Raw genomic sequence first — 56,846 nt, forward strand, 5'->3', positions numbered from 1 at the left:
GTAACAATTTGGTGCTTTTGTTTTTCGTATGTCTTAATAGCATCCTCAAAAATGGCTTTAATCTGGTCGTCCTCAATAATTGAGACCATATATCTATTAACCACATCTGTCATTGTACCGTTTATAAACTCTCCCCAAAGAGTTCCTATTTCGGAAGATGTGAGTTTTAATTTATTCTTATCATCCACATTATCACCTCAATCATATTATTACCAATTTAGTAAGTGATATGAAATTTTTAAAATCATAAGAGAACATTCCGATGAATTCACCATGAATAACCTACTTGTTAAATTAAAGGGTGCTTATGTTCAAGATCAGCTGCCACACCAGGCGGCTTTTTTGATCAACTAAAGGAGAGGTTTAGATGTATAGAAACTTGTTAAAAATAAAAAATCATTAAATTTATTAAGATTGGCATGATACGATTCCTTTATTACGCAACCATATAGTTGCTTATGATTGACAAGCAACCGTAGAGTTGCCTATACTTGAAATATGAATTGGGACAAAGACGCTATATTCAAAGCACTTGGCGACTCGACTCGGCGGCTAATATTAGATGAACTTTCCGAACGAAACGAGCTGACGCTGTATGAGCTTACGGCACGCCTCGTTATGAAACACAGCCTTTCCATTTCGCGACAGGCAATTGCTAAACATCTTAATGCTTTGGAAGATGCAGGGCTCGTATTATCAAAACGAAAGGGAAAATATCGCGTACTTATGTTTAACAAAGAACCACTTAAAAATTTGCTGAAAGGGTGGGTAGATTAATTTTATAACGAATGATGAATGTATGAGTATTTCTAGATTGTTTGAAAAGCACCATACATCGGAAATATCAAAGGAGGCCAAAAGATGTTAAAAATCATTATTACCAGTATATTCGTTCAAGATCAAGACAAAGCATTAGAGTTTTATACAAAAACGCTGGGCTTTGTAAAAAAGAATGACGTTCCCAGCGGAGTATATAGGTGGATCACGCTTGTTTCTCCTGGTAAACAAGACGGTACTGAGCTTTTACTCGAACCTAATGAGCACCCAGCTGCCAAAGAGTATCAACAAAAGCTATTTGCTGATGGCATTCCAGTAACAATGTTTGGAGTTGCAAATATTCGCAAAGAGTACAACCGATTAGTAGAAAAAGGTGTAAAGTTTACCATGGAGCCAACGGAAATGGGGAAAGTCACAATAGCTGTCTTCGACGATACATGCGGAAATCTTATTCAAATGATCGAACAGAAGTAGCGTTATGACGATAAAACCTAGTTTTTAAACACACTGTTGGTAGGTTTAAGACCGGTGAAGTATTATTTCAAAATTAAACAACTTTATGTTAACCCTGTCCTAATTTTAGGTCGGGGTTTTACATATTTTAAGGTATAGATTTGTGAAAAAGTTCACTTAAAATGAAATCATTATTCCGTTGGTGCCAAGATGAAGGTCATTTATCCATCAAACCAACTGCTAAGATTTAGGAACCAAAAGTGGGCAAGAATCCCAAAGTTTTTAACCGGACAGTCCACCTAAAGTGCATCAAAAGGTGAAGTCCCAACGTCTGATTGTAAAATACCAAGGGACAATATTAAAATCCCTATTACATAAAAAAACATATTTCACTTTACTCGACCTCATTATGATTACTTTTTGTTGCAAATACAACAAAGTTAGGATAAATTCAATATATGGCATTTTTATTGCATTTGCAACAAATATATGTTCGAAGGAGGTAACTATGAAGGAAATTCTTCGTGAAATTGGAATGATAGCAAGGGCATTAGATTCTATAAGTAATCTAGAATTTAAAGAATATGACCTTACAAAAGGACAGTATTTGTACCTTGTACGAATATGTGAAAACCCAGGAATCATTCAAGAAAAGTTAGCCGAGATGATAAAAGTAGATCGAACAACAGCAGCTCGTGCTATAAAAAAACTTGAAATGAATGGCTTTATTGAAAAGAAAGAGGATAAACATAACAAAAAAATTAAAAAACTTTTTCCAACAGAGAAAGGGAAAAATCTTTATCCTTTTATAAAAAGAGAAAATGATTATTCCAATATCGTTGCATTAAAGGGATTTTCCGAAAAAGAAGCAGAAACCATTTTCAATCTTCTTCAAAGAGTAAGAAGAAATGTAGAAAAAGACTGGGAATTTGTAAAAAAGGGAAACAAGAGAGAGTATTGATTATATAAAGGGAGCGACATATTTTAGATGACTATAATTATAAAACAGTGTACTCTTGAGGATTTACGCACACTTCAAGAAATTAGTTATGAAACATTTAATGAGACATTTAACGATCAGAACTCACCCGAAAATATGGATGCCTATCTGGAAAGGGCATTTAACTTAAAACAATTAGAAAAAGAATTATCCAATATCCATTCGCAATTCTTTTTTGTTTATTTTAATAATGAAGTCGCTGGATATTTAAAGATCAATATCAATGATGCTCAGTCTGAAGAAATGGATGATGAATCACTTGAAATCGAGAGGATTTATATAAAGAGCAAATTTCAAAAACTTGGGATTGGTAAATATCTGCTAAATAAAGCGATGGAAATTGCGATGGAACGTAATAAAAAGAAAATCTGGCTAGGTGTGTGGGAAAAAAATGAAAATGCTATTGCTTTTTATAAGAAAATGGGGTTTGTTCAAACTGGAAACCACTCTTTTTATATGGGTGATGAAGAACAAATTGATTTTATATTGACGAAAACACTGATATAACTTTAGTAGAGGCGGGTTATTATGTATATTCCTAAATACTTTAAGGGTTGGTTTTAAGTTTAAGGCGGGAGAAAATCAGGCTGCAGATAAATTAAGTCAGAACCGAAATGAAACGGATTATATTAACATCATTGATAAATTACGAAATGAAGGAAATCCAAATTCGAATCAAATGGCAGAGCTGATGGAAAAGAGATTAAAAAATCACGTATAAGCCCACTTTTATTCAACCCTCAGATGCAAGAATTAAAGAACGGAACGGAGCTGTCATATTGGCAGCTCTCTTCAGATTGTGAAAGGTTGTACCTTAAAGTGAAGTGTGCAAGAGTTGAAGATCCAGTTTGGATCGGTGAATGGAAGAAAAAATACGGTCAATAAAATTGGTGCGTTGTTCCTTGAATTAACCCACTTTTTTAAAAATTTCTTTTAACAAACGGGAGTTTAGTTAAAGAAAAAGTTTATTACAAATATCAAAAAACTGTTCAAAATTGGTATAGTAAGACTGATATTATTAATTAAATTTTAGGAGATGTGACAATTTGGATTTCTTAGGTTTTATTACATTGATAATAGCGGGCTTCACTGCTTGTGCTGAAATTACTTCATACGCTTTAGTACATCCAGTTATCCGTCAATTACCTCAAAAGCAACATATACTTTTTGAACAAGGTTCACTGAAAACATATGGACTTATTATGCCCATATTTATGCCTGTAAGTGTGATTCTAACCTTGTCTTTCGCGTTATTTACTAAAGAACTTGGAGGTATCGAGCTTACCAGCCGTTTTTTTTCTGCTGGAATGTTCATTTTAGCAACAATAATAACTATTATATTTAATGTTCCTATTAACAAAGAAATCCAACAATGGGATGCAGACAATCCACCCACTGATTGGAAGGAGATAAGAAAACGATGGATGTTCTTTCAATCTATTCGTTCTTGGTTACTTCTTATTGGTTTCGTGTTACTTTGTTTCTCAGTGTCAATTTGATATAAATATTACAGTTTCTGTACATTACCCTATTGAACTAAACCATTCGTATTATAAGGTCAACTAGAAATGAAAATATTTCTGGTTGACCATTTTTTCTATCGATATATGATAACCGTAGCCGGGGTAGAACGTAAGCACCCGTGGGACTTGATCCCGTCAACTAAACCGTTCGCCCCCTACTTGTAGAAACATGATTGAGGCTGGTTGGGACGTTGATCTCCGTATAACAAGCGAAGCTATGATACTGCAAGAAGGATTAGAGGTACCGGCAAATATGATTTAGGAGGAGAAGCCAATGAATCCAGTGGTTGGACTGGATGTAGCCAAAGGTGAAAGCCAGATACAAGCTTTCCTGGATAAGAAAAAACCTTATCAAAAAAGCTTTAAAGTTGAACACACTCTTGAAGGTCTGGAAAAACTGCATTCCTTTCTCTCAGATGTTGAGAGAATAACTGGGGTAAAACCTCCATTAGTCATGGAGTCAACCGGTCACTATCATACTCCGGTAGTCCATTATTTTGAGGAAAGAGGATACTTGATCATTATTGTTAACCCTTTAGTCTCATATCGGGCAAAGAGTTCAAGTTTAAGAAAGGTAAAGACAGATATAATTGATGCCAATCATCTCTGCGAGATGTATTACAAAGAGGATTTGGAACCTTATAAAAAACGCGGTATCCAGCTCTTGAACCTTCGAAACCTGACTAGACAGCACGAAAATATTACGGGGATTTATGTGCAAACAAAACTGCAATTCCAAGCCGTCTTGGATCAGGTGTTTCCAGTATATAGAGGAGTGTTTGGGGACTTATATTCTGTTGTCTCTCTACTCACCTTACTTGAATTTCCAACATCTCAAAGTATCTTAGAAGCAGGCGAAGAGACAGTTACTAACACAATAAAAAAGTTATGTCCAAGGCGCTCCATCAAGTGGGCTAAGACAAAAGCAATAGCCCTTTTAGCTGCCGCAAGCCAAAATCCCTTTAGGGAAAATCTCTACCAAAGCCACATTTTAAGCGTGGAAATGTATATAAAAATGCTTCTGGAATACCAAAAGCATCTATCCAAATTTGAAGAAGAGATAGATGCCTTGGCAAAAGATATTGAAGAATATAAAATCATCCAATCAATCCCTGGGATCGGAGAAAAGATCGCTGCAACGATCATTTCCGAAATTGGCGAGATTGAACGGTTTGATCACCCTAAAAAGCTTGTCGCATTCGCTGGTATTGACCCGAGTATCTTTGAATCAGGTAAATTCAGAGGAACCGTAAACAGGATTACCAAAAGAGGTTCAAGCCGACTTAGGCATACACTGTATATGGCCGTTAGGTGTGCTATTCGGGATTCCAGGAAAAGCAAAACGACGGAGGAACTAATCCCTCGCAATAAAAGGTTGAGAGAATTTTATGATAAAAAACGGGAAGAAGGAAAACCCTTTAAAGTAGCAATAATAGCCTGTGCCAATAAGCTTTTACAATGGATTTATGCCCTTTTGAAAAGCAGAACGACTTTCCAAGATCTAGCTTAGTTACCCAAATGGACTAATAAAAGCAAAACCTTCCAAACATCCAGGTTAGGAAGGTTATTTGGCATGCTTATTTTTAGCATACCATAATATAAAATTTAATTTCATTGAAAAATGTTGACAAACTAGCTTTTGTTGAATAAGACATTAAAAAGTAACGCTCAGAGTTTTTCACACTCTGAGCGTTTTTCTATGCTTATTATAATGTATGTTACCTTGCTAATTTGGTTGGTAAAACTAAGTTCTGCTTGTAATTTTGTACTTCAAACCCGAACCTGTTAAACTTTCCTCTAGGCGTTTTAATTTGATATTTTTGAAAATATTAAAAAGCTTTTTTAGTTTTCTTCATACGAACATTAAAAAGTTTAAAAATGACAAAGGCAGAAAGGGCAATTAACATAACCTCAATTCCCAAAGCCCAGCCATTTTCAAAGCTTCTTTCTATTAAAATTCCCACTGCTGAACCGACAGGAAATGAAATCACAGCCCCAATAACCGCACCAGCCAATAATCCAATATACATACCAAGTATTAAGCCCATTGTAATAGCTCCTTTCAAGTATGCGATCGCTATTTACAATTTTAGTATAATTGATTTTTCTATATTTGTGATGTTTTTCACAAATGAAACAAATTTTTGTCGCAAAAGGATTAGAAAATGTTCAATATTTGTCTATTGATTTTAGTAGCTCAGCATGGGCACTCATCGTTTAAATCATATGAATATAGTTCATCCTGTGGCAGTACTTGTATTTACGATAGAGACTAGGTTGGCAACAATTGCGGGACAGGGGGGTTCTTCTGCTTTATATGAAGAAACCGTATCAGAGTAATTTCTGCAAATCATTAAGATAAGACCTATCACTTGAAGAAAAATCTTAGAGGGAAAAAGTGCCGTCTGTGTGTTAACGCTTAAGTCCGGGTTAGGCACTAATGGGTAGTCTTTAGTTGAAACTTATTCAATAGTAAATCAAGCTCTTGGCTGCATCTGATTGTTTCTTTACTTAATAGTCCATTTGAATTTGCTGATCGAATCATTTCATATCTTTTTTTGACGATTAATAATGTAAGTATTTCCCTTTCCTCTTGTATCTTTTCCTGTAACATTGTTCACCCTTCTTTAGCGCTTTTCTTTAATAAATTAAACACAAACACTATTATGCATATTTTTTAACACAAAAGAAACCGATTCGACAAAACAAGCTAAAAAAAGTCTTTTTTTATATAATTGCCTGATGTTTCGACAGAACATTACAGATATCTATGTCTATATAAGAGGTTTTGTGTTTAAAAGATCCTATGAAAAATCATCTGACAAAAGGTTGGTATCGTCATAAAGGCACTTTCCTTTCCTTTTTTACGGATGATACCAGCACATGATAAAAACAAGAATACCATTTCCCCATCTTGGCAAGGATGGTAAGAAGTAAACATTTCATAATTTCTAATTTTAGATGGGGATTGCTAAATGAAAAAATGGAGAAACAGAAGAAGCCTATTTAAGGAAAAAGAAGGAGTAATCAATTCCCAAAAAAATACAAAGAATGATGATTCTCTAGGGGAATTGCTGCAGCAATTAACATTATCCAATGACTTCACTCAATTTACCTATCACGTGAACGAGACTTCGCTATGTTTAGGGTACTACACGTCTTTAATTGATACGGAAATTTTGCATCGGGATGTATTGCCTTATTTAAAAAAGTGGGAGTCATTTGCTTCTTTGTCTTCTGTGCTTCCAATTGAAGAAGTGATTCTTACTGCCGATCCAGCAAGAATTCAGGACAACCTTTTAAAAGGATTTATATTTATTTTTGATATAAATAACTTAAAGCAAGTTTGTTTAGTAAAAGCTGGTGTGGAAAGGACACGTCAAGTTTCCCTTCCTGAAGTTGAGTTCAGTGTTGTTGGACCTAAAGAGTCCTTTGTGGAAGCAATTGATACAAATATTAACCTGGTTCGAAAGAGATTGCCGATGGCAGAGTTTACTGTAAAAGAATTGATCATTGGCAAGTTATCTAAGACAAGGGTTTCGGTCCTTTATATTGATGGGATCGCCAATAAAGAAAATGTCAATACTGTCATTCAACGGCTATCAGATTTGGATATTGATCAAATCATGGATAGTTCATATATTACGCAATTAATTCAGGACAATCAGAATTCTCCTTTTCCGCAGCTGATTGATACAGAGAGACCTGATCGTATTGCATCAGTGCTTGGAGAAGGGAAAGTTGCTATTTTAGTTGATGGCGCCCCTCACGGATTAATAGGGCCAACGACCATTTTTGAGTTTTTTTATGCCTTTGAGGATTACTATTTGAATTGGGCTGTGGCTTCCTTTTTTCGTCTGGTCCGTTTTTTTGCTGTAATATTTTCCATCTTGGTTACTCCTATATATGTGGCCGTCCTAACATATCATTACGAATTAATTCCAAAGGACTTAGTTAGTACGCTTGTTACTTCAAGAAGTGCAATCCCATTACCGCCAATTTTGGAGGCCATTATTCTAGAACTGGCCATTGAATTATTACGAGAAGCAGGGGCCAGGCTGCCAACAAAGGTTGGCCAGACAATCGGTATCGTGGGCGGTATTGTTATTGGAACAGCGTCAGTTGAAGCAGGATTAACAAGTAATGTTTTATTAATTATCGTTGCTTTAGCGGCGTTGGCATCTTTTACAACCCCTGTCTATCAAATGGGTAATACGATTCGGTTAATCCGCTTTCCTTTTTTGCTGATGGCGCATTATCTTGGCCTAATAGGGGTAGCAGTAAGTTTTTGTTTCTTGCTGATCCATTTATTAAGGCTGTCTTCTTTAGGCAGACCTTTTCTTGAGCCCTTTTATCCTCCGAGAATCCAGGATCTAAAGGATTCTCTTATTCGATTACCTTTTTCTATGCAATCAAAGCGGCCAATTCAGGAACAGACGGAAGATACACTGCGTTTCAATCCCAAAAAGGCTAAAGAGAAACACGATATCAAAAGGAATTAAGAAAGGAAGCGGGGTTCAAATTGGAAGAGAAAGAATTTCAAATATCACCTTTTCTTGTTTTCTTTTTAATCCATTCTGTCCAAGTAGGAGTGGGCGTGTTTGGATTCCAGCGTACGATCATGAAGTCTGCGGGAAATGATGCTTGGATAGCGGTAATTGGAGCAGGAATCTCGGTAAGTATGATTATCTGGGTAATGTACCTGCTTCTAAATAAGCATCAAAAAGATCTCATTCAAATACATAGGGATTTGTTTGGAAAATGGATTGGAGGGCTCTTAAGTCTTACTTGGATCATATATTGGCTGATGATTGGGATTATCGTACTTCGAAGTTACATTGAAATTGTACAGGTGTGGCTATTCCCGATGATTAATATTATTATGTTTAGCATCATCTTACTCATTCTCGTCTATTATTGTGTAACAGGGGGATTCCGCATTGTTACTGGAATTAGTTTCCTGGGAGTCCTTATTCCTTTTTATATATTTTTTACCTTTTTATATCCCATTGAATATACTCACTTTCGAAACTTACTCCCGATATGGAACCATTCCATTAAAGAAATGACCATTTCTACGAAAGACATGATGCTGAGCTATTTGGGATTCTCTACCTTGCTGATTTATTATCCTTATATAAAACATCCTAAAAAATCACAAAAGTGGGCTCACCTTGGGAATCTTCTGACAGGTGTAATCTATTTATTTATTCTTATCATTTCAATCGGTTTCTTTAGCGAGAATCAAATAAGCAGACACACTTGGGCTACATTATCTCTGTGGAAAATTGTCGAACTCCCATTTGTCGAAAGGTTTGAATATATAGGAATAACATCCTGGGTTTTAATTATCCTTCCTAATATTTGTTTATCAGTATGGGCTTCTACTAAAGGTGTACAAACAATCTTTAATATTAAACCTCAAAAAGTAGTGGTGGTCAGTGTTATTATTTTGCTCATTGTACTTGGTTCAACGGTAGTGATTGAAGGAAGAGAAAATATCGAGAAGTTAAATAAATATATGTCTTTATTAGGCTTATGGTTAGTCTTTGTGTATATCCCAATACTAACTCTTTTGTCTTTCCTTTTATCAAAGATAAGGAGGAGAAACATTGAGAAAGCTTAACAGGGTGATACAAATTATTCTGCTGCTGCTAGTTCTGACAGGATGTATGAATATCGATCAGCAAATTTTGGATGATGTTCAATTAATAACAGGGGCTGCCTATGAGTATGTAGATGACGATATAATAGAGTTAACAACAGTCTTTCCCAATTATCAGCCTGATGGGTCTGTTAAAAATGAAACATTAACGACTACTGCTATTCTTAATAAAGAAAATCGTGATAAGCAAAGTTTACAATCAGAAAAACCAATGGTCAGCGGGAAATTAGAAGTAGCCTTATATGAAAGGAAAACTGCAGAAATAGGAATATTAGAGCTATTGGATACCTTATCAAGGGATCCTTCGATTGGTGCGAATGTTTACCTAGCTATCTTAGATGGAAACCCAAAAGAAGTGTTAAGTAAACAGTATGGAAATATAGATAATGGTATCTTTTTATCAAATTTAATTGAACAAAATGTCGAATCAAGGTTGATTCATAAAACGAACCTGCATATATTTAAGTATAAATTATATACTGAAGGGATTGACCCTATGCTTCCCATTATTGAACAAAAAGAAGGGAAGCTTAACATTGGTGCAATCGGATTGTTGAAAGATGACAAATTGGTCGAACAAATCGATCAGGAAAATTTCTTTTTTCTAACACTCCTATTAGACCATAAAGGTCAGAAGGATACATACGCCTTTAAAACGGAAGAAGAAAGAAAAGCTTCTTTTGTAAATATAAAGTCTGTCAGGAAATACGAAATACCTGAACCGATGACAAATTCTGAGATAAAAATAAACATCAATCTAAAGGCAATTCTTCGGGAATACAACGATGGAACTTTAAATAAACAAAAAATCAAAAAGTTAGAGAATGAACTGAAAGAGGAGATTGAAAAAAAATCAGAAGAAATGATCCAGCAATTTCAAGAAAAGGGAATTGATCCGCTTGGCATTGGGGAAGAAGTGCGCACCCGAACTCGTAAATGGGATCAGAAAAAATGGAAAAAATTATACCCGGACCTCAAAATAACCGTCCAGGCCAAAGTGAAAATAATGGAGTCAGGAGTAATCGAATAAAAGTTTTACATACAAATAGCTATAAATCCCTATACTTAATGATGTGTAAACAAATAACACAAAGTCTTTTTCCACCAGGGAAAAGGCTTTTTATTATTAGACTAATTCTTTTGTCATCCATTTTCATAATTATGGAAAACAATCATATCGGATGGTTATCCAAACGTATGTTAGTCTGGGTTGAAGGGGCCGTTCAATCGGGTATCAGGGTTGCGCATGAAGTAACGAATCTGCCAAGAACTTGTTTTGGATGGTAGATTTCCATATTAAATAATTGGAATATTTCAATAAAAATAGTATAATAGTTCGAAAGTTGAGAAGGAGATGAGCTGAGGATGACGAGAGTGAGCGAAGAAACAAAAGGTTATTTTGGCGAGTTTGGAGGAAGTTTTATCCCCGAAGCTTTGCAGGAGGTCATGGACCATCTGGAGGCGCAATTTTTAAAATATAAAGATGACCCAGAATTCAAAAAGGAATTCTCCTACTATTTGAAACAATATATTGGCCGTGAAAATCCGTTGACTTTTGCCGAGAATTTATCGAAGCAAATGGGAGGGGCAAAGATTTATTTAAAACGTGAGGATTTAAACCATACGGGTGCCCATAAGATCAATAATGCCATCGGCCAGATTCTGCTGGCGAAGCGGATGGGAGCGAAGCGGATTATTGCAGAAACAGGAGCGGGCCAGCATGGCGTTGCTACAGCTACAGCATGTGCCATGTTTGGAATGGAATGTATCATTTATATGGGGAAATTGGATACGGAACGCCAGGCTCTCAATGTATTTAGAATGGAATTGCTGGGTGCTAAAGTCATTCCAGTTGAAAAAGGGCAGGGCCGCTTGAAGGATGCTGTTGACGAAGCATTAGGAGACTTGGTCCAAAACTATAAAAATACTTTCTATTTATTGGGCTCTGCGGTCGGTCCGCATCCGTTCCCAACAATGGTGAAACACTTCCAGTCCGTAATAAGTGAAGAGTCAAAACGTCAAATTCTGGAGCAGGAAGGAAAACTGCCGGCCGCTGTCATAGCCTGCACAGGAGGCGGGAGCAATGCAATTGGTGCCTTTGCACACTATTTGGACGAAAAAGAAGTGCGCTTGATCGGTGTCGAGCCAAAAGAAGCGCCAACTCTATCTGAAGGTGTGCCGGCGGTTATCCATGGGTTCAAATGCTTAACACTGCTTGATGAAGAAGGGCAGCCAAAACCGACTTACTCGATCGCGGCAGGGCTTGATTACCCAGGAATCGGACCTGAGCACAGCCATCTAAAAGTAAGCGGCCGGGCAGAATATGTCACGGCAACAGGCCAGGAAGCGCTTGAAGCCTTTCAACTGTTATCAAAAACAGAAGGAATTATTCCGGCGCTTGAAAGCTCTCATGCAGTGGCCCATGCATTGAAATTGGCAAAAGAATTATCAAAAGATGATGCGATAATCGTCAATCTATCAGGACGCGGCGACAAGGATGTAGAACAAGTCTTTAAGATGCTGAACAAAGACTGATTTAAAGAGGGTGTCTGATATTCAGATATCCTCTTTTCAATCCTAGCATATTACGCTTCCAATATCTGTTACAAGACAAATGTAACCGCTTACATTATAATGGAGATAAGAGATAGGAAAGGGGATGCAAACAATGGAACTTTTATTGGAACAATGTGAGCATGATCAGACAGAAGAACCTTGTGAAGAGTGTGCCCCCAAAACAGAAGGGGAAGAGCATTTCGATACCTCTGATTATGACTATCATAAGAGATTGTGGTTTTAAAAAATATGTAAAAACACTTGGGTGCGTTCACTCAAGTGTTTTTTTGTGTTTCATATATATACTATATTCTTTTCCTTCTCATCCATTGTGTTGCAGCCCATTTATCTCCTATGACAACGGGTGCTCCACCGTGTAAAGTTAAGTCGTTTAAAGTCTGGTCAGTATAGAAATATTCAAAGTAAACTGCCATACCCTTTTGCGGAGAGACGGAAAAATTAAGCTTAGGAAAATACGTTTCCCCGCCTTGCTCAACATCATTTAAGTACATGACAAGTGTGCTAATTCTTGGATTGCTTGCTGCTTTGCTCGTTGATGAAAAGAAATCAAAGTGAGCTTTATACTCTTGACCTATTTTATAGTTTAGAATTTGGAGGCCCTCACCATGTTCAATAGGTATGTTCATGATGTGCGAAATTCTTTTTTCAATTCTGGCAACAATGTCGTTTTCACCTTCATGGAAAAAGGTACTGCTGCTTGTTCTTAGGTCATCTATTTCACGTACATTTCCTATTTTCGAACGCTGCATCCGGTCCATTGATAACCGAATCAGCTCGTCACATTCTTCATCGCTTAAAACATTTCCTAATATCAAGACCAGTGGTTCTTCTAATCTGGCAATTATGTTAATGTCCCGATCTTCTGTAATGATTTTATTCCCAACATGATGGAAAATAGTAGGTTCTTTTGTCGTTATTTCTTTAACATCCATTGTCAAGTTCATCGACCTCTTATATTTAATTTTCTGAAAATTTAAGATATTCAGCAGCTGGAAGTGGTAATTTATTAGGTGAGCTTCGTTTCCTCCTGTATGTCAAAATGGATGTCTATGTTAGATTCCTCTAACTGAATTTATTTTACACTGTGGGTTATTGTTTTTCTATCTTTTTATTTTTATAAAATAGATTTTTTTTATTCTCATAGATTCCCTTGGAGGCTTGCAGAAAACGCTGGACATTTTATGATTTTCTCAGAATATACTTCAATACATAAGAGGCATGTCTAAACATAAGGAGATGTCATGTGTATAGAAGAAGGGCAAATTACTATGTGAAACAAAGTTATATTCGGAAGGCTTCATTTTTAAAAAATGGTTTTTTTATATTTTGCGGAGCCAATCTCGTAGCTGTCTCATTGCAATTGTTCCTGGTGAAAAATTATGTTATAGATGGCGGCATTGTTGGCTTAAGCATAATGCTTTCTCATTTTGTTCATATGGATGTTGGCGCCCTGCTGTTATTATTAAATCTGCCGTTTTTAATAGTAGGATACTTCTGCTTTGGCCCGAGGTTCCTGATATTAAGTCTGTATGCCAGTTCCATTTTGGCAGGAGGCACTTACATATTGGCACCATTCGAAGAGTTGACAAATAACCCCATTCTGGTCATCCTCCTTGGAGGACTTATCTTAGGAATGGGGGTCGGCCTGATTATACGGTTTGGCGCATGTTTAGACGGAACGGAGGTTTTGGCGATATTATTTAGTGAAAGATCTCCTTTAACAATTGGACAATGTATTCTGCTGTTTAATTTTATTATTTTTACAAGCGCCATTTTCCTATTTGGGGTTCGGGAAGCTGCCTATTCATTGGCAACGTTTTTTGTCGCGTATAAAACGATTGATACGATCATTATGAAGGAGTAGGAAGGACTTTGATTTCTGAGGTGAAACCCGACCGTTAAGTGTGCTAATTTTGACTGCTAAATGATAAAATAAAGGAAATCAATGGGGAAGGAGAGATTTTATGAAGCCTAGTTTTACATTGCCAGCTACAGGAAAGCGAACGATTAGCTTGTCAGATTTTCACGGCAGGAAAAATGTATGTTTAATTTTTATTCCAAATGTGTTTGGGATGAACTGACATAATCAAGTACAGATGATTCAAACTCGTGTTGGCGAGTATGATCGTCTCAATACCCAAGTGTTGGGTATCTCATGTGATACAAATTCAACCCAGGAAGCCTATCAGCGAATTTTTAATGCGCTTGATTTTCCGCTATTATCTGATTTCTACCCGCATGGTGAAGTAACGTCATCGTTTGGCCTATTAATGGAGGATGGCCGCCCCAGCCGTGCCGCGGTGATTATCGATCAAGAGGGGAATCTGGCGGAAACCGTCACTTATCCGCTCAGCGAGCTGCCCAATCATGATGATATATTGGAACGAATTAAGAAAAAGCTGATTCAATAAGGGCTAATGATGTTAATAAGTTAATGACGAAACACAAAATGAATAAACAAACCCATTCGGTTAACTCTATAAAAAACGCTGTTTTCGCAAAGTTTGTTGCTTTCGAACCGATTTTAATCACTGAGTTGATTGGAGCGGAAGGCGCGAGATCCTCGAAAATGCTATCGCATTTTCTTCGTGCGGTGTCCATTCGAGGAACTTATTCAATGTCCTACGGGAGTAGCGTTCCAAGGGAGACCCCGCAGACGCAGAGCGTCGAGGAGGCTCCCGGTAGCCCCGTGGAAAGCGAGTGCCTGCAGCGGAAATCAACGGGCAGAGTTCTTAAGCAAACACACCAATCTATTCGGAAAACAGCCATAAAAAAAGATACTAAAGGAGATTAACCATGGAGCCGTATGAAATAACCAACATGATTATTGATGACGAGTTTGATGGCGAAGAGTATGTGACTGCTGAATTTAGCCATGAAAAGAACGATTATAGCATTACATTTAAAAAAGCAGATCTGGAAATAATCAATGCCTGGATATTTGAGAATGGAACGTCTCTTCCGGCAAATTTGCCGAAGCCGCTTATCGAATCTATAAGAGGAGCGGTAAAAAAGGAAATTTAGCCAGTCAGGGAGTACCATTTGGTGTGATTTTCGATCAACAAGTGAAAAATACATATTAAATACCTATAGCGGTAAAAGAGGTTGTTCCTTAATAACCTTTTTTATCGCTTTTTTAATTTTCCAATTGAAATGAAAGGGCAGGCCACTCTGCTTGGAAGTTCTGTTTTATGCATATTTTATTTCGTTTATCCAAAAATAATACTTGTAATACAATTGTTCTAGCTAGAGCAGGTTAAGGTAATGGTGGAAGTGAGCCAGCGTGCTGGCATATCTCAACGGTTACCCGTTTAATTAAGCCCATGCAGGAAAAAGGCTTTATCCATTTAAGGACTAATAAGATAAACCGAGATATCAACACCATTAACCATTTTTAAAAGCTGCCATTATCCTTGGAGAATATTATTGGATGAACATTTTAGGAGGTAATTGGATGAGTTACAGAGAGTACTGGGACGAGATTTTCAAACAGAATAATGATATGAATTCATTAGTCACTTCCTACTGGCATGATTATTCAAACATGGGAACCTGGCAGTTTTGGGTTGTGATTTCTCTACTGGTACTTCCGCTGGTTCTGCTTTATTTTACAGTTGATCGCCGGCGTATTTTTGAATTATTCTTCTTTGGATATACTGTACATTTGCTTTGGGCATATACTGACCTTGCACTTCAGCGCTACAGTATTTTCGTCCACACGTACTTTTTATCACCAATCTTCCCAAATGCACTAAACATGACTGCTTCTGTCTTGCCGGTGGGTTATTTATTATTGTACCAATACTGTTTGAATCATAAGAAGAACTTCCTGGTGTACACGTTATTCTTAAGCGCTGTGTTTGCATTTGGCTTTGCGACCATAGAAGCATTTATCGGAATGGTTGAATTTAATAAAGGGATGAATCAATTATATTTGTTTCTTATTGACATAGTGATTACTTATATTGCTTATTTTTTTACCAAATTCGTTAAAAAAATGAGCAGTAAAGAGCAACTGAATTCATAAAAGCATCTCATTCATCTATTGAAGAGATGCTTTTGCTCATTTGGTATTCTTCGAAAGCTTCATTGGATTTTCCAGTTCATTATTTAATGGCATGTGTGTTAGCTGGAGTTTCCGTTCTCCTATGCTTTATGCTTTAAGCCCCTTTTTGCTGCAAAATAATTGCTTCCTTCTCTCTTTTGGTCATTGATAAGAATAGAACGCCTGCAATAATAAATAGCCCTCCGATTAATTGGTAAGCGCTAAATGTTTCCTTTAGCCAAATAAAAGAAATCACTGCTGCCACAAGAGGCTCAATACTGGATAATAGGCTGGTTTTAGTTGGTGATAGGTACTTCAGGCTGCCTATATACAGTAAAAACGATAAGGTGCTAACCAAAATAATGCCAATCAGCATCAAAAAAGTGTTTAGGCTCAGTGATCCTGCCAAAACAGAGGTCATTCTGATAAGTGAATAAATTGAAAAATAGGAAAAGAAGGTTGAACAGATTTTATAGGAGCCTTAGCGCTCAGGGTTACAAGGGTTAAATAATAGGAGAGAAGGGTTTTTATGAATCAGTTTTCCAGTCCGCCTGCTTTAATGGTTTTGGATATGCAAAAAGGATTTGGTGATCCCTATTGGGGCAAGCGGAATAATCCTTATGCAGAGAATAATGCGTTTCGTCTGTTAACCGAGTGGCGAAATCGAAACTGGCCCGTTGTCTATTCCAAGCACTTGTCTCTTGATCCGAAATCGCCGCTATATCATAAGAACGTCCAGGGGATAGAGTTTAAAGATCTTTTGCATCCCAAGCCAGGAGAGATGATTTTTACAAAAAATGTGAACAGTGCCTTCATCGGAACCGAACTGGAATCCTACTTGCGTCAGCAGCAAATTAAGTCTGTCGTCATCACCGGGCTGTCCACTCAACATTGTGTTTCAACAACGACCCGGATGAGCGGGAATCTGGGATTTGATACCTATTTGGTTTCGGATGCGATCGCTGCTTTTGAGATCACTGATCATATGGGGACGGTTCATCTCCCAGAGGTGATCCACGAGATTGAGGTTGCTGCACTGCATAAAGAGTTTGCAACGATTGTAACGACAGAAGGGATTGTAAATCAATTAAATATGTAGCAGGTTCACCTATATTTATTAACATGCAAGCATAATAGGTCATTCAAAAAGAGCGGATGACCCTTTGTTATCTGTCTTTATTAAATTTTTGACCTAACAGTAAGTTACAATAATTTCTCTATCCAAGAAAGTTTCGATAAATTCGCTGACTTTAAAGGATGGTTGTTACTAAAGCGAATTGATCACGATTGGTTTTTTATCAAAATTGGAAAGTGGAATAGTACAAATAGCGGAAAGAGACACTAACGATGTATTGCTAAAATACGGAGGTGTCTACCATGTTCTTTCATGTAAAAGAATTACAATATAGAGCAAAACCAAGCAAGCCTGATCCTGTTTATGCAAAAAAACTGCAGGAGGTATTAGGCGGGCAGTTTGGCGAGATATCTGTTATGATGCAGTATCTCTTTCAAGGATGGAACTGCCGGGGTGAACAAAAATACCGTGATATGCTTATGGACATTGGCACAGAAGAAATTGCCCATGTCGAAATGCTTGCAACTATGATAGCACAGCTTCTTGATAAAGCACCCGTTGAGGAGCAGGAGGAAGCTGCCAAGGATCCCGTTATTGCCAGTGTGATGGGCGGCATGAACCCTCAGCATGCCATCGTCAATGGGTTAGGAGCCAGTCCGAACGATGCGGTTGGTTTCCCTTGGACGGCTCGTTATATTATAGCAAGCGGAAATCTTCTGGCAGATTTCAGAGCCAACTTAAATGCAGAATCCCAGGGCCGCCTGCAGGTTGTCCGGTTATATGAAATGACCGATGATCCAGGCGTAAGGGATATGCTTTCCTTCCTGATTGCCCGTGATTCCTACCACCAAAACCAATGGGCAGCTGCAATCGCAGAGTTGGAGCAGAAGGAAGGCATAGTAGTACCAAGCACATTCAACCGCGAATACGAAAAATCTGACGTGGCCTATACCTTTATGAGCTGTTCAGAGGGAACAGAAAGTGAGTAAGGCCGCTGGGCATCAGGACCTTCCATGGATGGGTTAAGTCAGTTTAAATATGAAGCAAAACCTGTTGCTACAGGACAAGCACCTGAGTTGAATCCTGCCCCTGGATATATACATGGTACACCAAAAAGGTAAATAACTTTATTCCATAGTAAAAGCACATGGAATACGGATCAATAGGAACTTAAGCTCTAAGAAAGTAATCCCGTCCAATGGCCGGGATTACTTTCTTTATTATGGGAGAACTTAGAAAATAAGGAGTGAAGTCAATGACAGTAACTGAGGTAATTCTTCGTGTAACCATTTCATTTTTGGTTCTGTTTTTATTAGCAAGAATGATGGGGCGGAAAGAAATTAGCCAAATGACTTTTTTTAACTGGACATCCGCAATTGGGATAGGCTCGATCACCGCGAACCTTGCAGTGAATCAAAATCTTAGCATCAGAAATGGAGTCATTGCCTTAATGGTTTGGACACTTTTTACACTATTAATGGATATGGTTGATATTAAATCAAAACGGGGAAGGAAAGTTACAACGGGTGACCCTTTAATTGTGATCAGAAATGGACAAATTATGGAGGGTGCACTTAAAAAATCGCGTCTTGATATTGATGCACTTAAAGCTATGTTAAGACAGAAAAATGTATTCTCTCTTTTAGAGGTGGATTACGCTATTTTAGAAACCAATGGACAGTTGTCTGTCTTAATAAAGGAAAACAAACAGCCGGTTACCAAAAGTGATATGGGCCGCTTTCAGACAAGTCCAGCCACATTTCCTCTTGCAACAGAAGTAATATCCGATGGGAAAATAAACAAAGAAAACCTTTCTAAGCTAAAACTTGACCATAGCTGGCTTGATCAGGAGCTTAAAAAAGCAAATATCCAATCAGTTAGTGACGTGTTTTATGCAGAAGTGCAGCCAGATGGGAGCCTTTATTTTGATAAGCGAAATGATATTCATTAGATGCCGTTATCCCACTTGATAGGATTCGTCACTATAGGGAAAAGCGAAATCATAATGAAATTTGATTTCGCAAAAATCGTTGTGAATAACGACCAAATCTGGAGGGCAGCAGGGGATAACGTCGCTAATCTGGATGATTAACGACCAAAACTCCAGGCCAGCATGGAAAATCGTCGCTAATCGTTGTGGTTAACGACCAAATCTCGAGAGCAGCAGGGGATATCGTCGCTAATCGTTGTGATTAACGACCAAAACTCGAGGGCGGAAGGGGATATCGTCGTTAATCGTTGTGATTAAGGACCAAATCTTGAGGGCAGCAAGGGATTTCGTCGTTAATCGTTGTGATTAAGGACCGAATCTTGAGGGCAGCAGGGGATATCGTCGTTAATCGTGGTGATTAACGACCAAATCTGGAGGGTGGCAGGGGATATCGTCGCTAATCGTGGTGATTAACGACCGAATCTGCAGGGCAGCATGGGAAATCGTCGCTAATCAGCCTGAATAATTACTATTTCTCTAGGAATACAAATTTTTTTATCATCAAACAGCCTTTCTTCTATCCGATTTATAATGCTATATGCCTCCGTTACATATAATACATTTTCTTTAGTCCATAAAATGGTTTAACCGGTATAAAAACTTCCTCATTTCTTTCTTGAAATGCTAAATACTAAGTAAGAAAATGACACTTTAGAAGGAATGATACGATGCCGTTAAATCAAACGCAAGTTGCAGAATTCCAATCAGCTTTGACAAAGATGAAAGAGGATATAAATAAAAGACAGGGTGCTAATGATAATTTCGATCTAAAATCAGGTTTTTTTCATGAATCAATGGGAGAGTTATCAAGTTATGACAACCATCCAGGTGATGAGGGCACTGAATTATTTGAGCGCGAAAAGGACATTGCCTTGCATCAGCATCTGGATTACGAATTGGAAAAAATTGAAGCAGCACTTGCTTCTATCGAAAAAGGGACTTATGGTAAGTGCATTGCCTGCAATAAAGACATTCCCCTTGAGCGACTTCAAGCAGTTCCGGAAACTCTATATTGCAAGGAGCATTCTCCTGACCAGACTGTTTCGACGAACCGTCCGATTGAGGAAGGGGTATTGATGCCTCCGTTTGGCAAATTCGATATGGATGAGCAGGATGAAAATGTTGCTTATGATGCCGAAGACTCCTGGCAAGAAGTTGCCAAGTGGGGAACATCCGAAACGCCATCCGATTTAGCCGTTCCACCCGAGCATTATAATGACACTTACATTGAGTATGATGAAAATGTGGGTTATGTTGAGGATTATGAAAATTTCGTTGGCAATGATATGTATGGAAAGAATATTACGGTTTACCCGAATGACCAGCATGATAAATATGAAGAAAGCTTAGATGAAGAAGGAATTATGACATCCTTTGGTGACTTGCCGGCTTTTGAGCACGATGCCTATGTAGATGATGATAAATAAGCTTTCTTGAAAATCGCCAATATCAGCTGCTTTAGTAAACCCAAAGGAGAGGACTTAGATGGAACAATCCTTGAATTATTTGCGTGAGATTTTATCTGCCCATACCGAAAACGATGCTGTAGGCAGAAGGCTTTTTAAAAGGTTATCTACCCATGATTTTAAATCCGAACAGATTTTTGCCTGGCAGCTAACACAGGAAGAAAGCAATTACCTTAATAAAGTTCTGGAAGAAGCAATCGAGTATTCCAGACAGGAACAGGATGAAGAAAGAGCGCGCCAGCTGAATGAAGTGTATGAACAGTTGTTTATTTAAATAGCAGGAGAACAGAATTGGATTCTGTTCTCCTTTTTACATACTCTTTTTAGTCATTCCTAAAAACCTGTGAAAGGGACATTTGGATATAGTGGTCTCATCGTCCCGCAGAAAATATTGCTTCCATTCGAAGTTCTCTTCCGCTCCATAACTGTTTAAGTCTGGGTGTATTGGGCTGCTGTCATACTTCTCCAGCCTTTTTCGCACCCGGGATTTGATTTTGAGGGCCAGGGACTCTTTTTTCATAAATTCTTTTAGTACCCATCTTGGTGTAATGGCAAGCATCATGTAATCAAAGTGGCGGCTCTGCCTGTTAACGTGCGCTGGGGTGGCGCAATACATAAAATACGGCTCCCCATGAAAACAAAACTCCCAAATGGGATCATGCGGATCTTTCGGTATATTGTTCGGCCACTCAACTTCATCGATTTCACTTAAGCTGGCCAGCTGCTGCCAAAACAGCTGCTCGAATTCCTTTACTGTATAAGCACTTCTTATATCATCAGGCGTTTTGTAGAAGATGATTAGAGAGGTGTAGTTCCCGAATGTTCTTGAATGCCTGGTGTATTCCTTTAGCATTGCAGAAACCTGTTCAGTTGTAGCTTCTTCTCTGGGATCTTCTACAAAGCAATAACGAAGCTGGTTTTTGGATAAGCCAATGGTAGCAGGGATGCAGGGGAACGGCTTATCTATATCCGTCATCTTTTCTTGGAACTTCTCCAATGCGTTCTGTTCCCATTCTTTTAAAAGGTGCCGCTCGGAGGCATCATCTGTATATAAAAACATGAACATCATCACCTCCACTAACTCCTACAATATATTCATATTGGGATCAGGCGGGTGAGTGTCCATAGGGAAAATGGGCAGGACAGAAGGAGGTTTCCATTGATTTATCAAGCGACAGCAGAAATAAAGGTCTTTGTGAAACGCCATCAAGACGAATATTGAAACCTAAAAAGAAGAATAGTCGCCATGGAGCCTTCCATGAAGACAAAAAAGGAAAAATATTTAACAGAAAGGTCGCCATAGAGCTTCCATGAGGACTAAAACGGAAGAATAGCCAAGAGAAAGGTCGCCATGGAGCTTCCATGACGACGAAAACGGAAGAATGACCAAGAGAAAGGTCGCCATGGAGCTTTCATGACGACGAAAAAGGAAGAATAGCCAAGAGAAAGGTCGCCATAGAGTCTTCATGAAGACGAAAGTTGGTGGCCAGGCAGGAAATAGGTCGCCATAGAGCGGTCATGAAGACGAAAATCGAGGACCAATTAGAAGAAAGTCGTCATAAAGCAACCATGACGACCAAATATGAAGTTAAGTAAGAAGAAAGGTGCTCATAGAACCGCATAAAATTCTGCCGTCAACGGAATAATCTTTTCGCCATCCATAAGTTCAAATACAAGTTTGAGAGTGTAACCTCAATAGTTGCATCTTTTTCTAAGTCAAATGCTAGATTCTTGTCATTTGGAAGCAAGTAAAAGCTAAATTCATCTCCATCCCGGTAGATTAATTCTGATGAGCCAGATTGGGATAATGTAAAGTTTTCGCCACGATAGGCAGCTTGGGCATTCACTTCCGGTATCCCTGTAAAATCATTGTCAGTTGGCACATGCTGAATGCCGGACACTAATGTTGCACCATTCATATGATAATTTCCACTTGACCGAAAGCTCACTTCATAAGTCAATTCCTCATTATAAAATACTTCTGAGACGAAAATGCGATTGTCCCCATCATCATAAATGATCTTCCTTCATTGCTTTCCAAATCGCTTAAATCAATGATGACAGAATACTCTCCTTCAACTGGAGCGCCATTGTTGTGATAAGTCTCCACGTTTTCGGAAAAATAACTAATTCCATTCATCCAAATCCCAAACAAACCGCTCGCCCAAAGGAAAAAGTATATTCCCAGAACACTCAGTACAATACCAATGAACCTTTTATTAAAAAACATGAAGCCTCCCAAAGAACATTCTTTATTAATGATTTTAACATAATCTTCCTTATCATTTTGAAAAATGGAGTGGAATTTATTAAGAATTTTCCGCCTATTTACCGTGTTAATTTTCCTCCCTGTGAATACAATGAATAAAACAGCACTTCAATGCATATTGAAGGGGGATGACACCATGTTTTCGGTAACGGGTATGCAAGGATTTGAGACTTTTTCCTTGATGCATCTTGTTACATTGATTCTTTTCTTTTTTACCTGCTGGTGGCTGGTGTATTACAGGCAAGCGCTTAGGCCATATCAGAAGATGATGAAGTGGACTTTGTTTGCTGTGCTGCTGGCCTGTGAAGTCACGTATCATTTGTGGCTCGTTCTCACCAATCAGTGGGAAGTGGCGGATTTACCGCTGCAGCTTTGTTCTCTTAGCACCTATATTGCACTGTTTCTGTTCATAAAAGGCAATAAAAGAGCATTTTATTTGCTGTATTTTATCGGTACCATTCCTCCCATCTTAAGTATGGTTACACCGGATATGATTTACCAATTTCCTCATTACCGCTACATCAAATACTTCCTTCATCATTCAGCCATTCCCTTAGCCGTTTTCTATTTCATTCTTTTTGAAGGGTACAGAGTTCCAAAGAAAGCGGTATTAACCAGCTTTTTTACACTCAATGTAATCGCAGTGCCAGTCTTTATCTTAAACCTCCTGCTTGGCACAAACTTTTTCTATTTGGCCAGCCCAACCGAAACAAAGACGTTGTTATCCTTTTTCGGCAGCGGGGTGTGGTACTATGTAACCCTTGAAATTGCTGCACTGTTTGTCTTTTATATCACCTTTATCCCGATGCATTATTTGCAAAAAGCAGAAAAGAAGATGTGGAAAGGGGAAGTAAAATAACAGAGAAAAAGCCTTATTCCAGCCGGATGATGGAATAAGGCTTTTTGAATGATCGTTGTTCTTTCCTTTGCGGATTCATTTTGGAATGGCCTCCATAATAGGTACAAGCCCTTTCTGGATGACTTAGTTGATTGTACCAATCTTTATTTCTAGATTTCTATATCCTAAATACAAGACACCTATTTGGCCAGCAGATTATTTTACTCCATAAGAGAGGAAGGCAGATATAATGAAAGCCATACCATTAGACGAAATCGTAAAAATAATAGAAGGAACGGTTATTTCGGGTAAAGGGAATCCGTTGATCAATAACATTGAAAATGATCGGCTTAAAATAAAATCTGGCAAAAGTACGCTGTTTTTTCATTTTAGTTCCAAAAGGGGATTACATCCTTTAAGACAGAAGAATGTTGTGATTGTAACGGATAACCCGGGAACGGCGAAGAATGGTAACATAGTGATAAAGGTCGATAATGTTCGGGAAGCCTACTGGAGCTTGATGAGCCATTACCGGAGTTTATTTCATATACCCGTAGTTGGCATAACTGGTACGAGCGGAAAAACCACCACAAAGGAAATGATCACACAAGTCTTAACATTGGATGGCTTGAATGTTCAATCCACCTATCGGAGCTTTAATCTCGGCCGCATGCATTTGCTGAAATTTTTAGAGATGGATGATCAAACAGATGCTGCGGTTATTGAAATGGGGCTTTTGAAGCCTGGGGATGTCAGTCTGGCATGCAAGTACTTCCAGCCTACTATCAGGATAATATTGAATATTGATGTCTACCATCTTCAAGGCTGCAAAACGATGGAAAACTACATTAAGGCAAAAGCGGAAATAATGGATGGGATGAAAACGGAGGATCTCCTCATTATTAATGCGGATGATCACAATATAAAGAAGATTGATTTGAGTCATGTTGCTCAAAAACTGACCTTTGGAATTAATGAACCTGCAGATTACATGGCAAAGGAAATGGAGCAAACCGATAAAGGAATACGTTTTAAGCTTATTTACAAAAACAAGGAATACCCGGCGGTGATACCAGGGTATGGAAAACACAATATTTATAATGCTTTAGCTTCCATTGCGGCCATTCACCATATCGGCTTGGATATTGAGGAGGTCATCGATAAATTACCGAGTTTCCAGCACCTGGAATCCCATTTGCAGCAGCTTCCTGGAATAAAAGGCTGTTTGATTATTGATGATTCCTGGAACAATACGCCTCTTGCGATGGAAGGGGCTCTAAACGTTCTAAAAGATACTGCAAAAGGAAAGAAAATAGCTGCTTTGGGTTCTTTTCCGCAAATCGGAAAAAATCAAGAAGCGAAGGAGCAATACCGCTATATGGCCAGTAAGGTGATGGAAGCGAAGGCTGATAAGCTCATTATTTTAGATGAAAAAGCAAAGGAAATCGCTGTAAATGCCAGAAAGATGGGCATGAAACCAAATGATATCCACTACTGCTTTACTGAGAATGCAGTATATAAAACACTCAAACCGATCGTTGATGCCAATACAGTTGTTTTATTCAAGTTTTCAAAGATATTGAGGAAATCTTTATTTAAATTGATTAAGACAAAGATTATAAAATAAAATCGAGAAAAAAGCCTATTCCATCCGGGTTGAACCCCTTGGATAAGGCTTTTTTTACTATCGCTTATTCTGTTCCTTCTCTTTCTCATACTGCCGCTGCGGACTCATTTTTGAAATGGCGTCATCCACAACTTCCTGCGCTTTCTTTGCCTCTTGATCCTGTTTTTGTGCTTCTTCCTGGATTCGGTTTACATCCTGTGGTGTGTTTTCAGTCATGACATAGCCTCCTGAGTAATAAGGATTTCTATTTTGTTCCTTATTGTTCCCATTTGGCGTGATTTTACAGATTGGATGATCAAAAGGCTTTTATTGTAAAATGTGCTATTTCTTGATCTCATACATTTGTTCAATCTGCTGCTCCGTACTAAGTATTTCATTCTTGGAGTTGCCTGCCAGCAAGCACCTTAAAACGATTGGATTGTTTTGCGTTGGATGTTCTGGCTTATAGATCGTAAGAGGGACTAGTTTTTGCTGTTTGATTAAGTTTCTTGTAAAGGTTTCAAGCTTAGTAAAGCTGATGACTGTTCGAAAGGATCTTACCTTTAAGGTACTTACGTTAAGGGACTTCATGACATTTTCACTTAAAAGCAAGGCGGTCGTTGAACCATTCAGCCGGAAATTCAGATCAAGGGCAATGATGCGGTTATCTTTGCCAATTACGATATCGAATCCGCCAACTCCCCAGTAACCAAGGGAAACAGCTTTTTCCATTATCACTTTTCCTAATTCCATGACTTCCTTCGACGGCTGATGGTCTCGTTCAAACCAATTTCCTTTGTATTTGACTCCATCATTAATAATCTGCTCCGATCCTCCGAGGTAAGCGAGCTCGCCTTGGTAGGTCTGGGCAAAATGGACACAATAATTTGCTTTTATTGGAATATATTCTTCGATAATCACAAACTCACATGATTTTAATAGCTCTTTTGCATATTGAAGTTTTTCCTCATCTTTACAAATCACAACGTTATTTCCTCCGCCTGAAGGTTCATTGGTGGCTGCTTTTACAACAAAAGGAAGGTTCATTGAAAAATGATTTTTAAGAAAATCATTGATGGCAAGGACTTCACGCCTGGCTAGGTTCTCTTTCGGAACAAGTTCTCCAAGGCTTTTCTTATTATTTAAAAAGAAAATCAGCTCCGGATCGATCCAATATCTGTTGTAGTCAAACTCTTCCGGCAAATGAGGACAGTTAAATATGATTTTTTCTTTTGCACTTTCTAATGAATCCAGAACCTCATAATAGTTCTGTTTGTCAGAATAATAAATCCGGTTGGAGGCCAGTTCCAATCCTGCATCTTTGAGGATGGAAGTACCTGACTTGCTAGTAACATCATGATGGCATAAAAGGGGCAATTCTCCCGCTACAGGCATTGGACCGCCTGTAGCTGAATGCTGTGAAATCAAGTCAGGGAGCCAGTACATATTATGATAGGAAGCTCTTGGGTTGAGAATATAGCCGGGTCCAAATATATCGTAAAGTGTCATTTTGGGCTTTAGCTGCGGCATAACGAAACCCTCCATTAAGGTCCTTTTAGGTTAATGTATTCACACCATTTAAAAAGTAGTAGGCATACACCTTTTTCCTGGACAAATGGATGAATGCATCAGTCTATTTTTAGAGGAGTTAATATGCTGTATAAAAGGAGAAATTTATGTGCGGAATCGAAAAAAAGCGGATAAATGGTTTAAACACCAGTTGTTAATGGAAGATCCAAGTGTAAAGAGTTATAATCCGGAGACAGTCACTTTCACAAAAGAAAATCTGTTTATGATGTTCGAGCGCTATCAGGATTTGATCATTAAGCCCATTTTTGGATCAGCGGCCACTGCTATTAGAAAAGTGACAAAATTGGATGATGGGGAATATAAAATTCATTTCGAAAAGAACAAGATTAAAATCAAAGGCTTCAAATGGCTTTATAAGTATTTAGCACGCAGGAAAAGGGGTCACTGTATTATTCAAACCTGCATCCCGTTAGCTGAAGTAAATGGAAGGCCCATTGACTTTCGGTATATAGTACAGCGAAAAAAAGACGCTGCTGATTGGATTCTAACAGGAAAGCACGCGAAGATTGCCGGCAATGGCTATTTTGTTACCAACCTAAGTAAGGAAGGAACCGTCCTGACTGTGGAAGAAGCACTGGAAAAGTCTAATATAAAAGATGTTAATGTTCAAAAGGTTATGGAAGAATTGGATCATGTTTCATTATTAGCAACCGAATGTTTAGCAAGGCATTTTGATAACCATTTCATATGGGGCTATGATCTGGCGGCAGATGAAAGTGGCCGTGTTTGGATTATAGAAGCGAATAGCACACCTTTAATTGGCGGATTCAAATACTTGGAGGACCTTTCCATGTATGAAACGATCGCTTCCATAAGAGAGTTTAATAAAATAAAAAACGTAAAGTAAAACGTTTTAAAACTGTATTTAATGAAGGAATTGCCGGTCTTAATGGAGGCCTGGCAAATTTTTTATGGCTGAGAATAGTTTGGAAATAAATATTGGGGTTGAGGCTGCTAATAGAGTGGTCTCAACTTTTTTATGTGCCCATTTTTAATTGATGAATTTTTTGTGACATTCTTCAGCACCTAGAATTTTTTTCATACCCTATGATGTATGTCACAAAATGAACTGTGATTCAGATTGTAAAAGCTAATTTCTCTGGAAAAATGAATAAAATTGAACATTATAAAAAATTCACGCAAATTTGTCAATATTGTATTTCATGGCTCATTTTAGGCAAAGAAAAACTTTTCGAAGATCGAAAAATAAGCTTTTACAATAGTAAAAAAGCCCCATTATAATGTAAAAGGAGGTGAAATTTGTCAAATCCTGCCGAATGCCAAATGGGCTTTTAATGAACTTAAATGCTTATCATTAAAAGAAATGTCAGCCATACAGTCATCGGAACTAGTGCAAAAACAACAAAAACCCTCAGGCAGGTCCGGGAAAGACAATCGCCTGAGAGCTCTCATGAGATGGAGTAGACCAGCTCATTTGCTTAGTATACTCCTTTCTTTAAAAATAGTAAATTACCAAAAAGGAGTCATAACATGACATTAATTTTAATACCTCATTATATAATCCATCCTGAAACGAAAGTGATATTGCCGGAGTTTGATTCAAAAGGCAGATGCTATAGCAAGGTAATCCAGGGCAGCCAAACCTTTATCGTCACGATGAAACCAATTGAGATTATGCAGGCGAGCCTTAGTTACTACGGCTTCAGTCTGGATGGGGCCATCAGCGGGTCCAAATCGATAGTAGGTGCATGCCAGGCAGCGCCCATCCGTATTTCTGGAAATATTGATATGTACTGGTTTTCACATATCTCTCCACAGAATGATGAATGTGTTTGGCTGGCACTTCACCATGTACACCGCATCCTGCCTGAAGAACACAACCAGGCGAAGGTGATGTTAATAGATGGACCTTCCATCACACTGGATATCTCTGAGAGAAAGCTATCTGACAGATATGACCGAGCTGAACAGCTGGAAGTGAAAATAACGAAAAGAACCCAATACAAGATGAACTTTGTGATGGAAAGAGGGAGCGGGGTTCATTTTGTAAAGGAAGCGAATCGTAATTATACCGTGAGCAGGGATGATGAATCTGAGTAATGGTACGATCGCAAATATGGATAGCGGGAGTCTGCCTATATAGGCAGGCTTTTTATAATGCAATTCTATCAATTAAAAACCTTTACATTTAGTAAACTTTCTTTACTAAACACTCTAGTTATATTAATACTCCATTAACAGATTTATTCTACGATTTTAAGTGTAGGGCATGGAACGCTCCCGATTCATGAAAGATAACATAAACCATTGGAGGCTGAGCTAGTGAATAATCAGAACGAAAGCATAGGGCTTGATAGAAGGAAGTTTATTAAAGCGGGAGGAATGGGGACGCTTGCTTTAACGATGGCTGCTGCAGGTTTGCCTGGAGATTTACTTGTTGGTAAAGCTCAAGCGGAAGAACTAAGCGAAAAGATTGAAGCTCCTAAACTTGCATTCAATTCTAATGGCAAGTTTAAGGTTGTACAGTTTAACGACACACAGGATGATGAACGGATTGACAGCAGAACGATTGAATTGATGGAAAAGGTTCTTGACTCTGAAAAACCTGATTTTGTTGTTTTGAACGGGGACAATATCACCGGCGGCTGTGATTCTGAAATGGAAATGAAGCAAGCGATGAATAATGTCGTTCAGCCTATGGAAAAGAGAGGAATCCGCTGGGCGGCTACGTTCGGAAACCATGATGAAGACTCAACCCCAAAGACTGGCATGGATGAGAATGATATGCTCAACTTTTATATGAAGTACAAGCATAATATGAACGTTCCTGGCAAAAAAGGCCTTACAGGTACAGGAAACATGAACCTGCTAATCAGACAATCAAGCGGGAATAAAGCGGTATTCAATCTCTGGCTGCTGGATAGCGGCCGATATGCACCAAAAACCATTGCAGGCCAGGATTTTAATGGCTATCCAACATGGGATTGGCTCCGTTTCAATCAGGTCAACTGGTATTATGAGAGATCTAAGGTGATCGAAAAGCAATATGGATATAAAGTGCCTTCACTAGTATTTATTCATATCCCTCTATGGGAGCACCGTTTTATGTGGTGGGGAAGTGTGGATGGCAGAACACAAGCAGGTCATGATCTCGCGGCGGCAAGGCATCAAATCACAGGAGAACGCAATGAAGATGAGTGTCCGGGTCCGATTAACAGCGGATTGTTTACAGCCATGCTGGATAGAGGGGATGTTAAGGGAGTATTCTGCGGACACGATCATATTAACACATATTGCGGCAACTACTATGGGATTTTGCTAGGGTATGCCGGCAATACTGGCTTCGGCACATACGGTCTTTCAGGCCCGGACCGAAATAGACTCCGAGGTGCGAGAGTATTCAATTTGGATGAAAACCATGAAGGGATCTTGGTTGATACGCATATGGTTTTTGCCAAAGACTATGGCATTGACTTAACTGCCAACGACCAAAGCATTGACCCGCTGCCTTTAGAAGGGAAATAATGACAGTTTAAGAGTCGCCAGTGTTCCGAATGAAAGATTGAGTTATGAATGAGTGATTGAGAAATACATACAGCGAATGGGAGCACTGGTGAATAAATAAAGTTGAGTAAGGAGTGCAGGTGTAGTGAAAAATAAAAACAATGTAACTAGAGAGAATAGTATTTTAACAAACGAAATGGACCGCCGTGCCTTTTTGCAAAAAACAACGATAGCTGCTGGCGCAACAATCGGCTTATCACTTGCAAATTCGTTCAACCTCATTTCAGCGAGTGCATCTTCTTCATCTTCCATTATTAATTCAAGCGGAAAGAAACCGGATTTAGTATTTCCAGTTATCAGTGACATTCATATCCATAATAGCAGCAATAAAACATTGGAAAAATTTATTGTCACGTTAGAGCAATTAAATAAGGTTGCTCCCAAGCAGGATGCTTTTCTGGTTGTAGGAGATTTAACTGATTATGGATATGTATCCGAATACGATAAGTTCATGTCCGCTTATAATGTACACAAACAGCCAGGTGCAGTTTCTATTTTTGCCATTGGAAATCATGATTACTGGAATGGGCTATCAATAGCCGACGCCCAAAAGCGTTTCCTCGCAAAAACGGGTATGGAATCTATTTACTATCATAAAGTGATCAAAGATTATCATTTTATCGTTCTTGGCACTGAGGACGGAAAAACAGAGGGAACCTTCTCTGCTGGGCAAATTAATTGGCTAAGTGAGCAGCTAAAGATCGCGCACGAAGATGATCCGAAAAAGCCAATATTTGTTTTCCACCATCAGCCGATCAAAGGGACTGTCTACGGAAGCGAATGGGGCTTTAATCAGAATCGAGACCTTTTTTACGATACGTTGAAAGAATATCCGCAAGTCATTTCGTTTTCAGGTCACACCCACTATCCGCTTGATGACCCAAGAATTATTCATCAGAAGGATTTCACGTCAATCGGAACTTCAACAGGTGCCTACCTGTGGCTGGATGCAGGCAGAATCCAAGGCGAAGTACCAGAGGGTGCGGATGTCCTGAATCAGGCATTAGTGGTAGAGGTATATAACAACAAAGTACTCATCAAGCGCCGTGATATTCACAATAATGACTGGACTGGAGAGCCATTTGAAATCAGCTACCCAGCCAATAAGCAAAACTTTATATATACAGAAGACAGGGATATGAAACCGCCTTTTTTTTCAAAAGAAGCAATGCTCTCCATTAATAATGAAATGACAACAGCCACCTCCCTGGCCATTATGTTTAACCAGGCTAAGGATGACCTTCTTGTTCATGACTACAAAGTAGTGGCAAGAAATGCCGAAACCGGGGATACTGCAAAGGAATTCCTTGCTTTTTCAGAATTCTATAAGGATCCTGTACCGAATCCATTAACTTTAAAAATTGAAGGACTGCAGGCTAATACAGCTTATCAAATTGAAGTGCATGCGCTTGATGCATATGGGAATGTGGGCAAAGCGCCATTAAAGGCATTAGGTAAAACAAAGGCAGCTGAAAAAATCTCTATTTAAAAAATATCAGCAGAAAAATAGATGAAATTGCTTCAAAACATATGGCCGGCTCCAAGGAGTTGGCCTTCTTGCTCATAGATTATTAGGATATCGGTCACTTTCAATGATATATCGGGTCAGATTTTGATTTTATCGGTCACTTTTTAAATATATCGGTCAAAATTCATTTTTATCGGTCAATTTCTCAATATATCGGTCAGTTGGCTATAAACCGGGCTTTTAGTCTGCAGCTATTGCCCCAGAATAACAAATTCTTAACAGAAATTTACATGGTGGTAACCTTTACAGCTTGGCACCAAGTTACTCTATTAAAAAAGGCTATTTATAGGAGGTTGAACATGAAAGCTGAACTGCATTGCCATACAAATATTTCAGATTGTCCCCTGACGATTGATGAGGTGCTGAACTTAGCAGTTGCCAATGATGTGTCACACCTGGCCATTACAAACCATGATACAACAAAAGGGCTGGAGGAAGCGATTAAAAAAGGCAAAAAATATGGAGTAGAAGTTATTCCCGGTATTGAGATCTCCGGTTTTGATTTTGAAAGAGGCAGGCGTATTCATGTTCTCGGCTATTTTATCGAGCCGGGGCATAAAGCGATCGAAACATTGTGCGGGCCTCTATTGGAAAAAAGGCATAAGCTTTCATTTGAAATGGTACAGAGGCTGATTGAAGCCGGATATCACATTAGTTGGGAACGTTGTTTGGAGCTCGCCGAAGGGGGTACCGGGGTGTATAAACAGCACATCATGGCGGCTCTTATAGAGGCCGGTTATACGGATGGCATTTATGGCCCGCTATATAAAAAATTGTTTAGCCGCGGAACTAATGGTGAAGCGCCTGGCCTGGCATTCATCCCAATGGAATATGCAGATGCAAAGCTTGCTGTCCGTGCCATTTTGGAAGCAGGCGGAGTGCCTGTACTTGCACATCCGGGACAATATGGGAACTTTGAAATCGTTCCCGAGCTTGCTGAAGCCAGATTGCAGGGGATTGAAGTGTGGCATCCCTTGCATAATCATCAGCATGAGGAAGAGGCGAGAAAGCTGGCTGTTAAATATGGCTTAATCATGACAGGCGGATCCGATTTTCATGGAGCGTATGGGGAGAAGCCGGTGGTGCTTGGAAGCCGGTCACCTGGAGTGGAGAGAGTACATGAATTAGCTGCAAGAAGAGAGAAGCTGAAAAGCCATATTTAATAGATTGAAAGGCAGCTGCCATTTTTAATGAAGGAGCGGGATACGCAAATGTCTCTAATTTTTAAACCCAAGCAGGGTGAGAAGCTTTCCATATCCCCAACTGTCCATGATACTAGCTACATTCTAGACAGCTATGCCGGTGAATGGGTTTCGATTGGTGAGAGAAATAAAATCATCGAATCAAAATTTGGCGACTATACGTATACGATGGATGATGTAACAGTCAACTATGCGGAAATCGGAAAATTTTGTTCCATCGCCTCCCACGCCTGTATCAATCCTGTACAGCATCCTATGGACCGTGTAACACAGCATCATATGACCTATCGAAAAGTCGATTATGGTTTCGGCGAACAGGACGATAAAGAATTTTTTGATTGGCGTCGTACACACAGGGTGAAAATTGGACATGATGTATGGATTGGCCATGGGGCGATTATTATGAAAGGCGTTGAGATCTGTACTGGGGCAGTGATCGGGTCTGGAGCAGTCGTCACGAAGGATGTTGAGCCATTTACAATTGCAGCTGGAGTGCCTGCAAAGCATTTAAAAAGAAGATTTTCTGAAGAAACAGCCGAAAAACTGTTGGAAATCGCCTGGTGGGATTGGCCTAGAAAAAAGCTTGAAGCCCATTTTGCTGAATTAAATGATACGGAATCTTTTATAAAAAAATTTGGCAGCTGAAAATTGCCCCTCTTAGACCCAGTCACAAGATCGATTGGGTCTTTTTAAATTCTATTAAAAATTACATTCTCTTAACTTGCCATTTAAATTCATCCTATACACTTAATTTGATTTCAAAAGGGGAGTTGCATGTATGAGTGAAAAAATGATGCTAGTAGATGAGCTGATTTCGAAAATCAAAGAAGGGACCTATAAACCGAATGACAAACTGCCTTCTGAAAATGAGCTCGCCGATCAATATAGGGTCCCAAGGATGGTTGTGAGAAAGGCATATGAACATTTGCAGGAACTGGGGTTTATTTTTTCAAGGCAGGGCAGGGGCAGTTATGTTCAAAATCGAAAACAGCAAATTCCTCTTATTTTAACTGGAGATATCAGTTTTAGTGAAAAGATGAAGGAACTGGAATACGACTTCAGGACAACAAATATTTTCTGTGAAAAAATCCCCTATCAATCTGACATCTTTCATGCATTAAAAGCAAATCCGCCTGACGAGGTTTATAAAATTGGGCGTCTCAGGATCGTTGATGATTGCCCGATTGCTTTACATACATCTTTTGTAGCTCAATCTGTTTTTCCACATATTGTTCAGGATGGTTCCAGAATCACCTCCATTTTTCACTATTACAAAACTCAAGGCTATACTGATTTCACTTCCGGGCAAAGCCATTTGAGTGTAGTTTTCCCGAATGAAACAGAACGTAAAATCCTGCAATGCTCCAGCTTAATTCCCTTATTGCTGCTGGAATCCTGCTGTATGGATCAGAAAACAGGTACAGTCCTTGAATATTCAAGAATTAAATACAGAAGTGATTGCTTCACCTATCTCATTTAAATCGGTGCAAAGCCGATTTCTTTTTAACCAATTTGCTGTAAAGAAGTTAACAAAACCCATACAAAATTAACCATTATTTTACGTTTACAAGCTTGGCAACAAGATAGATTAAAGGTACAGAACAAAAAAAGATGGAGGCCAAAAGGTGTGAAAAGAAAACAAAGAACAGAAATTTTAATCAGCGGCTCTCAAGATCTAGCAAAATCTTTAGCAAACGAAATTGAAGAAAAATATCCAGTGGCGGTTATCCAAGAGCCAGAAGATGGCCTAGTCATGTTAAAGGTTCGGGAGACATCCAAGAATAGCTTATTTTACTTAGGGGAAGTGCTGGTGACAGAATGCAAAGCAAAAGTAGAAGGAAAGATCGGAATTGGGCTTGTCAATGGACATCAGCCTGAACTGGCTTATCATCTTGCCATCATTGACGCAGCATTTATAGGGAATCTTGCTGAAACAGCAAAATGGTCAAGCATCCTTGAAAGTGAGAAGCAGAATATAGAAGAAAACAGAAGAGCAGAAAATCAAGCTATCTTAAAAACGAAAGTCAGCTTTGAAACAATGGATGTACAGTAGAGGAGGAAAGACATTGAAGCTAGATATGGTACATGATTTGCAATCTGTATATCGGAAATTAATCGCTTCCACTTCAAGGCCCGGAGTTATATCGGACCTGGGGAAAGAGGCGGCTTTATTGGACGGAGAGAACGAAACAGGCTGCTCCCATCCTCTCCTGCTGCTGGCATTATCACTGCTGGACCCTGAGGTCACGTTTAAAGTGTACGCTGCGGATGCAGAAGCAGTTGAAAAGGAAATCAATCAATTAACATTCGCTAAAACAGCAGAGGCTGAACAAGCCGATTTTCTATTCATCCTGCAAAATGCAGAGGCAGGTGCACTGGAGGATGCCATTGAAAGAGCGAATCCCGGGACGTTCGCAAACCCTCATAAATCTGCCGTCATTATTGCAGAAACAGGGGCTATCCGAGAAGATGATCATCTCGTGTTAAAGGGGCCTGGCATTCAGACAAGCACTTCAGTCAGTGTGGATCTAGACGCCAATTGGATACAAACGCGAAAAGAAAAAAATAAAGAGTATCCAGTCGGGGTGGACATCCTATTTGTTGACCAGAAGAATCAGCTTTTGTCCTTGCCAAGAACAACTCAAGTATCGGCAGACAGGATGGTGATGAATAAATGGGTTATGTAGCAGTAAAGGGCGGTACACGTGCGATTGAAGAGTCGATTAAACGCCTGAAATATGAAAGAGTACATAAGGAGCAAGTATTAGAAACCGGGCAAATTGAGGCTGGCATGAGGGGCTTAATCGACCAGGTGATGTCAGAAAGCAGCTTATATAATGAAACGCTTGCAGCGCTAGCTATCAAGCAGGCGGAAGGAAATCCGGAAGAAGCAATATTCCTTTTGCGGGCCTACCGGTCAACGCTGCCGAGAAAACACTGCTCGCAAATTATTGAATCCGGGCACATGAAGGTGGAACGCCGGATTTCGGCCAGCTTTAAAGATATACCAGGTGGCCAGATACTAGGGGCTACAACGGATTATACCCATAGACTTCTGGATTTCAGCCTAATGAAGGAAACCGAAGTGAAAATCCGGGAATGGCTGAACGAATATGAGGCAGAAAACCGTTTAAATGCAGAAAAACTGGAAGTTCCGGACATCTTTTTGCCAAAGGTACTGGATTATCTCCGTAATGAGGCTTTAATACCGCTTCGAGAAAACAATGATGCTGAACCTGATGATGTGACAAGAGAAAGCCTCGAATTTCCATCAAGCCGAAGCCAGCGCTTGCAGATTCTCACAAGAGGGCAGACAGGAGCCGTTACCTCACTGGCTTATGCTGTCATCAGAGGCTATGGGGCCCTTCATCCGACTGTAGGAGAGCTAAGAGTCGGGAATCTGCCTGTCTATGTCGGCCATCCGAATGAAGATGGCAATGACGATGATGACTATTACATTGGAGATGTAAAAGCAACGGAAGCGGAAATGCTGATGCCGTTTAATGTTGAGAAGGAAACCGGCAGAAAGGAATTGGAATTTGAAATTGGCTATGGACTATGCTTTGGCCAGAATGAGACGAAAGCAATCGCCATGGGCATTCTCGATAATTGCCTCGAGCATCCCGATGATAGCTTCCCAAGCCATAATGAGGAATTTGTACTTTATCATATTGATACTGTAGAGTCGACAGGATTTATTTCACATTTGAAGATGCCTCATTATGTCACGTTTCAGTCCAAGCTTGATAGTGTCAGAAAAACAAAGAGTTCTGAGCAGGATACAGAAGAAAGACAAGAGGTGAGAAGCTAATGAACACAGCCTATAACTTTGCTTTCTTTGATGAAGGCTCGAAAAGAGAGATTAGGAGAGCCACATTGAAAGCCATTGCGATCCCAGGGTATCAGGTTCCTTTTGCTTCAAGGGAAATGCCAATCGGAAGAGGCTGGGGCACTGGGGGGCTACAGCTTACACTCTCTTTAATAGGGAGAGAGGATGTACTGAAGGTAATCGATCAGGGGTCAGATGAATCGGTGAATGCGGTTAGCATCAAGAAGCTGGTGTCTGATACGACAGGCGTCCAAATCTCTGAATCCACAGCTGAGGCAACGATAATTCAATCGCGGCACAGAATTCCGGATATTCCGCTGAAAAAGGAGCAAATCCTCGTTTTGCAGGTGCCGCTTCCTGAACCGCTCCGTTACTTTGAACCAAGTGAGCATGAAACCAAAAAGCTTCATGCAGAAAAAGAATACAGCGGGGCGTGGCTGATGCTATTCGAGCAGATTATGAAATATGGAAGCATGACAACAGGTGCAGACCATCCGGTCATGGTTCATGACCGCTATGTGATGGCACCGAGTCCGATCCCCCGTTTCGATAATCATAAAATGCACGAAAATGAAGCCCTTATTTTACTGGGAGCAGGACGGGAAAAAAAGGTTTATGCAGTCCCGCCTTTTACGAAGATCGTTTCTCTGGATTTTGAAGATTATCCATTTGAAGGCGAAAGCTTTGAAGGAAAGTGCTGCAGATTGTGCGGCTCTGAGGGAGTGTTTCTGGATGAGCTGATTGATGAGATGACAGGAGATACCGATTATCAATGCAATGATACGAGCTACTGTTATGAAGTATTAAATAAAGCCGAGAAAGCAGGAGTGAATTAAATGACTGAATTTGAGGTTCCGGTTTTATCTATTAAACATTTAAACAAGCAATTTGGCCCTGGCTGCGATCACTGCCTTAATCCAGTGCCGGATGCTTTGATAAAAAATTACTGCAAGGTTTGCGGGACCGTCTTCGCATGCAGGGATGTGTCTTTTGATGTGTACCCGGGAGAGGTGCTCGGGATTGTGGGGGAGAGCGGAAGCGGAAAATCAACCTTGATGCAATGCCTGTACTTTGATCAGGAGGCTACCTCGGGGGAAGCCTATCTTTCTTCTTATCAAAACGGGCTGAAAAATCTCTTTCAAGAGTCATCACAGCAAAAACGTTACATTCGTAACAACATAATGGGGAAAGTCTATCAAAACCCTCTATTGGGGTTGAAGATCGACTTTTCGTCGATTGGAAATATTGCCGAGAAGCTGATTTCAGCAGGAAGCAGAAACGTGGGAATGATGGAATCGAGAGGTGCTGATTTGCTTGGAAAAGTGAGCATACCGATTCATCGCCGCAAAGAAGCGCCAAAGAATTTTTCAGGCGGCATGCAGCAGCGTGTCCAAATTGCCAAAGCACTTTCCAATAACCCGCCCATTCTCCTGCTGGATGAAATAACAACCGGGCTGGATTTGTCCGTACAGGCAAGTGTTTTGGATTTAATTAAGAATCTTCAGCGGGAGCTAAACATAAGCATTGTGCTGGTTTCACATGATCTGGGCGTCATTCGGATGCTGGCAGACAGAACTATGGTCATGCTGGATGGGCAAGTCATTGAGCAGGGACTGACTGACCAGATTTTAGAGGATCCTCAGCATGCATTTACCCAGCAATTGGTTCATTCACTTCTGTGAGGGCTGCCATTGAATTTGAAAGACTATTTCATAAAGGGGGAAGTACTTTGTACGTCATTACAAATGGAAAGCTTATTACAGAGGATACGGTTTTGCAAGGCTATGACCTTATAGTTGAAGAAGACCGAATCAGCCGGATCGCGCCAAAGGGCGAAATGAAGTTTGAAGAAGACATGGAGGTGGTTGATGCAGCAGGAGGCTATGTCACTCCAGGCTTTATCGATATCCATTCGGACTATATTGAACATATGGCAGCACCAAGGCCAACCTCCTTAATGAACTTTAATTTAAGCCTAAGGGAAGCAGAAAAAGAGCTAATATCTCATGGGATTACGACGATGTTCCATTCCCTTTCCCTTTATAAAGAAACAGAATACGCCTATAAGCCAATCCGGGAACCGGAAAATGTCAGAAAGCTTATTGATTTGATAGATGAAACGCATAGTACCAAGCACCTTGTTCGCCATCGTTTTCATGCAAGAATGGAGATTGATAATGTAGAAGAAATCGATAATCTGAAAAGCTATATCAGTGAAAACAAAGTGCATTTAGTTTCCTTCATGGACCATACCCCAGGCCAAGGGCAATATCGTCACCTGGAAGTGTACCGGAACACGGTTAAAAGCTATAACAGTATGAACGATGCTGCCATTGATGTTTTGATTCGCAACCATCAGACAAAGGAGAAGCTGTCATTTGAAGATATGAGGGAAATTGCCCAGCATGCAAAGGAACATAATATCGCGGTTGCCTCCCATGATGATGATAGTTTTGAAAAATTGGATCTCGTACATAGTTTCGGCACGACGATTAGTGAATTCCCGATCACCCAGGAGGTGGCCTACAGGGCGAAGGCGCTTGGCATGTATACGGTAGCCGGTGCACCAAATGTGCTGCTGGGAGGATCTCACAGCGGAAACCTTGGTGCTGCCGAAGCGATTCAAAATGATTCAATTGATATTCTGTGCAGTGACTACTATCCGGCAGCCATGATGCACGCTATTTTCGAGCTCGTCAATTCCAATGGCATGGACCTGGCTGCCATGATTAGACTTGTCACGATCAATCCGGCAAAAGCGGTGCAAATGGACGAAGAAATTGGTTCAATTGAAGTCGGAAAAAAAGCGGACCTGCTGATCATTGAAAAAATTGCCGACGATTTTCCTGTAATCACTGGAGTATTTGTGGACGGAAAGCTGATACAAAAAACGAATTACAGAATTTAATTTTATGCTAGATTACAACATTTGGAGAAAGCAGGTGGATTGGTGGAAAATCTATTGGAAATCAGGGATTTATCTAAATCATTTACCCTTCATAATCTGGGCAAGAATATCCGTGCAGTAAGCAGAATTGAAATCCGGCTGAAGGAAGGAGAATTTATCGGGATTACCGGAAAAAGCGGGAGCGGAAAATCCACGATATTAAAGTGTATTTACGGAACTTACAGACTTCAACAGGGTAGCATCTGGTATAACTCCAATAAGTTCGGTCCAATTAATTTGGCGGATGCATCAAATAGACAGATGATTTACTTGCGTAAGCATGAAATTGGTTATGTGTCACAATTTTTAAATGTCATGCCAAGAACGACGGCTAGGCAGCTTGTGAAGCAAGCCAACCTTGAAATGGGAACGGATCATAGAATGGCAGAATTGGAGACAGAAAAAATTCTTTCCCATTTTGAACTGGATTCGGAGCTTTGGGATAGCTACCCTGCTACATTTTCAGGCGGTGAAAAGCTGAGGCTGAATATTGCAAGGGCGATGGTCAAAAAGCCGAGACTGCTTCTTCTGGATGAACCGACAGCGAGCCTGGATATTGACTCCAAGAGGAAGGTTAAAATTCTCATTGAACAATTAATGAAAGAGGGAACCACAATGCTCGGAATCTTTCATGATCTTGAGTTTATGAACAATTTGATTGACAGGGAATATAACATGCAAAATGGCGCTTTTACATTAACCAGCTTATAATTTACCAATGTTTTACGATTTATCATGATTCCTTATCAGTAGATTAATACTCCTTCGTTATAGTTAGGTCGATGGTTAAATAAATCTTTTTCCAAATAAGAGAGGGGAAAAAATCATGAAGAAAATGGCATTAATGTTACTCTGTATGGCTATGACTTTGGTTTTTGCGGGCTGTTCCTTTACAGCGAATTCGGAACAGGATGATACTTTGACGATTGCGTGGCTTCCAAATGAGTCAGGAGCTGATCTTGTAGAAGCACGTGAAGAAATAGGAAAAATGATAGAAGAAAAAACAGGCAAGAAAGTAGAGCATCAAACCACAACAGATTATATTGTGGCGATTGAAGCCATTGCTAATGGCAACGCAGATATGGCGTTCCTCGGTGCACAAGGATACATAGAGGCACATAACAAAAATGAAAAGGTCCTTCCATTAGTCGTTCCGAGCGGTGAATCAGGCACTTTGGAGGATGCTGTATATTATAGCTGGCTGGCAGTCCAGAAGGAAAATACAGATCAATATAAAATAGGCGACAAGTTTGAGCTTGACAGCATTCAAGGGGAGCGATTCTCGTTTGTGTCAAACAGCTCAACATCAGGATTCAAGGTTCCATCTACAGGCATTACCGATTATTTCAGTGAAAAAGAAGAGTTTAAGAGTTTGACATCAGAGGATTTGCTTGAGGGCGGAGAGGACAAGTTCTTTAGTGAAGTGCTATTTGGAGGATCCCACCAGGGCTCTGCCGTAAACCTATTAAGCGGCAAAGCGGATGTAGCAGCTTTCTGTGATACTTGTGTGAATAATTATGTGGAGTTGGCAGAAGGTGAAGTAAACAAACCTGGCGCTGTATATAAAGTAAAGGAAGATGCTGCTGAGCCGCTTAATACAGTTGCCGGTAAAGAATTCAGCTTAATCTCTGTAACACCTGTTTTAAATGCACCATTTGTCATCAATACAGCCACAGTGAGCGAAGAAGATCAAAAGAAACTGCTTGAAATTATGACATCAGACGATATTGCCAAAAACGAAAAAGTCTTCGTGCCTGAGGAGTCGGAATTTTCCGGTTTATTCAGCAGGAAGTCTGGAAATGAACGTTTAGTGGAAGTGGAAGATGAGTGGTTTAACCCAATCCGTGAGCTTGCAAAATAAATCTATTGGATAAGGAGGGGTTAACACATGGCTGCACTATTGGAAGTCAATCACCTTACAAAACAATTCGGCAAGGATTCAAGAGCATTATCAGATGTGAATTTTTCTGTCCGGGAAGGAGAGTTTGTCTCGATAATCGGGCCATCAGGAGCAGGGAAATCCACACTTCTCCGCTGCATTAACCGAATGATCGATGCAAGCAGCGGTGAGATTCTTTTTCAGGATTTGCATGTAATGGACTTGAAGAAAAAAGAATTAAAGCAGGTCCGTACCAAAATCGGGATGATCTTTCAGCATTATAATTTAGTAAATCGATTATCTGTCATTGAAAATACGCTTCATGGCAAATTGGGAACAAAGTCAACAATAGCTGGCGTTCTTGGGCTATACAGCCAGGAGGAAAAGCAGCAGGCTGTCAAGATTCTCACTGTGCTAGGTTTGAATGAAATGATCTATAAGCGTGCAGACCAATTAAGCGGGGGGCAAAAGCAGCGGGTAGGCATCGCCCGCGCCCTGATCCAAAATCCGCGGATGCTTTTATGCGATGAACCTATTGCATCCCTGGATCCCAATTCAGCCAAGGTCATTATGGATCATTTAAAGAAGGTTTCAACAAGCATGGGGATTACGGTTATCGTGAATCTTCATCAGGTTGATGTGGCAATCAAGTATTCGGATCGAATCATCGGCATTAATAAGGGGCAGGTCGTCTATAATGGACCTGCAGAAAACATGACTTCTGAAGACATTCAGCGCATATATGGTTCGGAAGCAGATGATTTAATCTTTGACATTGGAGGCATCCATGCAGTCTGACCTTTTAGCAAGAAAGAAACGAAATACACTTGCCTACCTTGCCATGCTGGGAGCTGTCACGTTCCTAGCGATCATCATTACGGAATACAATGCTGTAAAAGGTTTCACCTCAGTACCCAAAGCTGTACAATGGGGCCTTGCCAACTTTTACCCGACCGGGGAATCACTGGAGAAGCTTCCGGTGATTCTGGAAAAGCTGAAGGAAACACTCCTCGTTTCCATCGCAGCAACAACGGCAGCTGCTATTTTCTCCATTTTGTTTGCCATTCTCGGTTCCAATACTACAAGGGTCAATGCCTTTTTTGGCGCCATCACAAGAGCGATTGCAGCCGTATTCCGGAATATTGATGTTGCAGCATGGGCGCTGATTTTGCTATTTTCCTTTGGACAAAGCTCTTTAACAGGGTATTTTGCCTTATTCTTTGGATCGTTCGGATTTTTGACAAGAGCCTTTACGGAAACGATTGACGAGGTAAGCGGAGGAGCTGTAGAGGCATTAAAAGCCACTGGGGCTAGCTACTTCTCCATCATCTTTCAATCGGTGATTCCTTCCAGCATTCCGCAATTAATCAGCTGGATCCTATTCATGATTGAGACGAATATCCGCAGCGCGACCTTAATTGGTTTGCTGACCGGTTCCGGAATTGGCTTTACGTTCAACTTGTACTATAAAAGCCTGAATTATGATATCGCGAGTTTGGTTGTGGCTGTGATCATCGCCGCCATATTATGCATTGAGTATGTATCCAATTATGTAAGGAGGGTGATTCTGTAATGGAGGTGAAAGGACAGCTTAATAATGTATCATCGCCAGCTGAACAGTTACTTGGGGAAAGGATAAAAATTAAGCCTGTCAATAAAGCAGCCATTGTAACAAGGCTGACTCTGTTGGTCCTGGCTGTGCTTACGGTGTATGCTTTTTACAGCTTTGATTATAAGGAACTGGATTTAACAAAAGCACTCCTGGCGACCTTTGCCAATCTGAAAGTCATATTCCTAGAGCCGCATATCGAACATTTTTCCTTTGCCCATGCCCTTTATCAAGTCTTTGTTACACTGGGTCTGGCCTTCTTGACCACTTTGTTTGGAGCGATTATCGCAGTCCTTTTTGGCCTGCTGGCAGCGGAAAACCTTTCTTCGAAACGGATTTCGATGATGATAAAGGGAATGGTTGCTTTTATTAGAGCGGTGCCAACGGTCCTTTGGGTGTTAATTTTCGCGGTTGCTGCCGGACTTGGAAGTACTGCAGCTGTAATAGGCATGACCTTTCACTCCATCGGCTACCTGATTAAGGCTTATTCTGAGTCATTTGAAGAACTGGATAGGGGAGTCATCGAAGCGCTGCAGGCAAGCGGAGCAAACTGGTGGCAAATTGTCTTTCAGGCTGTTATTCCGTCCTCCATTACTTACATGATCTCCTGGACATTTCTTCGCTTTGAGATCAATTTCGCGGTAGCAGTCGCCATGGGTGCTGCAGCAGGAGCAGGGGGAATCGGGTATGACATGTTTATGGCTAGCAGCTTCTATCTTGATATGAGGGAGATCGGAGCGATTACGTACTTTATCCTGGCTGTGGCCATTCTTCTGGAAGTATTCGCAACGAGAATTAAGAGAAAATTGAGGACTGCATAGGAAAACTGTACAAACTTTACTTAGGATCAGGTGCTTATGTGCCTGATCTTTTCATAACCCTATAGTTATATGAGGGTCCCAAAAGAATCATGTAGAAATTTTAAACGATAATTGAACAAAATCATTCTTTGATAAGGTAGGGAAAGGGTTCTCTTCACTTGGTAAAATGCCATGCAAAAAGCTATCCTTAGAAGAGGATAGCTTTTTACACTCGTAGGTTATGACGTTTTCCGACGCCCCTTATAATATTTGCTGCATTCCACGAATTTATTTCACTTCAGTATCCAGTTTTTTTAGGGGGAAATTTGTTAAATTTGCCTGTTGATATCCGCTGCAGGCTGTGTTGGCAACACGTAATTTCTAATACCAAAGATTGAGCTTTATGAAACAAATACGGATAGCGACTCCTATAAATTTATACCAGTTTTGTTCTCTATCATATTAGATAAAGGCCTTTTAAGTTAGAAAAAATTAACTCTTTTTAAATACTTCCATTGAGGCTGCTCGTGCGAGGGAAGCCGGCAAAGGATTTGTTGTTGCCGGTGAAGTCCGGAATCTGGCTGAGCAGTCAGCAACAGCTGCAGAGGAAATAACTTATGCGATTAAAAATATGGAGAGTATCACGGTAGAGGCTTCGGAAGAGTTTAATCAAATCCATATGAAAATAAAGGGCAATCTAGTCATAGCAAGTGAGTCGAAAAATTCTTTTGATGAGCTAATGAATGAGATTTCAGTTGTTAGCAGTAAGCTCCTATCCATGCAGTCTGAGCTGGAAAACCTGGAGCAATTGCTGCCACATCTGGAACAAGGTGCAGATCAATTTTCTTCCGTTTCCCAAGAAACATTGGCCAGTGTGGAAGAAATGCTTGCTTCGAGTGTTATTCAATCGAAACAAATAGAAAATACCAACGAGATAGGAATCAAGTTAAATTTACTAGCTAACTCATTGTCTGAAATGACAAGGCAGTATAAGGTGTAGGGCAGGAAACAACCTGAATTTGAAATCTACAATTCTTTCAAATCTTAAAAGCATTAATAAAAGGTAACTCGGGCTGCCAGAATGATCGGTGTAGCATGCAGTTTTCTAATTTTACTAACAGCATAAATAGCTTTAGAGTGCGGTCCGATTATCTTTCCAAAATCGGGCCATTTTCTTGAACAAAGGTTATTAAGGTAATGCTTTTTATCTTGTCTAAATATCAAAGGGATATTTACATATCAATAAAAAATTAATTATAATCAGTAATTATTTATTGAAAAACGATAAAACATATATTAAAATCAATGTATAATAAATAGGTGAGGTGCTTTTTATGAAACAAGGAACTACACTCTTTTTAAAGATAGCTGTTATTCTTATAGGAATTCCGATTCTTGCTTTGTGTATATTTTTGGTGCCTGAGATAGGGGATGTTTCAGCACAATTGCTTCCGGGATTTGCTTTTATAAAATATCTCGCTTCCATCATTTTTTATGCGTCAGCGATCCCTTTTTACTTTGCTTTGTATCAGGCTTTTAAACTTTTACGCTATATTGACAAAAACAAAGCCTTCTCCGAATTATCTGTAAAATCTTTAAAGAAGATCAAATACTGTGCAATTACAATCAGCAGTTTGCATGTGCTAGTACTGCCGCTCTTCTATCTCTTTGCGGAGAAAGACGATGCCCCAGGTGTCATCTTTGTCGGATTGGTTGTTCCTTTTGCTTCGATGGTTATCGCTGTTTTTGCTGCTGTTCTTCAAAAACTGTTAAAAGAAGCGATTGATATAAAATCAGAAAATGACTTAACGGTTTGAGGTGAAAACAATGGCAATTATTATCAATATTGATGTGATGCTGGCTAAGAGGAAAATGAGCGTAACAGAACTTTCGGAGAGGGTTGGAATCACAATGGCTAACCTCTCTATATTGAAAAACGGAAAGGCAAAAGCCATTAGGCTTTCAACTTTAGAGGGAATTTGCAAAGCATTAGAATGTCAGCCGGGAGATATTTTAGAATACCAAAGTGATGAAGACACCTAAGATGAGTATAGTAGTTTAAGGGGAAAAACCACCAGGGTAGATGCCGGCCAATTTTTATAACTGTCAAGAACCCTCTTTTAAAAAGTCGGATCCTTAGCATAATTCAACTTGTTGAAGTTCACCTATTGTAAGAGAAGGACTAAGAGTAATATGATAAACTTAGACAATTTCATTAACTTACAGTAAAAGGGTGGTTTATTGAAGAAGCTCTCTATATTTTGGGTCATGAGTTTTCTATTTTCATTTCTTGGTTTTTATCTTATAGAAAATATGTTCACGATTAAACCTGATGTCATTTCAGGTAATGGCAATCTGGGTATTTTGGTTATCATGTTGTTCTCACCTATCTTTATCTCGAGTTATTTCTTTACTTATAAGCTCGCAAAAGAACAATCATACAACTCTAGGAATAGGAAAATAACAGCGGTTATTTTATCAGTGTCACTCTTATGCTGTGCATTATTGGTATTCCCAATCGTAAATTATACAAATGAACTTGTATCTGCTTTGGGAGGAACACCCGCTGAACCTGACTCTAGAATTTATCGCTTTGGCTGGTTTAATCAGTATACCAATAGTCTATTTTTTAATGTTTATACTTTTTTACTGAGCCATCTTACAGCTGTGATCATTGGTATTCTAATCTCGTTTAGGAAAAATTTATAAGATAGTGCAGAGTAAGCTGCCAATACAGGCGGCTTTTTCTTTTTATATTTAGCTCTGTTAAAATTATTTTTATTAGCAGATTCATGAGTCTTTCATAATCAAAATCAGGCGTTATAATTAATATTCGAACTTTCCTTTTGCCTTTTTTTAGATTTTCGAAAGATTAGCCATACGATTGAACACAAAATAATTAACAGACCTTCAAGGGAAAAGATATACCAGGGATAAGGACCGAGAATATCATATAAACTTGGGCTATCAGGTTTGTGACGCAAAAACCAATAGTTTCCATTTGCCTGCTTATTAACGAACAGGATAAAGGGCAAGAGCAGATTGAGAAAGACAATTAGTTTAATAACAGATTTGAAAGAAGGCATGTATCCTTTCACCCACGTAAAATATAAGGCTACCCATACAACCATCATATGTGCAAGGAAAAAGTGAAAAAACCGAAAATGGGGAAAACCGTATGTTAATGCAGGAGTAACGATAGCCTGGGTGGCACCCAAAATGGCAATAAAAAATAGTATTTCAAAGACTAATTTATTTCCGGTAAATAATAAAATGACACTTAAAATAAGACCTATATTACACAATTCCAAAGGCAAGGAACGACTTGTTTTCCAGAGTCCATTCTCAAACATCCACAGGTGATAGGTTATCTCAAATAAAATTAGGAAAAATGCTAACGCTATTTCAGCTTTTCTCCATTTCTGATTATTGAATGTTTCCCGTTTTAGGAAAATAACGAACGTATTTAAAAGAAAGATAGCCAGTATAACAAAATGACTGCCAGAAAACATTTGAAAATCAAATGTTTTATTGCTTAGACCAAACCAATCCATTATACACAGCCCCTTCGTGATTCCTTAATATGTACAGCACTGAAAAAAGGCAGGAAAGGACAATACCACTCCTTTTCATTGATACATTAGTGTATGTTTGAATAAATTTTTTGGTATTGATCACATACAAAAGGAAAAGCCAAATTTCTCTTTTGTGAAATTTGGCTTTTCTTTTTATGATTTTGATTACCTTTAATAGGCAACTTCTGTTTCTTTATTTTGTGCAGGTTTTTCTTTTTCCGTTTCATTAATCGATTCTAAAGCAAGTTCCACGAAAGCTTCTACCGCAGGCGAGAGCCACTTTTTCTGTTTAATTAGCATATGGGAGTACATAGGTTCGAATTTTTCAGAATGAGTTAGAATTTTTAATTTGCCGATCTCTATTTCTTCTTTAACTGTCATATATGGCAGGGCAGCAAATCCAAGTCCGCTCATGACAATCTGTTTAATGGCGCCGATACTCCATAGCTCCATTGTTTGAAGATGGTTTATGCCATTCTTTAAAAGAAATCTTTCAAACATTGAACGATAACTGCAGCCTTCTTCATTTGTGATGAAAAAGTGCCTAGAGTTTTTGTTTTTATATTCATCAAAATGGTCAGGACCGTCGTTCCCGCTCACAAGGACGATTTCTTCCTCAACTAATGAATAATGAATGCACTTTTCAGGTTTTATTTCCGGGTAGACCATAAATGCAACATCAGCCCGTCCGCTTATTAAGTCTATTTGGTTTTGCCCGCATGTACCGTTGGATAAGATTAATTTAACGTGAGGATATTTTAAGCAATATTCCTTTATTATTGGACCTAGCCTGGAGATGGTTAAAGACTCTGGTGCAGCCACTTTTAGCAGCCCCTTAACCTCCTGTGTGCTTCGCATGTTCTGGATTTGTTCATGGGTAGAAAGTAAATCCTCCGCCAAGGGTATTAATTCTTTGCCCAAATGAGTAAGCTGTAAATTCCGACTTACATAAGTAAAAAGCTCCCCGCCAATTTCCTGTTCGAGTGCCTGTATATGAGAGGTTAAAGTAGATTGAGTATAACCCAGCTTCGAAGCGGCCCCTGTATAACATCCTATTTCTACAATAGCCTGAAACGTTATAAGGTGTCTAATTTCCATGTCGTTTCTCCTTTATGTGCAGGATGTATCGAAAAAAATGATAATGATTTTTTTAATTTCAATTTTATTTATAGTTAATATCATCATACAATAAAGGCTGTTCGACAGTAAATTAGTAAATGAAGGTGAGTCTATGAGTTTAATAGCGTTTCTTTCGTATGTGATCATAACATCTATCACACCGGGACCAAGTAACATCTTAATGATGAATGAAGCCAGGAGGTTTGGCTTTTTAGGGTCGTGGAAGTTTATGGCTGGCATCCTGGCAGGATTTGCGGTGCTTGGAATTATGAGTGGTTTATTTACCACGGGTCTATATAATTTAATTCCGGTAATAGAGCCATATTTTAAAGTAGCCGGTGCCGTATATCTGCTCTATTTGGCCTGGCAGGTGGGTTTGCCAAAAAGTTCCGGGGAGACTTATAAGGATGTGAAATCTTCCTTTTTATCCGGTTTTATCTTTCAAATGATCAATGTCAAAAGCATATTGTTCTTTTTAACCGTGATGAGCGCATTTATTCTGCCGTTCAATTATTCTATAAAATCCATTGTCATCTACTTAACTTTAGCCATTTTTCTTGGCTGGTTAGCCTTGCTTTTGTGGTCAGGGTTTGGCTCGCTGTTTAAAAACCTTTATGCCAAATATGATAAGTCATTTCGTTTAATTATGTGTTTGTTATTGATTTACTCTGGGGTTACGATTTTTCTGTGATAACCAATTAGCTTATTTTAATAGAACCACTACACCTGCCAGGTGCAAGAGGTTAAAAACGGTGGCTGCTTCGGCAGCTTTTTTTCACTTGCGAATGGCTACTGAAAGAAGGAAATGTTCTTTTTTGATGGAATAACTACTCTAAGACAAACAGTGTACCTGTGATCTAAATTACTTACCAATAATAAGAATCTATTGTTATTAGCATATTCGTCTAAATATAGGAAAAGGTGGGATCGCATGAAAATTGCTGTATTGTCAGATATTCATGAAGGTTTAAATCGCAAAAAAACAGAGACTGATCTATTGGCAGCCTTACAAAAATGGATGACTGTCCATTCACCGGATGTGTTTATTATTAGCGGCGATATGACCGCTGGACCTGAAAAAAGCCTTGCTCTATTAAATCAACTGCAAAGTGAATCTCCGCAAACAAGGTTATTATTTGTGCATGGAAACCATGATATCTATCATAAAGATTCGGAAGAGGCTTACCAAATACTTCTTGAGTTCCAAGGAAACCTTGGGAATGGTCCAGTTGAATTAGACGATAAATGGGTTATTATTGGCGATGGCGGCTGGTATGATTACACTTTTGGAATCGAGGGATTTACGAAAGAACAATTTCATAATGGCACATTCAATGCATTTACATGGCCAGATAAAACATATGCGCACTGGATGGGGCATGATACAGATGTAAATGAACGTTATATTATAAAATTAGAAAACTGGTTAAGCGAATACAGAGGAAGAAAAATCATCATGGTAACGCATGTTGTTCCTTTCTCAAAGTATGTATTATGCAAGAACGATCCCAGCTGGGACTTTTTCAACGCGATGATGGGCAGTGAACGATTTGGGGAATTGGCTGTGAAATATGGTGTTGAAAAATATATTTTTGGGCACGTTCATACCCGTTACCGGGAAAAATATAAAGGGATTGAGATGATATGCAATCCATTGGGCTACTATCCACATGAATGGAACTTCAAATCTGCTGAGGCTGAAATCTTCTCATCTATTAAAATTATTAATATTTAATAGGTCATTACGGGGAATGATTAACAGCTTGTTCCCCATAGGGCAATTGGTATTTGTGGTTGGTTAACGGTGCAGTTTGGATGAGGAATGAGTGTTTTAGGGTTAGAACAAGCACATGGGGGGATTTATTTGTCATTAAAAGCAGGAGATATGATTACGTTTGAACGGAGTTTTACTGTCAGAGATGTTGAATTATTCACAGAATTCTCAGGTGATGAAGGGGTTCATCATCTAAAACCGGATGAACAGGGAAGGCTTGTTGTTCAAGGGCTATTAACGGCAACTCTGCCAACTAAAGTAGGCGGAGATCATAACGTATTGGCCCGTACGATGAATTTTGAGTTTTTAAGACCGGTTTTTACAGGAGATACAATTGTTTGTGAAGTAACAATTGAGAAATTTGAAAAGCAAGATCATAATAGAACAAGCATTATGGCATCTTTCGTTGGCACGAATCAGAATGAGAAACACGTATTGAGGGGAAGCTTTGCGGGAGTAATAAAGTAACTAAGATGATTTCTATAACTAAGGGCTGCAGGGGTCGGCTTAATTTTTTACTGACGGGTTAGGCTAGTCCATCAGGGCATAATACCATTGGGTTACAATTAACGGGTTCGGTTTTGAAGTACAAAATTCGAAATAACAGTGCTTTTCGAATAGTAATTCGCATTAGAATAATCAAGCGAATTTGGTAATTAGTTTCGCAAAGAAAAATGCTTGGAGCATACGACTCCAAGCATTTGTTATACCAATCTTTAGTGAAAATAAGCCCCCTATAGCTTAACAACAAACACTACTGTTTTTTCTTCCACTCTGACTTAATCAGTATATAGTGATTATAACGTTCATTTTCTATCGTCTGTTGACCTCGATAGGTAAATTCACATTTTTTAATCACTTTATTTGATGAGACGTTGTTAATTAAAGCTACTGCGTTAAGGATTTCTACATTTGTATTTGTAAACAAATAGTCAATCAAACCCATAGACGCTTTAGTTGCGTAACCCTTCAATTGATATTCATTTGAAATGGCATACATAATTTCTCTATTCGGTGCAGGAAGCTCTTCTTTTATACCCGTACAGCACCAGCCAATGAATTCATTCGTTTCCTTAATAAATACTCCTAGTTTTAAAACATGACCTTCTATGTTGGTTGTTTTTGCAGCTGCATCAAGAAATGCTTTATTTGCTGGTATTTCGTAATTGGTGACCCAATTTACCCTTTGTTCTTTGGTTGATTTCCAGTCAGGCAAAAAATTAAATATTTCTGGTTGATTTGATATTCTGTATATATTAATTGCATCTTCAATTGAAAACTCTTGAAGATAAATATCTTCGCAATCTATTCTAAATAATCCTTCTGATGTCTTATGTTTCATAACTTTTCCCCTTGTAAGTCCTATTTTTATTACATCCTCTATAAGGCAACCTTATTCCATCAACCTGCTCAATAGTTGAATAAGTTCTCGTTTGATTTTAACATAAATACCCAATTAACCTTTTTATGTATTTCATCACATAATAACTGGATATAAATTTGCACGATGATAAAAACTTCTGTCAGCCTGTCAAAATGGGTGCGAATTCACCTTAATTTTTATTTTATCCTTCTATTTCAACAAAAATTAGCAGTCCAATTTAGTTGTTAATTGGACTGCTAATTTCGTTTTTGTACTCGGAAACCGAACTCGCTAGGTTACAATTCCAATGTTTTTTTCCTTAATGCTGTTTACCTAAGGCCAACTTTAATCCAAATCCGATTAAGACAAGACCTGTTGCTTTATCCATTACAGCCTGGACCTTGGGAGACATGAGCCATTCACGCAAATAGTTAATGAAAAAGACGTAAAGAAAAAACCAGGTGATGGATAATAGCGTATAAATTACACCCATCATAATAAGCTGCCCAGTTGTGTCCGCTCCTGTTTTCACAAATTGGGGCAAAAAGGTTAAGAAGAACATGGCAACCTTGGGATTCAGCACATTGGAGAAAAGGCCTTGCTTAAAGGCTGACTTTTTTATTTCAGAATATTCATTATTATCAACATTGGCCGCTTTCTTCTTTTTCCTTGTGATGAAAGAGGATACTCCTAGGTAGATCAAATAAATGGCACCAGCATATTTAACGATTTCAAAAGCAGCAGCAGACTGCATTAAAATAGCTGAAAGACCAAACGCAGCCGCAAATGTATGCACCAATGAGCCAGTTGTAATCCCAAAAGCCATTTTATAGCCATCGATTCTTCCATCTGAAATAGTCCTTTTGGTGATAAGGGCAGTATCGATGCCTGGGCTCATGACAACAAATAATGAAAGGATTAAAAATGTAAAGAAATCATTCATTTTCTTCACTCCTGTCTGACATGTAATAGGTAATCTGATAAAATAAAATTAAAAAATATTAAATATAGTTTAACATAAGTGTATGATAAATTGTTTAATTAAATTTAATTATATTAAGTTATTTTTAATTTAAAGGAGTAGGGTAATGGAAAATATAGATATTGGTAAAAAAGTGGAGAGATACAGAAAAGCAAAAGGTTTAAGCAGCAGAGAACTAGCGAAAATTGCTGAAATCACCCCTTCCATGTTAAGCCAAATTGAACGGGGGCTGGCAAACCCTTCAATTCAGACGCTAAAGGTTTTAGCGAAAGCCCTGGATGTTCCCACCTTTAGTTTTTTGCTTGAAGAAACCAACACCGAAGATTTGGTTGTCAGGACCAATGAACGAAAGAAAATGGTGGTTGACAACCTATCGTATGAGTTATTGTCACCTGATTTTGCGGGAACACTGGCGACTGCTATTATGAATGTCCCTCCTCAAACATCTTCATCGGATAAACCTTTGGAACACAAAGGAGAGGAAGTTGCTTTTGTATTAGAGGGGAAAATTAAGGTGTATTTAGAGGATGAAGAATACATTTTAGAAACTGGTGACAGTGTCAAAATACCAGCTTATATGAAGCATAGATGGGAAAATAAATTTAATGAAAAGGCTGCCATCCTTTTTTCGGTGACTCCACCGGTGTTTTAAAGCCGCAGTGGATTCACCTTTTTAATGGAGTAACTGACAGTGACTGTTGAAGTTCCTTCAGGATCTATTTATTCCTGATAATCAGGTAAGCCTCATTTACGGGATGGTAACCGCCTCTTCAAAAGGGCATACATTGGTATATATAAAGAGGAGGGTTCGCGCCAAAGGCTCCGCTTGCAAAAACAGCCCCAACAGTTAAGGAAATAGATGCTCCAGTAGAGACTGCCAGTGTGATCCCCGGCGGTCTTTTTCTTTTAGTATTAAACTAGCTGTTTAGTTGAAGCAGGAATCATTTAATTTTTAATGAATAATGAATATAGAAGTAGGAGCAAAGGAGATAGAAGGATGGATGAAGATAAAAAGAGTTCTATTTTAGGAACAGTTCTGGCGGTTTGTTTAAGTAATAATCATTCATTTAGTAAAGTAAATCAAGAATATATAACGCTGTAGTATGGATTAATAGTAACTAGAATTCGAAAGAGTGATAAATAGATGCTGAACTTTAACCGATTAAAAAGTATAACCAACTTGGAAGATTGGAAAAGAGTATATATTGAAGAGATTCAGAAGCTCGACAACCTATATCAAGAGGAAGAGCGTTTATATTATAGAATGTATACTCATGGGAATAAAAGTGAAAGAATTAATGAAATTCAAAGAATAAAGCATGAGTTGATGACTGATCAGCAATTAATAAAGACGTTGTCATCTTGGAAAGATTCGTTAATAGATGATCCCATTTGGCACAGAAGACTAGATGTTTTCTTATCGAGGATGAGTCAAGAAGCACTTGATAGCCAACCGGAACTTGCAAAAATACAACAAAGATTGCAAACAAACCTTATGAATACCACTTTTATGGTGGATGGAAAAGAATATAACTTGGGTGCAGTTCATTCCAATATACTAGAAAATCCTGACCGTGAGCTTCGCAAGCAACTTTTTTTTGGGGCTCAAAAGATTGGTGAAGAGAATGAGGATTTATTTAGATCATTAGTCAAAAAACGGAACGAGCTTGCTAGAAATCAAGGTTATACCAATTATTATTACTTTCGATGCATCTTAAAAGAGATTGATATGGATTCTTATATTGATGAAATGAATACTTTACTAAAGAGAATAGCAAACTTATCCAACTATTGGGAAAATAGGATAAAAGAAAAATTCGGATGGGAAACCCTCCATTATTATGACCAATATTTTACAATGTTTAATTTCCATCATCTGGAAAATAACTCCTTTCATTCAAATCGTATGAAGGAAGTTTTAGCAGATGTAGTAAGCAGTCTAGGAAAACGGATAGATGAAATCCCTCTTTCAATCGAGAGTCTTGAAATTCCTTATGGTGGATTTTGTATTAACATCAATCCAAACGAAATTAAACTTGTTGTTAGTAAACGTGACTCCTATTCTGTGTTTCTATCAGGAATTCATGAGATGGGACATGCCATCGACGGGCATTTTGGCTCATATCAATATCCAGAACTATATCGATTTTATTCCAGTATCGCAGCCGAAGGAATTGCAGAATTTTTTCAAACAATAATCACTGATAAAAAGTTTCTTATAAAAAATTTTGATATTCAGGATGATGAGTATGTACAAATCGAAGAAATCAATCAAATTATGGATTTAAAAATGGTGAAAATAAATCATTATTTTAGTTTGGTAGAATATGAACTATATAAAAATCCTGAACGTAATTTCCAAGAAATAGCGAATGAATTATATAAGTTTGTATTTGGGTATGAGGGTGAAACGGCCCATCCAGCAAATATGATGTTTTATGTTGAAAATCCTGCTTTTTTCCAAGATTATAACTTTGCTTTAGCAATAAGAGATATGATTCGCAATAAGTTCAAGGTTCAGAGTCCTTACGGTAATTCTGAAGTTTTTCATAAGCTTCTTGTGAAATTTATCAAGCCAAACCAGCTTTATTCCTGGAAACATCGCATAGAAGGACTTTGTGGTGAACCTCATACCTTTACTTACTTAGCAAAAAGATTATCGAACTAAAAAAGCCTTTAATAACCAATTATTAAAAGAGTCTGATTCAGATCCAACCAGAAGAGCAATCATACAGGAGCTATCCAAGGGAGAGAAAACAGTTAAAAAGTTGGCAAAACCTTTTGATATGACTTTACCTGCTTTTTCAAAGCATATGAAGGTTCTTGAAAATGCTGGGTTAGTCTCGTTTAGGAAGGTGGGAAGATTTAAATACTATTCTCTACAATTCGAAATGTAAATGATCATTAATGCGAAAATGGTTTGGAAAAAGCACTGCAAACAGATTTTTTTGCTGTGCTTATTTTAATATGATCCTTCTTCAGGTACTTTATATGGAGCATTATGATCTCTTATGAATACGATGATAAAATGTATGAAGCAAAATCAATATGATTTTCAATTAGCAGATTGATGAGCTACAGAAATAACTGGCATAAGGGTTGAAAAGCTGCTGCAAACAGGCGGTTTTTTTAAAAAAGGAAAAACAGCTGAATACGATGTAATGTAATAGGAGTATGCAAAAAAGAATCTTCATCAAATCTTAGGACACCCTTCTAATTCTCCTCTGTGACAGAGGCTAAACAGACACTATTATATCAAATCAAGCGTGATCAATAGGATTCGAACTTTCCCTTTGGCTTTTTTTAGATCTTTTAAAGATTACCCATACTAATAAGCTTAAAATAATTAATAAACCTTCCAGGGTAAAGATATACCATGGATAAGGACCGAGAACATCATACAAACTTGGGCTATCTGGCTTGTGGCGCAAAAACCAATAGTTTCCGTTTGCCCGCTTATTAACCAACAGAATAAAGGGCAAGAGCAGATTAAGAAAGACAATTAGTTTTATTACAGATCGGAAGGTAGGGCGATATTCTCTCACCCACATAAAATATAAGGTAATCCATACAAGCATCATATGTGTAAGGAAAAAATGAAAAAAACGAAAATGGGGAAAATCGTATGTTAATGCAGGAGAAAATATTGCTTGGCTGGCACCCAAAATTGCAATAAAAAATAATAGTTCAAAGGCTAATTTATTTCTGGTAAATAATAAAATGATACATAAAATATTCCCAATATTACACAATTCCAAAGGCAAGGATCGGCCTGCTTTCCAGAGTCCATTCTCAAACATCCAAAGGTGATAGGTGATCTCAAACAAAATCAAAAAAAAT

The 56,846-nt window shown here is 38.8% G+C and carries 60 protein-coding genes and 5 pseudogenes (2 of these 65 running past the window's edge); 50 read left to right on the forward strand and 15 right to left on the reverse strand.

All coding sequences use genetic code 11. The annotated features are described in order from the left end of the window. Positions 1-188: the 5' portion of a DUF3231 family protein gene (locus AC3ZVC_RS14905; RefSeq protein WP_490064010.1), read on the reverse strand. Its footprint begins 820 nt before the window's first position; 188 of the gene's 1,008 nt are visible here — the first part of the coding sequence; its start codon is at positions 186-188; its stop codon lies beyond the left edge, outside the window. Positions 189-498: 310 nt separating this feature from the next. On the opposite strand from AC3ZVC_RS14905, the gene AC3ZVC_RS14910 reads away from it, so the two are divergent. The 7 genes and pseudogenes from AC3ZVC_RS14910 to AC3ZVC_RS14940 all read left to right on the forward strand — a co-directional run bounded on the left by AC3ZVC_RS14910 (position 499) and on the right by AC3ZVC_RS14940 (position 5,263). Beyond that, positions 499-777: an ArsR/SmtB family transcription factor gene (locus AC3ZVC_RS14910; RefSeq protein WP_490064011.1), complete on the forward strand. Its 279-nt coding sequence runs from the start codon at positions 499-501 to the stop codon at positions 775-777. A gap of 84 nt (positions 778-861) precedes the next feature. Beyond that, complete coding sequence (locus AC3ZVC_RS14915; RefSeq protein WP_490064012.1) at positions 862-1,251, forward strand: VOC family protein; 390 nt, start codon at positions 862-864, stop codon at positions 1,249-1,251. A gap of 487 nt (positions 1,252-1,738) precedes the next feature. Continuing rightward, a complete protein-coding gene (locus tag AC3ZVC_RS14920) occupies positions 1,739-2,191 on the forward strand; it encodes a MarR family winged helix-turn-helix transcriptional regulator (RefSeq protein WP_490064013.1) in 453 nt (150 codons plus the stop codon). A 27-nt stretch (positions 2,192-2,218) separates the two neighbouring features. Next, a complete protein-coding gene (gene paiA / locus AC3ZVC_RS14925) occupies positions 2,219-2,737 on the forward strand; it encodes a spermidine/spermine N(1)-acetyltransferase (RefSeq protein ID WP_490064014.1) in 519 nt (172 codons plus the stop codon). 46 nt (positions 2,738-2,783) lie between these two features. Next, positions 2,784-2,951: pseudogene (locus AC3ZVC_RS14930) on the forward strand (FMN-binding negative transcriptional regulator); the annotation flags it as partial. A gap of 325 nt (positions 2,952-3,276) precedes the next feature. After that, positions 3,277-3,729 (forward strand): anthrone oxygenase family protein, encoded by a 453-nt coding sequence (locus AC3ZVC_RS14935; RefSeq protein WP_490064015.1) that lies wholly within the window; start codon positions 3,277-3,279, stop codon positions 3,727-3,729. A gap of 298 nt (positions 3,730-4,027) precedes the next feature. Continuing rightward, a complete protein-coding gene (locus AC3ZVC_RS14940; protein ID WP_490064016.1) occupies positions 4,028-5,263 on the forward strand; it encodes an IS110 family RNA-guided transposase in 1,236 nt (411 codons plus the stop codon). A 319-nt stretch (positions 5,264-5,582) separates the two neighbouring features. Here AC3ZVC_RS14940 and AC3ZVC_RS14945 read toward each other — a convergent pair whose 3' ends face one another. Further along, entirely contained in the window at positions 5,583-5,801 is a 219-nt protein-coding gene (locus tag AC3ZVC_RS14945; RefSeq protein WP_490064017.1) for a hypothetical protein, read from the reverse strand. A gap of 389 nt (positions 5,802-6,190) precedes the next feature. Next, complete coding sequence (locus AC3ZVC_RS14950; protein WP_490064018.1) at positions 6,191-6,367, reverse strand: aspartyl-phosphate phosphatase Spo0E family protein; 177 nt, start codon at positions 6,365-6,367, stop codon at positions 6,191-6,193. A gap of 361 nt (positions 6,368-6,728) precedes the next feature. Here AC3ZVC_RS14950 and AC3ZVC_RS14955 point away from each other — a divergent pair, with 361 nt between their 5' ends. From AC3ZVC_RS14955 to AC3ZVC_RS14975, 5 genes are all read left to right on the forward strand, one after another. Beyond that, entirely contained in the window at positions 6,729-8,255 is a 1,527-nt protein-coding gene (locus tag AC3ZVC_RS14955; protein ID WP_490064019.1) for a spore germination protein, read from the forward strand. A gap of 20 nt (positions 8,256-8,275) precedes the next feature. Beyond that, complete coding sequence (locus AC3ZVC_RS14960; RefSeq protein WP_490064020.1) at positions 8,276-9,379, forward strand: GerAB/ArcD/ProY family transporter; 1,104 nt, start codon at positions 8,276-8,278, stop codon at positions 9,377-9,379. Continuing rightward, complete coding sequence (locus AC3ZVC_RS14965; protein WP_490064021.1) at positions 9,366-10,448, forward strand: Ger(x)C family spore germination protein; 1,083 nt, start codon at positions 9,366-9,368, stop codon at positions 10,446-10,448. Before AC3ZVC_RS14960 ends, AC3ZVC_RS14965 begins: the two co-directional genes overlap by 14 nt. Positions 10,449-10,783: 335 nt before the next feature. Next, positions 10,784-11,953, forward strand: a complete 1,170-nt coding sequence (gene trpB / locus AC3ZVC_RS14970; RefSeq protein ID WP_490064022.1) for a tryptophan synthase subunit beta — start codon at positions 10,784-10,786, stop codon at positions 11,951-11,953. Between the two features lie 133 nt (positions 11,954-12,086). Continuing rightward, positions 12,087-12,218 (forward strand): hypothetical protein, encoded by a 132-nt coding sequence (locus AC3ZVC_RS14975; protein WP_490064023.1) that lies wholly within the window; start codon positions 12,087-12,089, stop codon positions 12,216-12,218. Between the two features lie 61 nt (positions 12,219-12,279). Here the strand turns inward: AC3ZVC_RS14975 and AC3ZVC_RS14980 are convergent, their stop codons facing one another. Then, the gene (locus AC3ZVC_RS14980; protein WP_490068936.1) at positions 12,280-12,927 is read right to left on the reverse strand and encodes a 2OG-Fe(II) oxygenase; all 648 of its coding nucleotides are present in this window, start codon (positions 12,925-12,927) and stop codon (positions 12,280-12,282) included. A gap of 311 nt (positions 12,928-13,238) precedes the next feature. Here AC3ZVC_RS14980 and AC3ZVC_RS14985 point away from each other — a divergent pair, with 311 nt between their 5' ends. From AC3ZVC_RS14985 to AC3ZVC_RS15000, 4 genes are all read left to right on the forward strand, one after another. Beyond that, positions 13,239-13,859: a YitT family protein gene (locus tag AC3ZVC_RS14985; protein ID WP_490064024.1), complete on the forward strand. Its 621-nt coding sequence runs from the start codon at positions 13,239-13,241 to the stop codon at positions 13,857-13,859. 232 nt (positions 13,860-14,091) lie between these two features. Next, on the forward strand, positions 14,092-14,406 hold the full coding sequence (locus tag AC3ZVC_RS14990; RefSeq protein WP_490064025.1) for a redoxin domain-containing protein: 315 nt from the start codon (positions 14,092-14,094) through the stop codon (positions 14,404-14,406). A gap of 385 nt (positions 14,407-14,791) precedes the next feature. Next, a complete protein-coding gene (locus AC3ZVC_RS14995; protein WP_490064026.1) occupies positions 14,792-15,019 on the forward strand; it encodes a hypothetical protein in 228 nt (75 codons plus the stop codon). A gap of 430 nt (positions 15,020-15,449) precedes the next feature. Then, positions 15,450-16,022 carry a hypothetical protein gene (locus tag AC3ZVC_RS15000; protein WP_490064027.1) on the forward strand — a complete coding sequence of 191 codons (573 nt, stop codon included), beginning with the start codon at positions 15,450-15,452 and terminating at the stop codon, positions 16,020-16,022. Between the two features lie 133 nt (positions 16,023-16,155). Here the strand turns inward: AC3ZVC_RS15000 and AC3ZVC_RS15005 are convergent. Beyond that, positions 16,156-16,440 (reverse strand): annotated as a pseudogene (locus tag AC3ZVC_RS15005) (EamA family transporter); the annotation flags it as partial. Between the two features lie 129 nt (positions 16,441-16,569). Here AC3ZVC_RS15005 and AC3ZVC_RS15010 point away from each other — a divergent pair. From AC3ZVC_RS15010 to AC3ZVC_RS15030, 5 genes and pseudogenes are all read left to right on the forward strand, one after another. Then, positions 16,570-17,139, forward strand: coding sequence for a cysteine hydrolase family protein (locus AC3ZVC_RS15010; protein ID WP_490064028.1), 570 nt, complete (start codon positions 16,570-16,572; stop codon positions 17,137-17,139). Between the two features lie 278 nt (positions 17,140-17,417). Continuing rightward, positions 17,418-18,236: pseudogene (locus AC3ZVC_RS15015) on the forward strand (manganese catalase). 134 nt (positions 18,237-18,370) lie between these two features. Next, a complete protein-coding gene (locus AC3ZVC_RS15020; RefSeq protein WP_490064029.1) occupies positions 18,371-19,066 on the forward strand; it encodes a YetF domain-containing protein in 696 nt (231 codons plus the stop codon). Between the two features lie 707 nt (positions 19,067-19,773). Continuing rightward, positions 19,774-20,532, forward strand: coding sequence for a TraR/DksA C4-type zinc finger protein (locus AC3ZVC_RS15025; protein ID WP_490064030.1), 759 nt, complete (start codon positions 19,774-19,776; stop codon positions 20,530-20,532). Positions 20,533-20,590: 58 nt separating this feature from the next. Next, a complete protein-coding gene (locus AC3ZVC_RS15030; RefSeq protein ID WP_214722658.1) occupies positions 20,591-20,845 on the forward strand; it encodes a sigma-G-dependent sporulation-specific acid-soluble spore protein CsgA in 255 nt (84 codons plus the stop codon). A 36-nt stretch (positions 20,846-20,881) separates the two neighbouring features. On the opposite strand, the gene AC3ZVC_RS15035 is transcribed toward AC3ZVC_RS15030, so the two are convergent. The 3 genes from AC3ZVC_RS15035 to AC3ZVC_RS15045 all read right to left on the reverse strand — a co-directional run bounded on the left by AC3ZVC_RS15035 (position 20,882) and on the right by AC3ZVC_RS15045 (position 22,801). Then, a complete protein-coding gene (locus AC3ZVC_RS15035; protein WP_490064031.1) occupies positions 20,882-21,631 on the reverse strand; it encodes a YqcI/YcgG family protein in 750 nt (249 codons plus the stop codon). 574 nt (positions 21,632-22,205) lie between these two features. Then, positions 22,206-22,490: a hypothetical protein gene (locus tag AC3ZVC_RS15040; RefSeq protein WP_490064032.1), complete on the reverse strand. Its 285-nt coding sequence runs from the start codon at positions 22,488-22,490 to the stop codon at positions 22,206-22,208. Between the two features lie 38 nt (positions 22,491-22,528). After that, the gene (locus AC3ZVC_RS15045; protein ID WP_490064033.1) at positions 22,529-22,801 is read right to left on the reverse strand and encodes a hypothetical protein; all 273 of its coding nucleotides are present in this window, start codon (positions 22,799-22,801) and stop codon (positions 22,529-22,531) included. Positions 22,802-22,976: 175 nt separating this feature from the next. Between AC3ZVC_RS15045 and AC3ZVC_RS15050 the strand changes: the two genes are divergently transcribed. Further along, positions 22,977-23,699 carry a YwaF family protein gene (locus AC3ZVC_RS15050; protein WP_490064034.1) on the forward strand — a complete coding sequence of 241 codons (723 nt, stop codon included), beginning with the start codon at positions 22,977-22,979 and terminating at the stop codon, positions 23,697-23,699. Positions 23,700-23,928: 229 nt separating this feature from the next. After that, entirely contained in the window at positions 23,929-25,305 is a 1,377-nt protein-coding gene (locus tag AC3ZVC_RS15055) for a Mur ligase family protein (RefSeq protein WP_490064035.1), read from the forward strand. A 57-nt stretch (positions 25,306-25,362) separates the two neighbouring features. Here the strand turns inward: AC3ZVC_RS15055 and AC3ZVC_RS15060 are convergent, their stop codons facing one another. Beyond that, positions 25,363-25,521: a hypothetical protein gene (locus tag AC3ZVC_RS15060; RefSeq protein WP_490064036.1), complete on the reverse strand. Its 159-nt coding sequence runs from the start codon at positions 25,519-25,521 to the stop codon at positions 25,363-25,365. A gap of 105 nt (positions 25,522-25,626) precedes the next feature. After that, entirely contained in the window at positions 25,627-26,814 is a 1,188-nt protein-coding gene (locus AC3ZVC_RS15065; protein WP_490064037.1) for an ATP-grasp domain-containing protein, read from the reverse strand. A 148-nt stretch (positions 26,815-26,962) separates the two neighbouring features. Here AC3ZVC_RS15065 and AC3ZVC_RS15070 point away from each other — a divergent pair, with 148 nt between their 5' ends. The 21 genes and pseudogenes from AC3ZVC_RS15070 (at position 26,963) to AC3ZVC_RS15170 (ending at position 46,236) form a co-directional block, all read left to right on the forward strand. After that, positions 26,963-27,721: a YheC/YheD family protein gene (locus AC3ZVC_RS15070; protein WP_490064038.1), complete on the forward strand. Its 759-nt coding sequence runs from the start codon at positions 26,963-26,965 to the stop codon at positions 27,719-27,721. Between the two features lie 644 nt (positions 27,722-28,365). Further along, a complete protein-coding gene (locus AC3ZVC_RS15075; RefSeq protein WP_490064039.1) occupies positions 28,366-28,935 on the forward strand; it encodes a competence protein ComK in 570 nt (189 codons plus the stop codon). 222 nt (positions 28,936-29,157) lie between these two features. Further along, positions 29,158-30,360 carry a metallophosphoesterase family protein gene (locus AC3ZVC_RS15080; protein WP_490064040.1) on the forward strand — a complete coding sequence of 401 codons (1,203 nt, stop codon included), beginning with the start codon at positions 29,158-29,160 and terminating at the stop codon, positions 30,358-30,360. A gap of 124 nt (positions 30,361-30,484) precedes the next feature. Next, entirely contained in the window at positions 30,485-31,888 is a 1,404-nt protein-coding gene (locus tag AC3ZVC_RS15085) for a metallophosphoesterase family protein (RefSeq protein WP_490064041.1), read from the forward strand. 338 nt (positions 31,889-32,226) lie between these two features. After that, the gene (locus tag AC3ZVC_RS15090; protein WP_490064042.1) at positions 32,227-33,090 is read left to right on the forward strand and encodes a PHP domain-containing protein; all 864 of its coding nucleotides are present in this window, start codon (positions 32,227-32,229) and stop codon (positions 33,088-33,090) included. A 48-nt stretch (positions 33,091-33,138) separates the two neighbouring features. Continuing rightward, positions 33,139-33,774 (forward strand): DapH/DapD/GlmU-related protein, encoded by a 636-nt coding sequence (locus AC3ZVC_RS15095; protein WP_490064043.1) that lies wholly within the window; start codon positions 33,139-33,141, stop codon positions 33,772-33,774. 133 nt (positions 33,775-33,907) lie between these two features. Next, complete coding sequence (locus AC3ZVC_RS15100; RefSeq protein WP_490064044.1) at positions 33,908-34,609, forward strand: GntR family transcriptional regulator; 702 nt, start codon at positions 33,908-33,910, stop codon at positions 34,607-34,609. A 147-nt stretch (positions 34,610-34,756) separates the two neighbouring features. Further along, positions 34,757-35,182 (forward strand): phosphonate C-P lyase system protein PhnG, encoded by a 426-nt coding sequence (gene phnG, locus AC3ZVC_RS15105; protein WP_490064045.1) that lies wholly within the window; start codon positions 34,757-34,759, stop codon positions 35,180-35,182. 13 nt (positions 35,183-35,195) lie between these two features. Further along, positions 35,196-35,816, forward strand: coding sequence for a phosphonate C-P lyase system protein PhnH (phnH, locus tag AC3ZVC_RS15110; RefSeq protein ID WP_490064046.1), 621 nt, complete (start codon positions 35,196-35,198; stop codon positions 35,814-35,816). Further along, positions 35,804-36,940 carry a carbon-phosphorus lyase complex subunit PhnI gene (locus AC3ZVC_RS15115; protein WP_490064047.1) on the forward strand — a complete coding sequence of 379 codons (1,137 nt, stop codon included), beginning with the start codon at positions 35,804-35,806 and terminating at the stop codon, positions 36,938-36,940. Before phnH ends, AC3ZVC_RS15115 begins: the two co-directional genes overlap by 13 nt. Next, the gene (locus tag AC3ZVC_RS15120; protein WP_490064048.1) at positions 36,940-37,794 is read left to right on the forward strand and encodes an alpha-D-ribose 1-methylphosphonate 5-phosphate C-P-lyase PhnJ; all 855 of its coding nucleotides are present in this window, start codon (positions 36,940-36,942) and stop codon (positions 37,792-37,794) included. Before AC3ZVC_RS15115 ends, AC3ZVC_RS15120 begins: the two co-directional genes overlap by 1 nt. Then, complete coding sequence (locus tag AC3ZVC_RS15125) at positions 37,795-38,640, forward strand: ATP-binding cassette domain-containing protein (RefSeq protein ID WP_490064049.1); 846 nt, start codon at positions 37,795-37,797, stop codon at positions 38,638-38,640. It abuts the gene before it with no gap. 47 nt (positions 38,641-38,687) lie between these two features. Further along, the gene (phnM, locus tag AC3ZVC_RS15130) at positions 38,688-39,866 is read left to right on the forward strand and encodes a phosphonate metabolism protein PhnM (protein WP_490064050.1); all 1,179 of its coding nucleotides are present in this window, start codon (positions 38,688-38,690) and stop codon (positions 39,864-39,866) included. A gap of 42 nt (positions 39,867-39,908) precedes the next feature. Further along, positions 39,909-40,616 (forward strand): phosphonate C-P lyase system protein PhnL, encoded by a 708-nt coding sequence (locus AC3ZVC_RS15135; RefSeq protein WP_490064051.1) that lies wholly within the window; start codon positions 39,909-39,911, stop codon positions 40,614-40,616. A 115-nt stretch (positions 40,617-40,731) separates the two neighbouring features. Then, positions 40,732-41,766 (forward strand): phosphate/phosphite/phosphonate ABC transporter substrate-binding protein, encoded by a 1,035-nt coding sequence (gene phnD, locus AC3ZVC_RS15140; protein ID WP_490064052.1) that lies wholly within the window; start codon positions 40,732-40,734, stop codon positions 41,764-41,766. A 27-nt stretch (positions 41,767-41,793) separates the two neighbouring features. Beyond that, positions 41,794-42,582, forward strand: coding sequence for a phosphonate ABC transporter ATP-binding protein (gene phnC, locus AC3ZVC_RS15145; RefSeq protein WP_490064053.1), 789 nt, complete (start codon positions 41,794-41,796; stop codon positions 42,580-42,582). After that, positions 42,572-43,357 (forward strand): PhnE/PtxC family ABC transporter permease, encoded by a 786-nt coding sequence (locus AC3ZVC_RS15150; RefSeq protein ID WP_490064054.1) that lies wholly within the window; start codon positions 42,572-42,574, stop codon positions 43,355-43,357. Before phnC ends, AC3ZVC_RS15150 begins: the two co-directional genes overlap by 11 nt. Further along, positions 43,357-44,214 carry a PhnE/PtxC family ABC transporter permease gene (locus AC3ZVC_RS15155; RefSeq protein WP_490064055.1) on the forward strand — a complete coding sequence of 286 codons (858 nt, stop codon included), beginning with the start codon at positions 43,357-43,359 and terminating at the stop codon, positions 44,212-44,214. Before AC3ZVC_RS15150 ends, AC3ZVC_RS15155 begins: the two co-directional genes overlap by 1 nt. 487 nt (positions 44,215-44,701) lie before the next feature. Further along, positions 44,702-45,193: pseudogene (locus AC3ZVC_RS15160) on the forward strand (methyl-accepting chemotaxis protein); the annotation flags it as partial. A 334-nt stretch (positions 45,194-45,527) separates the two neighbouring features. Next, positions 45,528-46,010: a DUF2975 domain-containing protein gene (locus AC3ZVC_RS15165; protein WP_490064056.1), complete on the forward strand. Its 483-nt coding sequence runs from the start codon at positions 45,528-45,530 to the stop codon at positions 46,008-46,010. 10 nt (positions 46,011-46,020) lie between these two features. Further along, positions 46,021-46,236, forward strand: a complete 216-nt coding sequence (locus tag AC3ZVC_RS15170; RefSeq protein WP_490064057.1) for a helix-turn-helix domain-containing protein — start codon at positions 46,021-46,023, stop codon at positions 46,234-46,236. 770 nt (positions 46,237-47,006) lie between these two features. On the opposite strand, the gene AC3ZVC_RS15175 is transcribed toward AC3ZVC_RS15170, so the two are convergent. Together AC3ZVC_RS15175 and AC3ZVC_RS15180 are read right to left on the reverse strand one after the other, a co-directional pair. After that, positions 47,007-47,747, reverse strand: a complete 741-nt coding sequence (locus AC3ZVC_RS15175) for a YwaF family protein (protein WP_490064058.1) — start codon at positions 47,745-47,747, stop codon at positions 47,007-47,009. 192 nt (positions 47,748-47,939) lie between these two features. After that, positions 47,940-48,866 (reverse strand): LysR family transcriptional regulator, encoded by a 927-nt coding sequence (locus AC3ZVC_RS15180; protein WP_490064059.1) that lies wholly within the window; start codon positions 48,864-48,866, stop codon positions 47,940-47,942. 133 nt (positions 48,867-48,999) lie between these two features. On the opposite strand from AC3ZVC_RS15180, the gene AC3ZVC_RS15185 reads away from it, so the two are divergent. The 3 genes from AC3ZVC_RS15185 to AC3ZVC_RS15195 all read left to right on the forward strand — a co-directional run bounded on the left by AC3ZVC_RS15185 (position 49,000) and on the right by AC3ZVC_RS15195 (position 51,129). After that, complete coding sequence (locus tag AC3ZVC_RS15185) at positions 49,000-49,578, forward strand: LysE family transporter (RefSeq protein WP_490064060.1); 579 nt, start codon at positions 49,000-49,002, stop codon at positions 49,576-49,578. Positions 49,579-49,818: 240 nt separating this feature from the next. Further along, a complete protein-coding gene (locus AC3ZVC_RS15190; protein ID WP_490064061.1) occupies positions 49,819-50,622 on the forward strand; it encodes a metallophosphoesterase in 804 nt (267 codons plus the stop codon). A gap of 150 nt (positions 50,623-50,772) precedes the next feature. Beyond that, complete coding sequence (locus AC3ZVC_RS15195; protein ID WP_490068937.1) at positions 50,773-51,129, forward strand: hotdog domain-containing protein; 357 nt, start codon at positions 50,773-50,775, stop codon at positions 51,127-51,129. 286 nt (positions 51,130-51,415) lie between these two features. Here the strand turns inward: AC3ZVC_RS15195 and AC3ZVC_RS15200 are convergent, their stop codons facing one another. Together AC3ZVC_RS15200 and AC3ZVC_RS15205 are read right to left on the reverse strand one after the other, a co-directional pair. Beyond that, on the reverse strand, positions 51,416-52,003 hold the full coding sequence (locus AC3ZVC_RS15200) for a GNAT family N-acetyltransferase (protein ID WP_490064062.1): 588 nt from the start codon (positions 52,001-52,003) through the stop codon (positions 51,416-51,418). Between the two features lie 340 nt (positions 52,004-52,343). Then, on the reverse strand, positions 52,344-52,967 hold the full coding sequence (locus tag AC3ZVC_RS15205; protein ID WP_490064063.1) for a LysE family translocator: 624 nt from the start codon (positions 52,965-52,967) through the stop codon (positions 52,344-52,346). Positions 52,968-53,112: 145 nt separating this feature from the next. Between AC3ZVC_RS15205 and AC3ZVC_RS15210 the strand changes: the two genes are divergently transcribed. The 3 genes and pseudogenes from AC3ZVC_RS15210 to AC3ZVC_RS15220 form a co-directional block, all read left to right on the forward strand. Then, entirely contained in the window at positions 53,113-53,658 is a 546-nt protein-coding gene (locus AC3ZVC_RS15210) for a helix-turn-helix domain-containing protein (RefSeq protein ID WP_490064064.1), read from the forward strand. A gap of 492 nt (positions 53,659-54,150) precedes the next feature. Continuing rightward, the gene (locus AC3ZVC_RS15215; protein WP_490064065.1) at positions 54,151-55,674 is read left to right on the forward strand and encodes a hypothetical protein; all 1,524 of its coding nucleotides are present in this window, start codon (positions 54,151-54,153) and stop codon (positions 55,672-55,674) included. A gap of 49 nt (positions 55,675-55,723) precedes the next feature. Continuing rightward, a pseudogene (locus AC3ZVC_RS15220) lies at positions 55,724-55,903 on the forward strand (ArsR/SmtB family transcription factor); the annotation flags it as partial. 363 nt (positions 55,904-56,266) lie between these two features. Here the strand turns inward: AC3ZVC_RS15220 and AC3ZVC_RS15225 are convergent. After that, positions 56,267-56,846, reverse strand: the 3' portion of a protein-coding gene (locus AC3ZVC_RS15225; RefSeq protein ID WP_490064066.1) for a YwaF family protein. 164 nt of this gene lie beyond the right edge of the window; 580 of the gene's 744 nt are visible here — the last part of the coding sequence; its start codon lies off the right edge, out of view — the gene reads right to left on this strand; the stop codon is at positions 56,267-56,269.

It is taken from the genome of Cytobacillus sp. C11.1 (assembly GCF_058145115.1).

What these genes read in the sequence shown, in the direction of transcription:
- AC3ZVC_RS15045 (WP_490064033.1), bottom strand. Translation starts at nt 22,801, where the DNA reads ATGTTTTTTAATAAAAGGTTCATTGGTATTGTACTGAGTGTTCTGGGA.
- AC3ZVC_RS15095 (WP_490064043.1), top strand. Translation starts at nt 33,139, where the DNA reads ATGTCTCTAATTTTTAAACCCAAGCAGGGTGAGAAGCTTTCCATATCC.
- AC3ZVC_RS14940 (WP_490064016.1), top strand. Translation starts at nt 4,028, where the DNA reads ATGAATCCAGTGGTTGGACTGGATGTAGCCAAAGGTGAAAGCCAGATA.
- AC3ZVC_RS15030 (WP_214722658.1), top strand. Translation starts at nt 20,591, where the DNA reads ATGGAACAATCCTTGAATTATTTGCGTGAGATTTTATCTGCCCATACC.
- trpB (WP_490064022.1), top strand. Translation starts at nt 10,784, where the DNA reads ATGACGAGAGTGAGCGAAGAAACAAAAGGTTATTTTGGCGAGTTTGGA.
- AC3ZVC_RS15185 (WP_490064060.1), top strand. Translation starts at nt 49,000, where the DNA reads ATGAGTTTAATAGCGTTTCTTTCGTATGTGATCATAACATCTATCACA.
- AC3ZVC_RS14990 (WP_490064025.1), top strand. Translation starts at nt 14,092, where the DNA reads ATGATTCAAACTCGTGTTGGCGAGTATGATCGTCTCAATACCCAAGTG.
- AC3ZVC_RS14995 (WP_490064026.1), top strand. Translation starts at nt 14,792, where the DNA reads ATGGAGCCGTATGAAATAACCAACATGATTATTGATGACGAGTTTGAT.
- AC3ZVC_RS15010 (WP_490064028.1), top strand. Translation starts at nt 16,570, where the DNA reads ATGAATCAGTTTTCCAGTCCGCCTGCTTTAATGGTTTTGGATATGCAA.
- AC3ZVC_RS14915 (WP_490064012.1), top strand. Translation starts at nt 862, where the DNA reads ATGTTAAAAATCATTATTACCAGTATATTCGTTCAAGATCAAGACAAA.
- AC3ZVC_RS15090 (WP_490064042.1), top strand. Translation starts at nt 32,227, where the DNA reads ATGAAAGCTGAACTGCATTGCCATACAAATATTTCAGATTGTCCCCTG.
- AC3ZVC_RS14910 (WP_490064011.1), top strand. Translation starts at nt 499, where the DNA reads ATGAATTGGGACAAAGACGCTATATTCAAAGCACTTGGCGACTCGACT.
- phnD (WP_490064052.1), top strand. Translation starts at nt 40,732, where the DNA reads ATGAAGAAAATGGCATTAATGTTACTCTGTATGGCTATGACTTTGGTT.
- AC3ZVC_RS15150 (WP_490064054.1), top strand. Translation starts at nt 42,572, where the DNA reads ATGCAGTCTGACCTTTTAGCAAGAAAGAAACGAAATACACTTGCCTAC.
- AC3ZVC_RS15210 (WP_490064064.1), top strand. Translation starts at nt 53,113, where the DNA reads ATGGAAAATATAGATATTGGTAAAAAAGTGGAGAGATACAGAAAAGCA.
- AC3ZVC_RS14950 (WP_490064018.1), bottom strand. Translation starts at nt 6,367, where the DNA reads ATGTTACAGGAAAAGATACAAGAGGAAAGGGAAATACTTACATTATTA.
- AC3ZVC_RS15055 (WP_490064035.1), top strand. Translation starts at nt 23,929, where the DNA reads ATGAAAGCCATACCATTAGACGAAATCGTAAAAATAATAGAAGGAACG.
- AC3ZVC_RS15120 (WP_490064048.1), top strand. Translation starts at nt 36,940, where the DNA reads ATGAACACAGCCTATAACTTTGCTTTCTTTGATGAAGGCTCGAAAAGA.
- AC3ZVC_RS15155 (WP_490064055.1), top strand. Translation starts at nt 43,357, where the DNA reads ATGGAGGTGAAAGGACAGCTTAATAATGTATCATCGCCAGCTGAACAG.
- AC3ZVC_RS14980 (WP_490068936.1), bottom strand. Translation starts at nt 12,927, where the DNA reads ATGGATGTTAAAGAAATAACGACAAAAGAACCTACTATTTTCCATCAT.
- AC3ZVC_RS14920 (WP_490064013.1), top strand. Translation starts at nt 1,739, where the DNA reads ATGAAGGAAATTCTTCGTGAAATTGGAATGATAGCAAGGGCATTAGAT.
- AC3ZVC_RS15100 (WP_490064044.1), top strand. Translation starts at nt 33,908, where the DNA reads ATGAGTGAAAAAATGATGCTAGTAGATGAGCTGATTTCGAAAATCAAA.
- AC3ZVC_RS15060 (WP_490064036.1), bottom strand. Translation starts at nt 25,521, where the DNA reads ATGACTGAAAACACACCACAGGATGTAAACCGAATCCAGGAAGAAGCA.
- AC3ZVC_RS15125 (WP_490064049.1), top strand. Translation starts at nt 37,795, where the DNA reads ATGACTGAATTTGAGGTTCCGGTTTTATCTATTAAACATTTAAACAAG.
- AC3ZVC_RS15215 (WP_490064065.1), top strand. Translation starts at nt 54,151, where the DNA reads ATGCTGAACTTTAACCGATTAAAAAGTATAACCAACTTGGAAGATTGG.
- AC3ZVC_RS15025 (WP_490064030.1), top strand. Translation starts at nt 19,774, where the DNA reads ATGCCGTTAAATCAAACGCAAGTTGCAGAATTCCAATCAGCTTTGACA.
- AC3ZVC_RS14955 (WP_490064019.1), top strand. Translation starts at nt 6,729, where the DNA reads ATGAAAAAATGGAGAAACAGAAGAAGCCTATTTAAGGAAAAAGAAGGA.
- AC3ZVC_RS15050 (WP_490064034.1), top strand. Translation starts at nt 22,977, where the DNA reads ATGTTTTCGGTAACGGGTATGCAAGGATTTGAGACTTTTTCCTTGATG.
- AC3ZVC_RS15175 (WP_490064058.1), bottom strand. Translation starts at nt 47,747, where the DNA reads ATGGATTGGTTTGGTCTAAGCAATAAAACATTTGATTTTCAAATGTTT.
- AC3ZVC_RS14975 (WP_490064023.1), top strand. Translation starts at nt 12,087, where the DNA reads ATGGAACTTTTATTGGAACAATGTGAGCATGATCAGACAGAAGAACCT.
- AC3ZVC_RS15190 (WP_490064061.1), top strand. Translation starts at nt 49,819, where the DNA reads ATGAAAATTGCTGTATTGTCAGATATTCATGAAGGTTTAAATCGCAAA.
- paiA (WP_490064014.1), top strand. Translation starts at nt 2,219, where the DNA reads ATGACTATAATTATAAAACAGTGTACTCTTGAGGATTTACGCACACTT.
- AC3ZVC_RS15170 (WP_490064057.1), top strand. Translation starts at nt 46,021, where the DNA reads ATGGCAATTATTATCAATATTGATGTGATGCTGGCTAAGAGGAAAATG.
- AC3ZVC_RS14945 (WP_490064017.1), bottom strand. Translation starts at nt 5,801, where the DNA reads ATGGGCTTAATACTTGGTATGTATATTGGATTATTGGCTGGTGCGGTT.
- AC3ZVC_RS15195 (WP_490068937.1), top strand. Translation starts at nt 50,773, where the DNA reads ATGATTACGTTTGAACGGAGTTTTACTGTCAGAGATGTTGAATTATTC.
- AC3ZVC_RS15035 (WP_490064031.1), bottom strand. Translation starts at nt 21,631, where the DNA reads ATGTTTTTATATACAGATGATGCCTCCGAGCGGCACCTTTTAAAAGAA.
- AC3ZVC_RS15040 (WP_490064032.1), bottom strand. Translation starts at nt 22,490, where the DNA reads ATGAATGGTGCAACATTAGTGTCCGGCATTCAGCATGTGCCAACTGAC.
- AC3ZVC_RS15075 (WP_490064039.1), top strand. Translation starts at nt 28,366, where the DNA reads ATGACATTAATTTTAATACCTCATTATATAATCCATCCTGAAACGAAA.
- AC3ZVC_RS15205 (WP_490064063.1), bottom strand. Translation starts at nt 52,967, where the DNA reads ATGAATGATTTCTTTACATTTTTAATCCTTTCATTATTTGTTGTCATG.
- AC3ZVC_RS15020 (WP_490064029.1), top strand. Translation starts at nt 18,371, where the DNA reads ATGACAGTAACTGAGGTAATTCTTCGTGTAACCATTTCATTTTTGGTT.
- AC3ZVC_RS15115 (WP_490064047.1), top strand. Translation starts at nt 35,804, where the DNA reads ATGGGTTATGTAGCAGTAAAGGGCGGTACACGTGCGATTGAAGAGTCG.
- AC3ZVC_RS15165 (WP_490064056.1), top strand. Translation starts at nt 45,528, where the DNA reads ATGAAACAAGGAACTACACTCTTTTTAAAGATAGCTGTTATTCTTATA.
- AC3ZVC_RS15000 (WP_490064027.1), top strand. Translation starts at nt 15,450, where the DNA reads ATGAGTTACAGAGAGTACTGGGACGAGATTTTCAAACAGAATAATGAT.
- AC3ZVC_RS15180 (WP_490064059.1), bottom strand. Translation starts at nt 48,866, where the DNA reads ATGGAAATTAGACACCTTATAACGTTTCAGGCTATTGTAGAAATAGGA.
- phnC (WP_490064053.1), top strand. Translation starts at nt 41,794, where the DNA reads ATGGCTGCACTATTGGAAGTCAATCACCTTACAAAACAATTCGGCAAG.
- AC3ZVC_RS15200 (WP_490064062.1), bottom strand. Translation starts at nt 52,003, where the DNA reads ATGAAACATAAGACATCAGAAGGATTATTTAGAATAGATTGCGAAGAT.
- AC3ZVC_RS15065 (WP_490064037.1), bottom strand. Translation starts at nt 26,814, where the DNA reads ATGCCGCAGCTAAAGCCCAAAATGACACTTTACGATATATTTGGACCC.